A 57,671-nucleotide genomic window follows, 5' to 3' on the forward strand; every position below is an offset into this window, starting at 1 on the left:
TGCTTCGACCCATCGGCGATGTGCCTCCGGCTGAATATGAAATGCTGTATTATCAAACCGAGTCAAGCGAAGCCGCATGACTCAAATTAAACTGCCTCCGATCAACCCGGGGCGATTCAAGATGCCGACGCCGAACCTGATGCAGCATTACTTGCCGCCCTGGAGTCGCTGCAGCCCGCTGTTGCTTCGAGCGCTCCAGAGCGTAGCCTGGAATTTATACATAAACATCTGTTTTCTGCACCAGACGAAAAGACGTCACTGGATAACAGTGTGCAATGGCTAGGCGTTAGAGATTACCTCCAGGAGGCGGAAGTTGCCGCTGGTATGGCTCAACAGATACTGGCGGAAAATCCGGGGCTATCCGCTTCTGAAATTGGTCTACTTCTTCCAGATACATTTGAGTATTCGCTGGCGGTTAACGATGCGTTCACCACAGCCGGTGTCCCTCTTTCCGGATTGCCTGTAGATCATTGGCAAAGAGATCTGGGCAAAGAAGCGTTATTCCATTTCTTGTACTGTCGCCAGAAACCTTCACCAGCGATGGCCTTGGCGGTTTGTTTGTCGTCTCCCTTGATGCCTTGGACGAAAGAGCAGGGTGCAGTGTTAGCTCAGACAGTTATGGACGGCGACTACCGATTGCTAGCATCACGGTCTGCCACTCAGTCTGATAGGAAAATGCTGGATCTGCTGCGAGAGGGCGATGAAACCCCACAGACATTGGTAGTGGCTATCCAGGCGTTCGTGGAGCTACTGGATGGTGGTGAGCAATTTGATGCCCATGTGTATCAGGCAAGGTTAATGGCAGAAGAGCTGTGCGCAGCCCTTGAAGGTAGATCGGATATTGATTGGATCTCGCTGCGGCGTTTGTCGAGCCCCAAGAATATCAGTACCGGTGAATCGCCGGATTTCAATTTGGATGGTGTCACGGTCTGGCGGGAAAGGCACGAACCCTGGCGTCCAGTTCATTACTTGATCGTGCTGGGCTTTGCCTCTGGCCATTATCCTTTGGCCAGTAAAGACTCCGCAGTCTTTGTCTCTGAAGATTTGGCGGCTATCCAGCAGGCATTGGGACTCGCGATAGCGATCCCCGCCGAGCAGATGCGAGACCGCAGAGCACGGTTTAAGCGCCAGTTGGGCGCGGTCAGGGATTCTTTGACGTTTATGATCCCTCGCAGGGATCCCACGGGCGCATCGCAATCGCCGTCTGAGTCGCTGGTGTTTATGTCTCAATTGTATCGTGATGTCGATGAGGCGGAATCATTGATTCTTGAGATGGATGTTGGCGCTGACCGAGAGCGTATGCAGTGCCTCCCGTCAGTTGAAGTATGTCACGCAAGCTCTCCAAGAGACATTGTCGTCAAAGACATCGAGTTTGACTTTGACCTCCTTGCACTTAGGACAGATGAAGAGGGCAATTTAAGGCCAGAGTCTCCCAGTAGCCTGGAAACCTTAATGGTTTCTCGCTTCGCGTGGTTACTGCGTCGGATCAATGCAGAACCGTTGGGTTGGGAACCTGAGCGACTTAATGTGATGCTTCAGGGCACATTGACCCACCAGGTTTTTGAGGAGCTTTTTCAGGCATCTAATCCAATCCCTGAGCCAGAGGCGATTAGCTCACAGATTGAGCCGCTTCTGGATTCAGCCATCAGAACTCATGCGCCATTTCTTCGTGCCGCGCAATGGCAGGTCGAGCGAAAACATTTGGCGTCCAGCATTCACAAAGCGGCCTTAGCCTGGCGTGAGGTGTTGACCACATTGAACGCAGACGTGCTCGGGACAGAAGAATGGCTAGCCGGAACGCTTGATGGGCTCCCGATTCATGGCCAGGCGGATATCTTGTTGGGTCTGCCTGATGGTCGACTGCTGGTGGTGGATTATAAGAAATCCAGTGCAACAAGCCGTAGGCCCCGGATGCAGAAAGGCTATGACAGCCAGGCAAACCTGTATCGCACCATGCTGCAAACAGGTGGGCCAAAGAGCGAAGACAATACCGCGTTGCTGGAGAAGCTGCGAGCAGGGGACACCACCGGTATTGTTTATTTCATGACGAATGACCAGACTTCTCTGACCGATGCGCTGGTTGTGGAATCTGGGGCGATTCCCGGTTGGGAAGTTTTGGAAAATGATGTGTCACAGCTGGCCATGGAGTTGATCAGAGAGTGCCTGCAGGAGGTTGGTGCAGGCCAGTTGTATTTGAATCGGGAAGGGGACGGCCAGTTTTTCGACAAGCAAGCTGGCGTCAAGCCGTACGCGCTGGATAACAGTGCGCTGATACCGTTGTTCACCATCCCCGGTGAAGCCAGGGAAGTCGAATCCAGGGAGGGCAAATGAAGCTACCACCATTAACGATTATCCCTGCCGGAGCGGGATCCGGAAAAACATACACCATCCAACAGCAACTGGGTGAATGGGTTGTTGAGGGGCTGATTGCACCCGAGCGCATCGTGGCGGTGACCTTCACTGAAGCTGCTGCAGCCGAACTGCGTGAACGTATACGTGCCAAGTTGCTCAGTCTAGGTCGATTGGAAGATGCGTTAAAACTGGATCAAGCCTATATCTCCACGATACACGGGTTTGGTTTGCGCCTGCTTACGGAGTTTGCCTTCGATGCAGGCTTATCGCCCAAGCCCAGGCTGTTAAACGAGGATGAAGAAAACACGCTGATTCGACTCGCACTCTCGCGCACCGATAAGGCCGATGTCATCACCTCTAATCTCACTAAATTTGGTTACGCCTTTGATTTCATTTCCAAAAAAAGTGCGGAGGATATTTTCCGTGATGATTTGTTACGGATTGTTATGCTGCTGCGGTCTGCGGGTTGGAGTGAGGAGAGCGACACCTATGCGGAATTTGCGGCCAACTGGATTAGAGATCGATATGGCGTTACAGGCGACGGAGACCAACTAACAGCGAACCTATGCCGCGCCGTCACCCGGCTTCTTGAGGCCTACCCAGAGAGCCTGGCCAGGGAGTTTGGGAACAATGCAACGGCGGAAAAGGCATTCCGTCAGGATTTCAGAAACCTTAAAGCGGCGGCTGACGACAGTGCTCTGAACTCCGACTGGAAATTGTGGAAGGGCTTGCGTGAATTACGGCAATCAAAGCGGGGATGCGCTCTACCTGCGGACTATGAGGAACTGTCTAGCGCAGTTATTGAAGCTGCTAATGCATTGCCTACACACCCAGGCCCACTTGAACAGGCGGTGTTGCATATCAGTGCGTTAATTGCCGCCGGGCAAGATGTACTGGTTCACTACGCGGAGGCTAAACGTGAAGCAGGGCTGGTCGATTATGGCGATATGATTGCTATGGCGGCAGACATGCTGCGTTCCCGTCCTGATGTGGTAAATACGCTGGTCTCGCGAATAGATTGCCTGGTTGTCGACGAATTTCAGGATACTAACCCGCTTCAGTTTGCGCTTCTCTGGCAGCTCAAAGATGCAGGGGTACCGACGGTGACAGTGGGTGACTTGAAACAAGCCATCATGGGGTTTCAGGGTGCGGACCCGCGATTGTTTGATGCACTCATACAGCAGAACCAGGATGTCGCTAACCCATTGACCAGCAACTGGCGATCACAGCCAGACTTGATGCATTTTATCAATGCGGTTGGCCCTGGTTTGTTTGGGGAAGGCTATGTGCCGCTGACACCCCAGGGAGCTGGCAGCACACAAGAGCCGGTCGAGTTGATTGATTTCGCTGTAAAGGCAAGAAAAGGTCAGCATACTGTTAGAGCGGTATCCGTTGGTGAACGGCTGCAAGCCCTGTTGGAGGATTCTACACAGCAAGTCGTTGATAGGCGTACAAAGCAAAGTCGTGGCCTGCGCGGCGGTGACATAGCCGTACTGTGTCCTACCCATAAAATGCTTTCTGACTATGCCGCTGTATTACGCAGTATGGGGTTGAGAGTACGCCTGCAGGAAGACGGCTGGCACGAATCGCGGATTGTTCAACTGGCCTGTCAGGCTCTGGCGTATGTCGCCAATCCGCAGGATCGTCATGCTGCGTTGTATCTATCCGTTACCGAGTTAGGCAACTTGGATCTAAAAACTGCCTTGGAGCAGTTAATTGCCGACGAAAAGATAGATGATCCGGTGCTGGATCAACTGGATGAATTGGCAAGTCACGTTGAAGATCGAACTATATTCGCACTGGTGGCTGATACCTTCTCTGCACTGCGCCTTTTTGATGTTGTCTCGGCGTGGCCGGATGCTGACCAAGCGCGGGCTAACTTGCTGCGCTTGCAAGCCGAAGCAGGTGAGTTCATGGATGCAAATCGAGAGGCTTTGGCGAGTGGTGGCTACCATGGTTCCGGAATACAGAGCTTTTTAGCCTGGCTAAACGCAAAAATCGAGCAGAAGGATAAGAACAATCAACCTGATCCCCGAGTTATTGACGAGGATGCCATTCAATTGGCCACCTGGCACAGTTCAAAAGGCCGGGAATGGCCTGTGGTCTTTGTTTGTGGCATGGACCGGGAGCTAAAACCAAGACTACCCAATATGGCGCTCGGGTATCACTCGTTTGATGAATTGTCTGAGCTTATTGAGAAAGCCCAGATAGAGTACTCGCCCAAGTTCACTGCATCGGAATCAGATGACCAATTCTTAGGTGATCTGGAGAACGAAACCGAACTCGAATCCAGAAGATTGATTTACGTCGCCTTGACCCGAGCCAGAGAAAAGCTGGTTATTGAATGGCCCAGCTTTTTGGCAGGTAAGGATACCCTGACATACTGGTCAATACTGGCTGCAGAGGCCGCTGTATCGAAGCCTGAGAACACAATTACTGTCGGTGAATCGACGTTTCCTTGTTTGATATGGGATGGCGAATCAGAGCTTCCTGAAGAGATTGATGAATCCCAGGGAAATGCCGAAGCAGAATTATTGACCGTAGGTCGCCGAGCGATCAAACCAGGACAAGCTCCGGAACAGAAAATACCTGATAGCGTAACCCCCTCCGGGATGGTTGCTTCTACCGATACGGTAGAGGGAATAGAGCAAGCCTTGGAAATTGCTCAATACTCCCAAGAATTGGATCTCGATATCGGGCTCTCCGGTACGGTTCTGGGTACATTCCTTCACCAATGCTTCGAGATCCTTGGGGCCAATCCCGCCCAAGCTGAGAATATTGCGACCATCACAGGCGTTGAATTGAGCGATGATGCTCGAATCAGTATTGCCGAGAGTGTGGCTAGCTTCGAGCAATGGATGGCTGATTACTTCTCGGCAACATCAGTCCATCGGGAGTTACCGTTACTGGGCGTTGATGATAACGGCTCTGTAGTATCAGGAACCGCCGACCTGGTTCTGGAAACAGATGGTGGCATGTGGATCATTGATCACAAATCTGATCAGGTCGATGATCCCGAAGAAGCGTTCAATAGCTACAGACCGCAACTTGAATGTTATTCGAACCTGCTACAAAGCATGGGACATAACGTGTTGGGTATTGGGATCAATTGGGTCAGGCGAGGGGTGGTGGTGCAGCACCTCTGACATCGATTTTCAATTATGGATTGTTTGGATTGATAAATGAGCTCACTACAAGGGACCGGGTAGCTAGTGAATGATACGCAGATAAAAGAGGGAAGTGGGTCCTACACCGCAAACCTTCTTGGAAATATAAGAAGTCATTTGGCTGGATTGCAGGGCTATGACGTAATGGCGTTGGAGCTCATCCAGAACGCAGATGATGCCAAGGCCGAGGAAATCATATTCGATATCACGGATGATGGACTGCTGGTTCGCAATAGCGGTCACTTCACCTATTGTGGTGATCTGTATAAGCCGTGCGCCTCTTTGGCGGATGGTAATTACAAATGTGATTATCACCGAATAACTGATGTTGGCAGCGGAGGAAAACTTTCTCGGGGTGAGAATATAGGTCGATTTGGTATCGGTTTCGTATCGACCTATCAAGTAACCGATCACCCCGAGATTCGCTCTTCGGGTATCAAGTTGACCCTACGCCCCGAGTTGGGACAGTGGTATATCGAACCATATGAGGAGGGCTCCGGAACCAGCTTCTTCCTACCGTGGGCACATGACTCAGAATCCGAGGCTCGTTTAGCGCTCGGGGTTTCTCATGTCAGTAGCAGCCATGTCGACCAGCTTGCCGAGGATTTTTGCGACGTATTGCGTAAAAGCCTGCTTTTTCTCCGGCACGTGCGAACCGCCGAAATTCGCCGAAATGGCCAATTGCTTCTCGCATGTGATCTAGACAGGGGGGAAGGCTCAGAGGTTATTGTCAGTTTCAGGCCGAGTGGCGAAGTTGAGCAATGGAATATCCTTCGAGCGGATGCAATCGAGGGCGCCAAGAGGCTTTACGAAATACACCCAAGACTGGAGTCACTGCACAGAAGCACCGAGATCAGTATAGGCCTTCGTATCGATCCCGAACCGCTAGAAGAGGGGCTGCTCTATGCGTTCCTGCCGACCGAACAGTCAACAGGACTTCCTCTGCATATCAATGCGGACTTTTTTCCTGAGTCAGATCGTAAGGCCGTGATATTTGCAGGGCATCAGCATGAGCAGGCCTGGAATGAGATGCTTATCGACACGGCCGCTACGGAAATAGCTCGTGATCCGGAATGCCTGATGCAAATGCTTGGGCCCGTGCAGTTGTGGCAGATCATAGGGCGGTCATATGAACTTTTATCTAAACAGGCGGGTCATCCCACGTGTTACAAGCAATTTTGGGAGCAACTGAAAGCTACTGCTACTCATGCGCAAATTGCCTTAGCACAGGATGGCACAAATCAGTGCCCAAGCGGTGTTTTTCTACCTCGAACCACGTTCAATGAGCACCAAGCCAAAGTGCTACTTGAGGTGGGTGGCAGGCTCGTTACAGAGGAATTGCGTCCGTTCCAAACGGCGATGAACCAATTGGGCGCACCGATTCTGACGCTTGAGCGTCTTGTTGCGCTAATGGAGTCAGCATTGGCTCAGCAGGTAGCGGGAACAAAAGAGGTCGACCAAGCAAGGCTGGAGCATTTCCATCAGCCACTCTGGAGCATTATCAACGACCTTCTTCCAGACGCTGGATCGGCCGCGCCGACTATGAACTCGGCAGTACAACGGCTGATGGCATTGCCTTTTTTGGTCACCGAGGATCTTTTTGTGGTGACTATCAATCAGTCCTATACGGCACCAGCTGGTTTGGATGCTGACCGTATTGCCAATTTGTTACCGAGACTCGCGATTTCCTCCCGTCTTCTAGCGGGATTTCCCAAAATTTCCCGACTTGTAAAGCAGCTTGATTTGGGCGCGGTAGTGTCTCACCTCGGGGATAAGTGCAAATCCGAACCGGTTGCAAATGTCATCGGCATTGACCCTAAAGAGCTTCGGGATCTCTACTCGTTGTTTGCTGATCTCGATAAACAATGCGCTGTCGATAGGGCTGTGTACCAGCAATTGCGCGGTTTTCCAATATGGCAATCAAGTCGCGGTCTCGTTAAAGCCACCCAAGCTCTTCTACCGGGTAATTTCACAGACCCCACCGGTCAAGCAGACTTGTTGGATGTATCTTTTCTGACGGAATCGGCCAGGGATTTCTTGACGAGTAAACTGGAAGTGCAAACGCAGACGATTGAGGCGTTTGTGCGGACTGTATTGCCGACGTTTTTTGATGACGACGGCCCGCTGGATTCGAGCAAGTACAACCAACTTATCAGCGAGCTAGCCAATCACCCGGCGTTGGTGAATGATGACGATATTCGTAGGCTGCTGGGATCGCTGCCTATCGTTCCCACACAAGATGGAGGATGGTCTCTTCCACTCAATACATATCGTCGCAGTGATGAACTGGTGAAGGTGCTCGGTGATGCGCTTCACCTTTGGGCAGATGACACACGTATCCCTACCTCTCGATCCGTTCATACCTTTATTGACAGCCTGGGAATCCGGCGATCGCCAATCGCCAGACACCTGGTCGATCGAATGCTGTTCATCGCCGAGAAATACCTGCCAAGTGAGGATACGAAGCGCGCCAGCAGTGAGGCTTTTTATGTCATTTGTGACAACTACGAAGATTGGCAAGACAAAAGAGCCTTTCAGGACGCACTGGGTGATCTTAGAGGAATTGCTTGTTTTCCTGCCGATGGGGACACGGAAGAGTGGCACACGGCAGACTCATTGTACGCGCCTTACCGCGCCGAGGCATTCCGCTCACAGGTAAACATCCTTGATTTCAGAAACACGGGGCGTCTAAAAACAGACCTTCTGGAAGACCTAAGTATTTCCGTCAACCCGGAAACCGGACTGGTCATCAATCATTTGCAGCACTGTATCACCATGGGAATACAGCCCCATGTCTCCACATACCAGATACTGAACGAGCGCGCACAACGATCAGATACACTCATTGCAACTCTCGCAGGCTCGCGATGCATTTATGTCGAGAGCCAAAAAACGTTTGTTCGGCCTAACCAGCTGTACTGGGTGCCGCAGCAACTCGGGCGCTACGCGTACACCATTCCCGGAAATTACGAGTCGTTCAAGCCGCTTTTTGATGCGATTGGGGTTAAAAATTCCCCAGATGGCGAGGATTTTGTCGATATTTTGCTCGATATTGTAGGGGAGTACTTCGAACAGTCTAAACCGGTAAACGGTTCTGACAGGGCAGTTTATGATGTCTGTCTAAATAGTGTGGCGACCGCGTATGAGCTGAACGAACTGACGCTACCTGACCTTCAGCGATTGCAGGAAGCGCCAACCATATTAAATTTGCAATCGCGGCTTACTCATCCGGATGAGGTGCTTCTTCAAGATAGTGAGTGGCACGTTGGCTTCTTTGATGGAGAGCTCGACCAGGCATTGTGTAAACCGGCACCAGAGCTCTGGACGTTCATCGAAGAAGTTGGCGTCAAACGCCTGAGCGAAAGCGCTCACGTCAATTTGGAGTTCGTCGACGGACCGGAAGCAGACGAATCAGACATAGCTGAGAAGCTGGTGGAGAGGATGGATGTCCTCGCTAGATTGCTACACGACAAACCGACAACCGTCCGCAGAAAGATACGAGAGTCACTCTCGAACTTGAATGCCATCAGCCACGATTTGGTGCGAATTCAAGCATCTGTCGATGTTGGAGGCGATCAGGCAACCGCTCCGCCAGCCTCGGCGCAAGCGTTTTACGACCTAGAAAGGGGGTGTTTAATTCTCGCGCGTCCGGTTGGCGATCGGAGTTGGGCTCATATTCTCAACGCGTTGTTCCATCAATTGATGCCGGAGGAATCTGGAAGCGAAGTTTCTAAACTGACGCTTAGTGTTCGTCCGTTAATGGGAATTACTATCGAGGATGCTCATCGTGAATTGAGCGATGCAGGCATACCGTATTTGGACGCGGAAGCTAGCAACACTGAAGATCTAACGTCTCCAGACTTGGACGAGATGGGTGGCGACACGGAGCCTGCAGGACCCGATGAAGATGATATGACATCTGAATCAGGTGACAACTCGGACGAGTGTGAAGCTCACCCAAGCAGCAAGAATCAGAAACGACGCCCTGAAAAACCGGGGCAACAGGGTGGAAAAACGTCTTCAGATCAATCGAGCAGTGAAGATGGCGCTGGAATCCCACAACAAAATGTCGGAGACCAAAATGGGTCAACAACCCGTGAAGGCGGCAATACTAGGTCTGGGCATGGTGAACGGCGCACGAAAAAATCCCGACCCAAGCACAAGGAACAGTGGGACCGACGCTTGCTTTCCTATGTTCGGCAGAGACAAGAAGAGTCCTCGGACATTAGTGATGGGGAAGGTCCGTCGGATCACAATTTAACAGTCGAGGCCGTCACTCGTGAGGCGGTATGCGCTTATGAGAAAGATCGCGGCCGTGTGACAGAGCAGATGGCCCAAACGCACCCCGGATACGACATCATCAGCCGCAACTCAGTTACAGGCGAAGAGAGGTTTATAGAAGTGAAGGGTGTTAACGGGGAGTGGAACCAGACCGGAGTCGGACTATCACGCCTCCAGTTCAGTAACGCTCAAGACTATGGAGATCGCTACTGGCTTTATGTTGTGGAATTTGCTGCTGACCCCGAGCACATTCGCGTCCATCCCATTCGAAGCCCGGCGACCCAAGTTACTGCCTTTATGTTTGACGGTAATTGGCGGGAAGCAGTAACTGATGAGCGAGCCGACCCGACTGCGTTATTTGTACCCGGTGCCAGGATACACCATCAGGATATGGGGAATGGAGAAATTCGTGATGTCGTCACTCGCGGCAATACCAAGTTATTGACAGTAATGTTTGACGGAAAGCCACACGCGACTCCCAATGTAAATTTGAACTTGCACCGCATGCGAATTCTGGATGATGCCGATGGCGATACTGATTCCTGATCTTTCAGACCTTCAGCTTAATGAGCTTCCGTCACAAGCGGAGGCACGGGTATACCGCTCATTGAGAGATCATTTGTCTTCAGAATACGTCGTGTTTTTTCAAGTTGGGTGGATACTGAGGCGCGAGGCAGAACAAGCAAAAGATGGAGAAACAGACTTCCTCGTTTGCCATCCAGATTACGGTTATCTTTGCATTGAAGTAAAAGGCGGCGGTGTTGGCTTTGATGCTGATACAGGAGAGTGGTACTCGATAGATCGCTACCGTCAGAAACATTCGATAAAAAACCCCATTTCCCAAGCTCTCAGAGCGAAGTATTCCATTCGCTCGAAGCTAGACGAGCAGCAAAGCTGGCGTGATCTTTCTCTGGGTAATACACTGCGTGGGCACGCCGTATTTTTTCCTGATGTGGGTGATGCACATCTATTAAGTAGGCCAGATATGCCATCTGTGCTTATTGGCTCCGCCGATAGTTTTAATGACCTAGCTGCATGGATGGAAAACGCATTTCAGTATTGGGGTGACCAATCAAGTGGATATTCGCCAGTAGGTCGTCGAGGTGTTGAAGTTATCCGGAAGATTTTCGGTCGCTCCTTTACGGTTACTCCCTTGCTTTCGTCCCGGTTAGCTGATCAGGAAGTACGTCGGCTTTCGTTGACGAAAGATCAAATGCGAGTGCTTGATTTCCTCCGTTCACACCGACGCGTGGCGGTGAGCGGTGGAGCAGGCACGGGGAAAACTGTGCTCGCGTTGGAGAAAGCTCGTCGCCTCGCAGCGGAGGGCTTTAGGACGTTGCTAACGTGTTACAACCGGCAGTTGGCCGATTATCTAGCCCGGCAATGTGCCGGATTGGAAAACATCGATGTAATGAGTTTCCATCAATTGTGTTCACGGCAGGTTGAAAAAGTTAAACGGCAATCAGATCGTGATCTTATCTATGAGGCGAAAGTTACCTATCCTGGGAAAAATTTATACGATGTTCATTTCCCCAATGCACTGGCATATTCGCTCGAAGTTTTGGACGACCGATACGAGGCTATCGTTTGTGACGAGGGGCAGGATTTCAGGGAGGAGTATTGGGTTCCGTTAGAGTTGCTGTTATCCGATTATGATCAAAGTCCTTTTTATGTCTTTTACGACGATAACCAAAACATCTATGCTAGAGCAGGAACATTCCCAATCCAGGAAGAACCGTTTACTCTTACAACAAATTGCCGGAACACAACGCAGATTCATAACCTGGCTTACGCGCATTATAAAGGAGTTCCCGTCGATCCTCCGGACAATGATGGAGAGGACGTTCAGTTCGAACGTGTTAATGGACTGGAAGCTCAGGCAAAGAAGATAAATTCTCGTATAGTTGACCTCATTGCGAGGGAAAATGTGCCACCCGGTGACATTGTTGTCTTGATCGGGGATGCCCTACATAAGGCAGATTACTACGAACATTTAAAGAAGTTTCCTTTACCCAAACCTGCAGTTTGGTCAGAAGAGGGCTACCCGCACCAAAATCATGTCCTACTCGATACGATTCAGCGATTTAAAGGACTGGAATCTGCAGTGGTAATCCTATGGGGGCTCGATGGATTAGACCTAAATTCTAGTGAAGAGATTATCTATGTAGGAATGAGTCGAGCAAAGTCGATTTTGATAGCAGTTGCTACCCCGACCGTGTGTGATGCTCTGGAGTTATCTGCTGATTCAGCAGCCAAACAAGACGGCAGGCAAAATCAGGTTAACATGCAAGAGCTGATGTCTTTGCTCGGACTTTGTCTTTCTTCGGTGCTCGCAATTGAAAAACAGTAGCCCATCGCGTGAAGAATTATTTGCCTTGGTCTGGGAGCGTCCAGCTACAGAAGTCGCACGAGAATTAGGAATTTCAGATGTGGCGTTGGGAAAATTGTGCAGGAAGCTGCAGGTGCCAAAACCACCAAGAGGTTATTGGGCCAAGATAGCGGCCGGTAGAAAGCCAAGGCAGCCACCACTTCGAGCTTATCGAGAAGAATTGGAAAAGCAGTATAAGAAGCAGATCACCTCCAATACTTTGATAAGGCTTTCCAAGTTGCAGCGAGAGTTCCTCAAATTTGCATTAGATGAACTGAATGCTGTTGGAGTTGATACCGGGGAGTGCGAATTAGCCTATGATGGAATTCGCGCTATCCCGCCTGAGCTCACTGCTCAGGTTTTGATCGTTCTGCAGACTCGCTACGAAAAGTGGATAGAGGACAGAAATACGGCTTCAAGCATGCACGGGGCGATCAGTAGCCTGAGTAATTTCGTTTCTAAATTACTGCCTCATGCAAAGGATCAGCTACTGGTTTTTCACCGGCAGTCGGATGATCGTTACTCATACTCAGATGGTCCCACAGTGTCAGTGCGGGCGACAGAAGATTTTCTGGGGAGAATTGCTCATCTTTCTCGTTTGGCCAGGGAGAATGGTTGCGCCTATATAGCCGCCGATATGTCAGCTTTGGAGCATGCGTGGTCTGTTAATCAGATTTACTCTCCTGGGACGTACTTGAGAGCAAAAACCGAGCTCTGTGTTTCATCTAACGAGGTCTGGATCAGGGCTGAATTGGATAATTCCTGGTCTAGGTCGCAATACGAGACTATTCGATTGGCCTTGAGAGATATTTGTCCGATTGAACTGGTGCCCGCGATTGAGCAGAGACTACCGGGAAAAATTTATCGGGCTGGAATAAAACCCTACGAGGAGCGGCTGCAAGCGCTGCAGGAAGCGAGGCTGGTTTACGATGGAGTGGTAGATGCTGCCTGTGACATGGATAGGGCCGTACCTAACGAACGGCTAGCGCTGATTGACAGGCTAATCCTATCTCCAGGGGATGCTGGCCCTTTTGTCACTGCACGAAGAGTGTGGCGACAATTAGAGTCGGATCTGGATCAATGGGGAGAGCAGCTTGAATCTGAGACAGTAGAACTGTGTCAGGATGTCTTGGGCATACAGATCGAGGATATCGTGCTGATCGAATCTGGCAGGGGTACCGTGAGACTCAAGGTTGAAGGTATGGGGATTCATGTTTACGAGAAGCAGCTTTTATTTAGTATTTGGGGGACCAGATTCCGCAAAGATGGCTTGCCAGGCAAGCGCTCGGAATATTTCAACATTGCTGTTGAAGAGTGATTGAAGCTTAGTTTTGGGCAATATCTGCCTCGATGCTGTAAAATGGCGTACTTGATCCAATCAAAATAAACTTTTTTACAATAATTTTCTGAGCATGGTATTTTTCATGGTATTAGGCTTATTATGATTTTTAACCTATTGATAATAAAAAGAAAAAATGGATTATTTACAATCGAGTGGGAGTGACCGGTGAAACCGCGCCATGGATAACCAAAACCACAAGCAATATATGTCCCAGGCGTTGCTGTTGGCTGCCCGGGCTGAGCAGCAGGGCGAAGTGCCGGTGGGGGCGATGTTGGTGCGCGATGGTGAGGTGATCGGCGAGGGCTGGAACCGGCCCATCTCCAGTTGTGACCCCAGCGCCCATGCGGAAATAGTTGCTCTGCGGGATGCGTCGCAAAAGCTGCAAAACTATCGCCTGTCCGGTGCCACCATGTACGTCACCATCGAACCCTGCACCATGTGCATCGGTGCCATGATCCACGCTCGCGTTGAGCATATTGTCTTCGGAGCCAAAGAACCCCGGGCAGGGGCAGTGTGCAGCCATTTGCAACTGCTCGACAACGATCACTACAACCACAAAATTAGCTGGCAGGGTGGGGTGTTGGAAAGTGAGTGTGCGGGGGTTATTTCGCGGTTTTTTAAATCAAAAAGGGCGAAATAATTTTCGGTTGTGGGTTATGTAGATTCTGTCATTCTGAGCGCAGCGAAGAATCTCTTACTCCGTATCAGCTGAAGATTCTTCGCTGCGCTCAGAATGACAATCCCGCTCGATCTTGAACTCAAATATTCTCCGCCAGTTTCTCTGCAAATTCCTGTTCTTCCTTCTCCATTTCCTTGCGCTCTTTTTCCAGTTGATGCCACTGCAATATATCCCGGTAGTGGCGGATGTTTTGTACGTAGGACACCGGTTCTCGGCCGCGGGCGTAGCCGCGTTTTACGGTGCTGTAGTATTTTTTTTGTTCCAGCAGGGGCAGGTACTGGCGCACGTCTTCCCACAGGTTGGGGTTTTTGCCGGCGCGCTCGGTCAGTACCCGACCGTCTTCCAGGTGGCCAAAGCCCACGTTGTAAGAGGCCAGTGCCATCCAGGTGCGGTCTGGCTCCTCAATGTTTTGGGGCAGGCGCTTTTTGGTTTTCAGGTAATACTGTGTTCCCGCCATCAGGCTCTGGCGGGCGTTAAGACGGTTTTTTACGCCCATTTCCCGCGCGGTGGGCCAGGTGAGCATCATTAATCCGCGTACTCCGGTGGGGGATTTGGCCTTGGCGTTCCAGTGGGATTCCTGATAGGCAATGGCGGCCAGCAGTTGCCAGTCAATGTCGAATTCAGTGGCGGCTTCTTTAAACAGGTCTTCAAATTTGGGCAGGCGGCTGTCTACCCGGCGCATAAACAGTTGTGAACCGGCAATGTTAAATTTTTCTGTGTGGCCAAAAAACTGTTCGCGGAGTTTTTCCAGCGTGCCGTCTGCTTCAATGCTGCGCAGGTAATCGTTGGCGGCGTCCAGCAGACTGGTGTCGTTGCGGAACGGAAATGCCCAGGCGGTGGTTTGCTGTTCAGACACCTGAAAGGCAATGCGGGCGTTGGGATACAGGGATTGGTTGACTTCGTGAGCCATGGAATCCACCACCGCGTATTCGGCGTTGCCGCTGTGTATTTGCTCCATCAGCCCCAGGGTGTCGGCCAGCTGCACTTGCTGCCAGTTAACCCCCGACAGCTCGTCAGCCACTGCCTGCAATTGTTCAGTGCCAGCACTGTTGGCAATGGAGAGCAGAGTGCTGTCGGTTTTTAAGTCGGCAAAACTTTTTGGCCGTTTGGTGCCGAGCTTGTAAAGCAGTTCCTGTGAGGTGTTGCCGTAGGCGTCGCTGAACAACATGTGCTCGCGGCGCTCCAGGGTGGTAGACAGCCCGGCAGCGGCAAAGTCGCCATTGGGCCCGCCCAGAGAAACCGCCAGCCCATTGAGGTTGTTTACCGGGCTGACTCTCAGTTTCACATCCAGGTAGTCCGCAAAGCCTTTGGCCAGCAGGTACTCAAAGCCGGTGTCGCCCTTGGCGTTCTGGTAGTAGGTGGTGGGGCCGGGAATGGTGATGACTTTCAGATAGCCCCGCTTTTGTACCCGCTGCAGGTCGCTGATGGTGGTGCTGCCGTACAACACCACAGTGGTGCAGGCCAGGGGAATCATCAGGCATGCCAGTCGCGCTGTCCGCAGCAGCGCTTTAGCGATAATTTGCCGTGCCTGAGTGCTTTTCATCCAGTTGTCCATGGTCACAACCTGTACCACAGGTTAGGCCAAAAATGGCCCCGTGGCCAGCTGCCCAAAATCATTGGATTCCGGTACAATTGCGCCCCGTTCATTCCCATCTGATACGTGAGCCCCAACGCATGCTGATTCTCCGTGGCGCCGCCGCATTGTCTGACTTCCGCAGGCAGAAACTGCTTTCCGCCCTTACCGAAAAACTGCCGGAAGTGACCTCCGTATACGCCGATTTTATTCACTTCAGCGAAGTGGATGGCCAGTTGGCCGATAATGAATTGGATACTCTGGATGCGCTGCTTACCTACGGCCCCAAGGCCAGCTCCGAAGAGCCGGAGGGCGAATTGTTTTTGGTGGTACCGCGCCCTGGCACCATCTCGCCCTGGTCGTCCAAAGCCACGGATATTGCCCGCAACGCCGGGCTGGATAAAATTCTGCGCCTGGAACGGGGCATTGCTTATTACGTTGAGGTGAATAGCGACGGCGTCAACCGTGAACAAATTGCCGCGCTGCTGCACGACCGCATGGTGGAAGCGGTGTTCAACACCCTGGAAGTGGGCGAGCAACTGTTCCGCCACGAACAGCCCAAGCCCATGGAAACCGTGGATATTCTCGGTGGCGGCCACCCGGCGCTGGAACAGGCCAATGTGGAACTGGGCCTGGCCCTGGCGGAAGACGAAATCGACTACCTGGTGAGCAGCTTTCAGGGCTTGCAGCGCAACCCCACAGACGTGGAATTGATGATGTTCGCCCAGGCCAACTCCGAACACTGCCGCCATAAAATCTTTAACGCCAGCTGGACCCTGGACGGCGAAGACATGCCCCGCAGCCTGTTCAAAATGATCAAAAACACCTACCAGCAGGGCGGCGAAGACGTGTTGTCAGCCTACGCCGACAATGCCTCGGTGATTGTCGGCAGCAAAGCCGGACGTTTCTACCCGGACCCGCAGACCTGCCAATACGGTTTCAGCCACGAAGACATCCACATTCTGATGAAAGTGGAAACCCACAATCACCCCACCGCCATTGCCCCCTACCCCGGTGCGGGCACTGGCTCCGGCGGTGAAATTCGCGACGAAGGCGCCGTGGGGCGCGGCTCCAAACCGAAAGTGGGGCTGACCGGTTTTACCGTGTCCAATTTGCAGATTCCCGGCCATCTACAGCCTTGGGAGCAAGACCTTTCAGGTAAGGGATATGGCAAGCCGGAACGCATAGTCACGGCATTGGATATTATGATCGAAGGGCCCATCGGTGGTGCTGCCTTTAACAACGAATTTGGCCGCCCCAATATCTGCGGTTACTTCCGCACCTTTGAAGAAAATTTCAGCGGCGAACGCCGGGGTTATCACAAGCCCATTATGTTGGCGGGAGGCTATGGCAATATTCGCGCCGAACACGTGGACCAACACGAATTTGATGCCGGCCACAAACTCATCGTACTGGGTGGCCCAGCCATGCTGATTGGCCTGGGTGGTGGCGCTGCCTCCTCCATGACCAGTGGCTCCTCCAGCGAAGATTTGGACTTCGCCTCGGTGCAGCGCCAAAACCCGGAAATGGAGCGCCGCTGTCAGGAAGTGATCGACCGCTGCTGGCAACTGGGTAACGCCAACCCCATCGCCTTTATTCACGACGTGGGCGCGGGTGGTTTGAGTAACGCCTTTCCGGAGCTGGCCAAAGACGGCGGCTGCGGTGCCAACTTTGAACTGCGCAATGTGCCCAACGACGAGCCGGGTATGTCGCCGCGAGAAATCTGGTGCAACGAATCTCAAGAGCGTTACGTGATGGCCGTAGCGCCGGAAAATCTGCCGGCGTTTGAAGCCATCTGCCAACGGGAACGCTGCCCCTATGCGGTTGTGGGAGAGGCCACCAGCGAACAACACCTGCGCCTGGGTGACACCCACTTCAACAACAACCCCGTCGACCTGCCCATGGATGTGCTGTTTGGCAAGCCGCCCAAAATGCACCGCACGGCGGACAAGCGCGATTACGACGTAAAACCCTTCGATACCGCCAATATCGACATCCACGATGCGGTAGAGCGGGTGCTGCGCCTGCCCACGGTAGCCAGCAAAAACTTTTTGATTACCATTGGCGACCGCTCGGTAACCGGCATGGTGCACCGGGACCAAATGGTAGGCCCCTGGCAAGTGCCGGTGGCAGACTGTGCGGTAACCACCGCCGCTTACGACAGTTTTGCGGGCGAAGCCATGTCCATGGGCGAGCGCACCCCGGCGGCGCTGCTGGATGGCCCGGCCTCTGGGCGTATGGCCATTGGCGAGGCAATTACCAATATTGCCGCCACCCGCATCGAAAAAATATCCGACATCAAGCTGTCTGCCAACTGGATGTGTGCCGCCGGCCACCCCGGTGAAGACGAAAAACTTTACCGCACCGTGGAAGCGGTGGGCATGGAGTTGTGCCCGGCACTGGGTATTACCATTCCGGTGGGTAAAGACTCCATGTCCATGCGTACTGCCTGGCATGACAATGGCGAAAACAAGTCCGTAACGGCACCACTCTCGCTAGTGATTACCGCCTTTGCACCGGTGCCGGACGTGCGCAAAACCGTTACCCCACAATTGCAAATACCGTCTGCTTCTAATGGAACAGACGACAGCGAACTGCTGTTAATCGACCTGGGCAATGGCAAAAATCGCCTGGGGGCATCCTGCCTGGCGCAAGTGTATAACCAGGTCGGCAGCGATACGCCAAATGTGGACAGCGCCGAACAACTGAAAGCCTTTTTCGAGCAAATACAGCGCCTGCTGCAAGCGGAAAAAATTCTCGCCTATCACGACCGCGCCGACGGCGGCCTGTTTACCACCATTGCAGAAATGGCCTTTGCCGGTCACTGTGGTGTGGATTTGAATATCGCTGATCTGGGTAGCGACAAACTGGCCGCGCTGTTTAGTGAAGAACTGGGTGCAGTGATACAGATTTCCGCCAGCCAGAGTGCCGCTGTTCAGCAAACACTGGCCGATGCCGGTTTGACGGTGCACGCCATTGGCACCACCAACGACCTGGATCAGCTGCGGGTATTTGACGGCGATCACCTGTACTACAGTCATCAGCGGGTACACCTGCAACAAGCCTGGAGCGAAACCAGCTACCGTGTGCAGGCACTGCGCGACAACGCCGATTGTGCCCAGTGCGAATTTGATGCCATTGCCGCCGCCGACCCCGGCCTGTCGTTCAACCTCAGCTACGATGCTCAAAACGATATTGTTGCCGACCTGATTGCCAGCACAGAAAAAGAGCAGCGCCCCAAAGTGGCCATCCTGCGCGAGCAGGGCGTCAATGGCCACGTGGAAATGGCCGCCGCTTTTAACAAAGCGGGCTTTACGGCGGTGGATGTGCATATGAGCGACGTGCTGGCCGGGCGAGTTGAACTGAACGACTACAAAGGTCTGGTGGCCTGCGGTGGTTTCTCCTACGGCGATGTACTGGGTGCCGGTGAAGGCTGGGCCAAATCCATCCTGTTTAACGCCGATGCGCGGGAAGCCTTCCGCCGGTTCTTCCACCGGCAAGACACCTTTAGCCTGGGCGTCTGCAATGGCTGCCAGATGATGAGCAACCTCAAAGAACTGATCCCCGGCAGCGACCACTGGCCGCACTTTGTGCGCAACCAATCGGAACAGTTTGAAGCCCGCTTCTCACTGGTGAAAGTGCCAGAATCCCCATCGGTATTGTTCAAGGGTATGGCCGGTTCCCATATGCCGGTAGCGATAGCCCACGGTGAAGGCCGCGCCGAATTTGCCGATAACCACGCCGTCAGCAATTGCGACAACAGTGGCCTGGTTGCCCTGCGTTATATCGACAATCACCTCAACACCACCGAACGCTACCCGGCCAACCCCAATGGCTCGCCAAAGGGTATAACCGGTGTGTGCAGTGAAGATGGCCGAGTTACCCTGATGATGCCCCACCCGGAACGAATATTCCGCACCGTGACCAACTCCTGGGCACCGGCTGATATGGGCGAGGATAGCCCCTGGATGCGGATATTCCGCAATGCGCGGTTGTTTGTGGGATAGAAAAGCCGTAGGGCGGATTAGCGCAGCGTAATCCGCCGCCTCTACTGCAGGCCGTTGCGATCGACTTTGACGGTGCTCCAGGAATGAGTGCGCACCAGTTCGGTGAAGTAGTCTTTGAGCTGTTGCTCAGACAGGTGTTCAGGGCATTGATCAAAGAACTCGGTGATGCGGCGTACGGATCGGGAATAGACATCGATGGTGGTTTTGGCTTTTCCCTGATGGTGCAGAGCGTTACATGGTGTTGGTACAGGGATTGGTAACGTTTTTTCTGTGCTGTGTTCATGGTAGTTCCTCCAGTCGTCGCACTCGGGAGTGAGTGCGTGGAGGAAGTATCGGAGAGAATTCAGGCGTGGGGCAGCTGCCGCGTAGCGGCTTCGTTCAACAAGTCGCTGCAGTGGATCGCCGCACTGTGGGCGCCTCACCACTGTTGGCGGCGTTATGCGTTTTGAGTCAATATGGCCAGGAAACTACTAACTGCAACTGGATTAATTTTTGTCTTAGTGCTGTCGCTACCAATGTTTGCATACTGGTGGGGATTGTCACAGATTGATGGTCTCTCTCAACCTATTGATTTGAATTTAACCGAAGTTGAGGAAAAAGAGGTCTGGCTGAATGCGAAAGAAGTAGGTAAACCAAGACTCCGAAAAATGAGCGCTTACAGCTATTTGCTAATGATCAAATGCGGTATCAATTGTAAAGATAAGTACCCTGGAGTCGGTATCACCGCTCAAGCAATTCGCAGTGAGGTGTCCTCTAAACTGGAACATGGTAACAGCACTCACTGGCAATTTACATGGATGGCTTATACGATTTGGGCAACTCGTAATTGGACTTTAGATGAAGTTATTTCTACTTACAAAGCTACGCGCGCATAACGAATAAGGATAAGTAGCGCTTGCCGCGGCTTATCCTGTTGTTGAATGAGCCCGGTTCAGGGCGCCCAAGTTGATTCTTGAATCCGCCCTTATATAGCAAATAAATACTCTGGATGTCATCGTGAGCGGCGCTTTCAAAACGAGCGTCTTTTTTGCGGACGAGTGTTCACACCCGCGCTGGCTATATCGGCGGCAGCACATCCATGTGCGACATTACTCAACGCAATTTATATGATTGCCGGTCACTGCTGTCCCATAAACTTTAAGTTTTTATCCCTGAATCACAGGAAAAATAAGGCCGTCAAAGAGTTTGAGTTCGCAGCAGACATGAATTGGGTATTGCTTGCTGTGACGCGCCGTAAACCCATCCATGGGGGCTCGAGGTCAGCATCCTTGCTGACCACGGTCACATCAAGCAATACCCAATTCATGTTGTTCGAGTTTGTGGGACAGCAATAATTGCCGGTTTCATATTGAGTGAAGCCCACCCGCGTCAATCTTCGACGTCAAGTTTTCAATTATGCGCGTGCAGGGCCTCGTTCAGCTCAATAGCCGACTGATTGGTCAGGCATTCAATGGCGCCGCTGATGGAGTTGCGGCGGAACAGCAGGTCGGTTTTGCCCGCCAGTTCACGGGCTTTGGCTTCGCCAGCGGGTTGGCGGTTGTCGTCCAGCATCACCACTTTGGTGCCTGCGGTAATGTAGAGTCCGGCTTCTACGGTGCAGCGATCCCCCAGCGGGATGCCTATGCCGGCATTGGCACCAATCAGACATTCTTTGCCCACAGAAATCACAATATTGCCGCCGCCGGAAAGGGTACCCATGGTGGAGCAGCCGCCACCCAGGTCGGAGCCTGCACCGATAAATACACCGGCGGAAACCCGGCCCTCGATCATATTGGGGCCTTCGGTGCCGGCGTTAAAGTTCACAAAGCCTTCGTGCATTACTGTGGTGCCTTCACCGATATAGGCGCCAAGACGAACCCGTGAGGCATCGGCGATGCGCACTCCTGCGGGTACCACGTAGTCGGTCATTTTCGGGAATTTGTCGATGCAGTTAACGCTGATAGGGCTGCCAGCCAGTCGCGCCTGCAGTTGTCGGGCGGGTAATTCGTCAATATCGATAGCGCCCTGGTCGGTCCAGGCGACATTGGCCAGCAGGCCGAAAATACCGCTGAGGTCTGTGCCGTGGGGTTTTACCAGGCGGTGCGACAGCAGGTGCAGTTTCAGGTAACCCTCTGCAGCGCTCTGTGGCGCCGCGTCCGTTTCCAGGGCAACCACAACCGCTGGGCGGCCGCTTTGCTGGATGGCATCGGCAATATCGGCCTGGGTGTTTTCACCGCTGGCGCGTAACTCGGCGGCCAGGGCGGACAGTTGTTCGCTGCTGACGTCGATGGTCTGGTTGCCGCCATCGTAGCCCAGGGTTTTGCTGGCGGCTGTCGCCAACGCTTCATTGGTGTTCAGCAGTGGTTGCTGAAAGTAAACTTCCAGCCAGTTACCGGTGCTGTTTTTAGTGCCTGCGCCCAGGCCAAAGCTGTAGAGTGTGGTCACGAAGGTGCCTCTTTAAGAAATAAATTGGTCTGTGTAGGTTTCCGGTTTAAAGCCCACCAGCAGTTCGCCGTTGTTGTCTAATACCGGTCGTTTGATCAGGGTGGGGTGTTCAACCATGGCGGAGATGGATGAGCTGGCATCCATGTTGTTGCGCTGGCTTTCATCCAGTTGCTTCCAGGTGGTGCTCCTGCGGTTAACCAATGTTTCCCAGCCCAATTGTCGGGCCCAACCGGTGACCTGATCAGCCTCCAGTCCGTCGCTGCGAAAGTCGTGGAATTGGTGATGGATGTTGTTTTCCTGCAACCAGCGACGCGCCTTTTTGACGGTGTCGCAGTTTTTAATGCCATAGAGTGTGATCACGGGCTTTCCCGGCGGTGATTGTAGGGGAGGCGAAGCATAGCAAAACTGGAAAATCTGGCAATTGCCAGGCGCATTTTTATGGGCCTGATTATCTATCCAGCGGAGCGAGACGAGTGTCTTGTCCACAATTGCCGCCATCATTTAAAGTTATTTATATGATGTTGCTGTAAGTCATTGATTATTGCTGTTTGTGTCGTTAAATGACTGATTTTAAAAGATAAATTATTTGTCTAAAAAATGACCATTTTGTGACAAGGTCAATCATTGCATGGGATGAGTGGAATTTTAAAGGCGCAATCCACAGAGTTGTCCACAGATATGGTGGATAACTTTGCCGTATTTTGGTGGGGCTTTTTGAGCTTGCGTATGAACGTCATTCAGGTGTCACAGAGTTGTGGTCACAATGTCAGAGAAACGATTGGCAGAAATCTGGTGAATATATGAAACAGTTGGTTCTGGTGCGTCATGCAAAGTCCAGTTGGGCGGATGAGAGTTTACGTGATATTGAGCGCCCGTTGAACAAAAGGGGCCTGCGCAATGGGCCGGAAATGGGCCTCCGCCTAGCCGCCGCCGGTGTTTCTGTGGAGCGCATATACAGCAGCCCTGCGGTTCGCGCCCAACACACTGCGGAGCTGCTAGCGGAGCAACTGGGTTTTGCCAGCGGACAGATTGAAACTCTATCGTCGCTGTATACCTTTAACTACGAAGAACTGCTGAGCCTGGTGCGCAGCCTGGATGACAACTGCGACCGGGTCATGCTGGTGTGTCACAATCCGGCCATTACCGATCTGGTGAATTTTTTGGCCCTGAGTCATCTGGGCAATATCCCTACCGCCGGTGTAGCGACCTTGCACATCCAGCACACCAACTGGGCGGAAGCCAGTGCGGGCAGTGCTGAGTTGGCGCATTTTGATTACCCGAAAAAAGACAGCTTACAGGACGGGCTTTGACCTCATCTAAATGAGTTGCGGTAATCACCGGTCATGCCAAAAGCGTAATCCACCCTACGGCTAACGAAGCCGCCCTGTCACCTGTAGGGCGCAGCCCGTCCTGTGTCCTATGCTTTTCGCGTTTTCTTCGGTTTTTTGCGGTTGGGGTAGCAGGTGGTGCAGACAGGGCATACGGTGCCATCGCAGCCGCGGGCAGTGCAGTATTCGCGGCCGTAGAAAATAATCTGCAGGTGCAGGGCGTTCCAGCGCTCTTTGGGGAACAATCGCTTCAGGTCTTTCTCGGTTTGCGCCACGCTTTTGCCATTGGTAAGCCCCCAGCGCTGTGCCAGTCGATGGATATGGGTGTCTACGGGAAAGGCGGGCACGCCAAAAGCCTGCGACATAACCACACTGGCGGTTTTGTGGCCAACCCCGGGCAACTTTTCCAGTGCTGCCATATCTTGCGGTACCTCACCGTCGTGTTCGTCCAGCAGTATTTGCGACAGCCTGACAATGGCTTTCGACTTTTGCGGCGCCAGCCCGCAGGGGCGAATAATCTGGTAAATATCATCAACCGGCACTTGCGCCATATCTTCTGGGTTGTCGGCGCGAGCGAACAATGCCGGGGTAACCTGGTTGACTCGTTCATCGGTGCACTGGGCAGACAGCAACACCGCCACCAGTAAGGTATATGGGTCGTGATGATCCAGAGGGACTGGCTGCTCCGGGTAGAGGCGATTCAGTTCTTCGAGAATGTAGTCAACTCGCTCTTTCTTTAACACAGCGATACCTGAAGGCCGTCGATAAAATCGGCGATGTCCTGGGCGGCCTGCCGGCATTCCGCCAGTGGTGCCACCAACGCGATACGCAGGCGATTGTCTCCGGGATTGCCAGCTTGAACATCCCGTGCCAGAAACGACCCTGGCAATAGTGTGATACCGGTTGCCGCAAACAGCTGGCGGGTGAACTGCCGGTCGTCCAGGTTGCTGCCGCCGGGCACCTTGGCCCACAGAAAAAAGCCCGCTGCGGGTTTTTGTACATCGAGTTTGCCCGCCAGTATGGGCAGCACGGCATCGAACTTTTCCCGATACAAACGACGGTTTTCAATGACGTGTGCTTCATCGCTCCAGGCGGCGATGCTGGCCTGTTGAACCGGCAGCGACATGGCGCAGCCGTGGTAGGTGCGGTAGAGCAGAAATTTGTCGATCAGGGCTTTGTCGCCAGCCACAAAACCGGAGCGTAAACCGGGCAGGTTGGAGCGCTTAGACAGGCTTTGGAAAATAACACAGCGGCGGTAATCCTGGCGCCCCAGAGCGGCGCAGGCCTGTAACAGACCAACCGGCGGTTGCTGTTCATCCAGATAGATTTCCGAATAGCACTCATCGCTGGCAATCACAAAATCGTATTTGTCCGCCAGGGCGATCAAAGTTTGCAGTTGCTGTAGAGACAGCACGGCGCCGGTGGGATTGCCGGGGGTGCAGATGTAGAGCAGCTGGCAGCGTTGCCAGACGGATTCCTCTACCTGTTCAAAGGCGGGGATAAAGTGATTTTCTGCCTCGCAATTGATGTAGTGGGGCCTGGCCCCTGCCAACAATGCTGCGCCTTCATAGATTTGGTAGAAGGGGTTGGGCATAACCACCAGTGGTTCGGTTTGGGTTTTATCGACAACCGCCTGGGCAAAGGCAAACAGTGCTTCCCGGGTGCCGTTGACTGGCAGGATTTGCTCGCGGTCGATGCCCTGCAGGTGAAAGCGCTGGCACAGCCATTGGCCTATGGTTGCACGTAGTTCGTCGCTGCCGCGAGTGGCCGGGTAGTTGCCCAAACCGGCCAGGGAATCGCTGAGTGCCTGCACAACAAATGCCGGGGCCGGATGTTTGGGCTCACCAATAGAGAGTGCAACCGGCTGGCAGCCCGTTGCTGGCTCAATGCCTTGTTTGAGTGCCGCCAGGCGTTCAAAGGGGTAGGGCTGGAGTTTGTCGAGATCCGGGTTCATGGGCGAGTGGTCGGCTGGGGGGAAGCGGGATTATACCTAAGAAGGTTGCAGGATACAGGCAACAGGGCGCGCTGCGCGCTACAGGGTGGTGTCCTGAAACCTGTAGGGCGAAGCCCGTCCTGTATGCCCTTTCTATATCTGGGAGTCAATGCGCTGGCGAATGCTCTGTTGCAGTTGCTCCCCCAGTTGCGGGTCGGTAATCGGCTGGTTGTTCAGGTCGCTGATGTAAAACACATCTTCCACCCGCTCTCCCAGGGTGCTGATTTTGGCATTCTGAACGCGAATGCCCAGCTCCACAAAAATGCGCCCGATCAATGCCAGCAGCCCGGAGCGGTCAGAGGTGGTGACTTCCAGAATGCTGTAGTCGCCACTGGGGTGCTGGCACAAGCGGGTAGTGGTGTTCACCGGGAATTGCTTGAGGCGGCGCGGGGTGCGGCGGCGCACAATGTCGGAGTAGTTATCCAGCAATTGCAGCTCGTGGACAATGGTTTTGCGAATGCGACGATAGTGCTTTGGGTCTTTGTCGATGGGCTGATTGTTGTTGTCCAGCACATAAAAGGTATCCAGCGTGTAACCGTCACTGGAGTTGTAGAGCCGCGCCCCCTGAATGTTGAGTTCCAGCTGTTCCAGGGCCGCAGCCATTGCCGCGAACGAGTTGTCGCGATCTTCAAAGCGAATAAAAATCTGGGTGGCGCCTTCGGTGGCACTGCTGTCTACAGACTTGATCAGCACCATGGGTTGATCGCTGTCGTATTGCAGGGTGGCTTCCGCGTGCCAGGCAATATCCGTGGCGTCTTCACGCAGAAAGTAATCGTCGCCCAGTGGTGCCCAGATTTTTTCCACCTGTTCCGGGCTGATTTTGCCGTTGAGTTTTTCCAGGGCCAGGCGCCGGTTTTCCGCGATGCGCTGTTGCTGATCCAGGGCGTCGTCTTTGCCCCGCGCCAACGCGTTGCTGGTTTCGCTGTAGAGCTGGTTCATCAGGCTGGCTTTCCAGCTGTTCCACAGGTCCGGATTGGTGGCGTTGACGTCGGCCACGGTGAGTACGTAAAGCATGTCCAGATAGCGCTGGTTTTTCACTTTGGTGGCAAATTTGTTGATCACTTCCGGGTCGGAAATGTCTTCTTTTTGCGAGGTGCGCGACATCATCAGGTGGTTTTCCACCAGCCACACCATCATGTCGGTATCGCTCTCCGGCAGTTGGTGGCGTACCGCAAAGTCGCGCATATCCACGGCTCCCAGCAACGAGTGATTGCCGCCGCGACCCTTGCCGATGTCGTGGTACAGGGCGGTGATCAGCAACAGTTCTTTTTGCGCCAGGTGCTGATAAATTTCCGCCGCCAGTGGGAACAGCTCGCCGGCACTGCTGCGGTCCAGGCGGCGGATATTTTTCACCACTTGCAGGGTGTGCACATCCACCGGGTAAATGTGGAACAGGTCGTGCTGCATTTGGCCAACAATCTGGCCAAATTCCGGCAGGTAGCGGCCCAGTACGCCGTAGCGCGTCATGCACTGCAATGTGGTGGACAAGCGGTGGGGCTGGCGGAACAGCTCCAGGAACAGCTGTTGGTTTTCTTCCTGGTTGCGGAAACCTTCGTCAATCAGATGGCAGTGTGACTGGATTTGCCGGATGGTGCTGGGGCGGATACCGTCGGCGCTGCCTTTCACCAGGTGCAGGAAGATTTCCAGCAGCCCGGAAGGGTATTCGCTGAACACTTTTTTGTGGGTAACTTCCAGCAATGTGCCGCGCATTTGAAAGTGTTGGTTGATCGCGACAATGGATTTTTCTTTTTTGTTGACAATGGTTTCCTGCAGATGCCGCATGACCACTTCGTTGATCAGCCGCAGCTGCATCACCGTGCGGTAGTAGTGCTGCATAAACTGCTCCACCGCCAGGCGTTCGTTGTCCTGGTAGCCAAACAGCTCGGCAATTTGCCGCTGCAAATCAAAATGCAGTGCTTCCTGGGGGCGGCCAGTGAGCGTGTGCAGGGCAAAACGCACCCGCCAGAGGAGCTCTTCCCCCTCCGTCAAGGCGCGGTATTCGCTGTCGCTGAACAGGGCTTTGCCGCGCAGTTGTTCCCGTGATTCCACTTTGTAGTAGCGTTTGGCCACCCACATGATGGTTTGGATGTCCCGCAGCCCGCCGGGAGATTTTTTGACGTTGGGCTCAAGGTCGTACTCGTTGATGCCGTGGCGCTGGTGACGGGCGATCTGCTCGTCGCGCTTGGCGATAAAGAAATCCGCCGCGGGCCACAGTTTGCCCGGTGCCATCTGATCCTGAAGTTGCTGACGCCAGCTTTCATCACCGGCAATGGTGCGGGTTTCCATCAGACTGGTGGCAACGGTAATGTCTGCCCTGGCGTGCTGAACACACTCTTTGAGGGTGCGCACGCTGTGGCCGATATTGAGCTTTAAGTCCCACAGCAGTTGCAGAAACTGTTCAATCAATGCCCGGTGGCGGGTGCCTTTTTTGTCGCCGTGGAGCAATAACAAATCGATATCCGACTGCGGGTGTAGCTCGCCGCGGCCGTAACCACCAACGGCGATCAGGCTGATGTCGTCGGGAAAGCCGATTTGTTGCCAGGCCAGTGCCAGCAGTTGATCAAAAATACGGGCGCGTTCGCTGACCAGGGTGCGAATGTCCTGGCCATCGCGAAACTGTTGTTCTTGCTGTTGCTGGCAATGCTGTAACTCAGCATTCAGTGCTGCCAGCAGGTTTCCATCGGCCAGATTTTGTTGAAAGCGTTCAGGTTGTAGCACTAAAAAGACTCTTCAGAACGGGCGGTGAGTACCTCGACGCCGCTGGCAGTAACCACCATGGTGTGTTCCCACTGGGCGGAGAGACGGCCGTCACGGGTTACCGCCGTCCAGCCGTCCGGCTTGATTTTGGTGTGGTGACTGCCCGCATTGATCATGGGCTCGATGGTGAAGGTCATGCCCTCTGCCAACACCATGCCACTGCCGGGAGTGCCGTAATGCACCACTTGAGGGTCTTCGTGGAACTGATCACCAATGCCATGGCCGCAAAAGTCCCGTACCACGGAGTAATAATTTTTTTCCGCGTGCTGCTGAATGATATGGCCAATGTCCCCCAGAGTGGTGCCGGGTTTGACAATGTCGATGGCTTTATAAAGACATTCCTGGGTGACTTGAACCAGCCGTTGAGCGTGTTCGGGCACCTTGCCCACCAGAAACATTTTACTGGTGTCGCCGTACCAGCCGTCTTTTATGACGGTGATGTCGATATTGATGATATCGCCGCTTTTGAGTTTTTTGCCGGGGCTGGGAATGCCGTGGCATACCACCTGATTGATGGAGGTGCAGATGGACTTGGGAAAACCCTTGTAGTTGAGCGGCGCGGGAATGGCGCCCTGCTTATTGACGATGTAATCGTGGCAAATGCGGTCCAGTTCTTCGGTGCTGATGCCGGGCACCACATGGGGCCCGATCATTTCCAGTACCTCTGCCGCCAGGCGACCGGCAACGCGCATTTTTTCGATTTGCTCAGGAGTTTTCAGGGTGACAGTCATGGCTGTTTAACGCAGTTTGGCAAAGCGTAGTAGTGTAGCGGAAATTGGCAATAAGAGGTGGAGAAAGTCACCGGTGCGCCGGCACAAAGTTGCCAAACTGCGGTCTATTAGGAGCCTGTCGGACTTAGGATAAATCTACTGCGGAAAAGCCGGATTTGGCCATATTTTCCGATTATTTTCGTTAAATAGCGGGCTATTCGCCTCAAATAATCGAAAAATCTGACTCAAACCGGTCTTTCCCTCGTGACGACTACCTAAATCCGTCAGGCTCCTGGCAATAACAATCATGGGGTACAAAAATGAAGAATTTAATATCCATCATCGGCATCACTGTACTGGCTACCGGTACCTTGACCGTTATAGCGGCTTCTGAGGGGAAGGTATCAAATGCTGTTGTTGCAAAACAGCGTCAGGCTTTGGCGGAAAATACCGCGGGAGCCGGTTTTGGCCCCCAATCGCCTCGGGATATCGATTCCGCACTCGGCAGTAACAAGCGCTTGTTCCGTGCCGCTCCCGCATACACAGAGATGAACCTGTGCAATATCCACTTCCACAAGAATGCCGAGCATAAGGGAGGCGAATTTACCCGTTATGCCGGTAATGGCGACGGTAAAGGCCATAACAGCGGCTACCAATACAGCGGCAAGTTAACCGCTGCTGAGTCCAGGCCGCTTAAAAATGCGGTTTGTGCTGGCAAGCATGGCGGTTTACAGGCGGGAGACACCATTGAAGTGCACTACGTGCACTCCACTGCACAGGTAAAACCGGGGCCAACGTTGGGGGCCTGCTTAAGCGAGGCGATTGGCAATCCGCAGCTGCGGGTGGAGGCCCAGGTGTATGTTCTGGTAAATGACGACAGTGCACTGAATTTTGGCAAACTGACGGAACAGGGTGTACGCAACGGTTATTACCAGGCGCTGAATATTCCCGCTAATACCGGGGTGCCGGTGCAGTACGAAGGCTCTACCACCGGGCCGGGGTACAACGAGAAAGGTTCACCGTTTCAGGTTTCCTGGAGTGTTCGACCAGAGGTGGCCAAGGTATCCATTGAGTCAGTGGCTGAGTGGTGTGAAGGCAATGTATTTAACGAAGATCATGCCCATGGCGTGAGAAACCTGGTGATTAATCCGGATTTGCTGTCGCGGATTGTGCCCTAGGGGGCGTTCTCAATTAGTGAGCTGTTGCTGCTGGAGCCCATTTTGGCTCTCAGCTAGGCGCCGTGAGTGCTGTGTAGTCGCTCTACATGAGCGAACGGCAACACCGCTGAGGGACAAAATGGGCCCAGCCCTTCGGGTTGCGCCTGAAATGGCGCCATACTGTGTTATTCGTCGCTCATTTGCTTTTCGTTTAAAAGAAAATACCAAACCACTCTCCTCATGCCTTGTCTGGCGCCATTTCAGGCACAACAGCAATAACTCACTAATTGAGAACGCCCCCTAGAACAGATTAGGGCTTGAACGCCACCAGCGCTGCAGTAACCGCCACATTCAATGATTCCACGCCATTGTGCATGGGGATGCAGAGTTGGGTATCGCTGTGCTCCATGACCGCTTGGGATACGCCTTCGGTTTCGTTGCCCAACACATACACAGCGGCTCCTGCGGGTTGGAATTCCTGCAGGGTTTGGCGACTGTGGGAGGATAGAGTGCATACCTGTGCGCCTGCGGAACGGAAATCATCCAATGCATCGGCAAGCTGTTCGCAACGCAGAATGGGGCATTGAAACAGGGTGCCAACGCTGGCTTTGATAACCAGAGGTGACAGGCTGGCGCAGCCTTTTTCTGGCAGCAGCAGGCCGTCGCAACCGCTGGCGCACACGGAGCGGATGATCATGCCCAGATTTTGCGGGTTGGTGATACCGTCCAGGGCGATGACGCGAAAATGGTCTTTGTCTGGTTGTTTGAGAAACTCTTTGTAGTGCCGGTAATTGCGACATTGCAAATCGGCCGCCACACCTTGATCCTGCTTGCCGTTGCGGGAGATGCGCGCCAGCTCCTTGCGGCTGTGGTAGAGAATTTCCACACCGTGTTTTTGTGCCTGTTGAACAATATCCTTGAGAGTGCCTTCCACACGGTTGCTGTCTGCCAGGTGCAGGCGGTACACCGTCAAATCTGGTGAGCGCAGGGCTTCCAGTACTGGCTTGCGGCCGTAGATGGTGAGCAGGCTGTCGAAAAAGCGTTTGCGATGCTGGTAGCTGGCGTTGTCGGTCATGGGGCTGCTTGCAGTATGTTACGAATGGCGTGGAGTTGTTGTTCGCTGGCGCTGCCCTGTTGCGCTGAGATGGGCAGTGTGTGCAGTGCCAGCTGGGTGTAGAGGGGCAGCAGCTCCGGTGATTGTTGCTGCAAAGCGGCCATATGCTGTTCGATGGTCTGCTGGTCGCCACGGGCGATGGGGCCGGTAAGGGCGGCGGCGGTATCCAGGCGGGCTATGTTGTCTGTGGTTTGGCGGACAATGGGAGTGAGCAACTCCAGTCCTTTGGCACGCTCAATGCCGGCCTGTTGCAACAGTTGCAAAGCGCAGTGTTGCAAGGTCACCAGATAGTTGCAGGCCATCACTGTGGCGCTGTGATACAGCGCTTTGTGCTCGCTGCTACGCAGCGGAAAGCTGATGGCTCCTATGGCCTGAAACAGCGGCTGTAACTGCTCCAGCGCATGATTGTCACCTTCCATGGCGCAGTGTGTACCGGCAAAACTGGTTTGGGTTTTGTCCGGGTCAGCAAAGCTGTGAACGGGGTGGACGCTGGCGGTGTGTGTCTCCGCAGCCTTCACAGCTGACAGGCAAGCGGATGACAGTGAGCCGCTGCAGTGAAACACCACATCACCTCTGCGCAGAGTGCCTGTTTGGGCCAATTGTTGGGCCGTGGACTCAATGTCTGTGTCGGCGGTGGCGATCAGCCACAGGGGGGCGGGTGGTAGTTGTGCAAGTGTGGAGAGGGGCTGGCCAGCGCCCATAAAGGTGACCGCTTCAGTTGCACTTTGCAGTGAGCGATTGCAAACCCCGGCGATAGTCGCGGCGTTGTTGCTGTGCCACAGCTTGCCGAGGCTGCGCCCCAGGCGGCCACCACCGATGATATTGAGTTCAGCTGGCATCGGCGGCTTTGGGGTAGCCAATCAGATAGGTGATGGGTATGGGGCCGCCGCCTTTGTGCTCGCCCATTTCCCAGTGGTAGTGGTCTGCCTCCAGGCTGTCCACCATCTGTTGCAGTTCTTTGGGGGTGTAGGTACGCAGGCAGGAGACGATGCCATCAAAGGTGCCGATCAGGGGCAGCAGTGGAATCAGGTAAGTGAACAGTAGCCGCGACCAGCGAAACGGGCGTGCAAAGGGCGCTACAAAAAATACCGCAATAAAAGCAAACAACATCATAAATATTGCCAGCGGGCTGCGGTGGGTAAATTCAAAGATGGCAATGGCTTGGTTTTTGTCGGTGGCGTCTTTGAGCAGGCTTGTTGCGCCTTCTGCAGTGAAGTGGTGGAAGGAGGTGAACGAGGTGCGCAACCCTTTCATATCTTCGGGCAAGTTGGTGGCGTCCAGGCTGTCGCTGTGCACGGTTACGCGGCCAGAAAAGCGCTGCTCGATATCCGATAGCGTTTCTGTATTGGGGTATTTGTCGGTGAAGTGAACGTGCAGATCGCGGTTGTCGCTCATGGCGTTCAACAGGCTGGGCCAGGGGCCGCCACCGCCGGAACAAATGTCGATGACCTGCTTGCTGCCGGTAGTTTGCAGGACTTTCTGAAACAGCGGAATGATGGGGTGGTAGATTTTGCCCACGTTGAGGTTGAAGCGCAGAATATCGGTTATGCCATTGCGAATCGCTTTGGGACACCAGGTTTGATCTTCAATTTCGATCAGGTGCAGTCGTTTCATAAAAGGGGGCTTTGGGTCGTTATTTCAGTTTTGTGCATCCAGCGACAGACTGCTCTCGTCAGTGCGCAATGCCTGCAATACATGGTGACGCTGAATAACGCCGATCAGTTTGCCATTGTCGCACACGGGGTAGATTTTCGGAGCGTGTTGCAGCATGAGTTCGGCGATTTCCAGGATACTGGTATCCGGGTTCACGGAAATAACGTCTTTGACCATGATCTCGGCTACCGAGGGGGAGCCGTCGCGGTAGTAGGAGCTGTTGATCAGGTGTTTGATGCAGTCTTTCTCGGACAAAAAGCCCACAAGCTGGCGGTTGTTATCCACCACCGGGGCACCGCTGAGGTGGTCGTTGAGCAGTACATCTACCGCTTCGGCCACGTTGAGGGTGGAGGGAATGGAGTGACTGTCCAGCTCCATATAGTCTTTTACACGCAGTGATTGCATGGCGGTGGCCTTTGTTTGTGAATCTTGATTGTCTGTTTATTGCTGTTCGCGATTATTGCTGTAACAGGTCGCGATAGGCTGTAACCGCATTATTCATGCCCATGGTCAAAGAGTCCACAGTCAATGCATGGCCGATGGAAACCTCTAACAAGCCCGGTATGGTGGCGTATTTGCCCAGGTTGTGCAGGTTGAGGTCGTGTCCGGCGTTTACGCCCAAGCCAATGTCGGTGGCGTATTGAGCCGCTGTGCTGTGCTGTTGGTAAATCCCTTCCAATTGATCGCTGCCCCAGGCCGCCGCGTAGGGCCCGGTGTAGAGTTCGATGCGGTCGGCACCTACTTCCCTGGCCAGGGCGATTTGTTCCACATCCGGGTCCATAAACAGGCTGACCCGGATGCCCCGTTCCTTCAGCGCACGAATAATGGGTCTGAGGGGTTCCCCGGATGCGCGCAGGTCAAAACCGTGGTCGGAAGTGAGTTGGTCGTCACTGTCTGGCACCAGTGTGGCCTGGTGGGGGCAGAGTTCGGTGACCAGTTCCACAAACCCCGGGTAGCCATTATCGGTGGGCCCGGCAAAGGGGTTGCCTTCTATATTGAATTCCAGATTCGGGTGCTGTTTGAGCAGCGTTGCCAAATCCCGGCAATCCTGCGGGCGAATATGGCGCTGATCCGGGCGCGGGTGCACGGTAATACCGTCGGCGCCGGCATCGATGCACACCTGGGCGTGGTGCACCACGCAGGGGTAGTTGCCTTCACGGGAATTGCGCAATAAAGCGATTTTGTTGAGGTTGACGCTGAGGGCCGTTTTTGTATCGGGGGTGGTCATGGGGCGGGCTCCTCGATGGCGATGTGCTCTACCTGGATGGTTTCTATCGGCACGTGGGTCAGGGCTTGGTTGACGGCTTTGACCGGCGCTTTGCCGATGCGGTCCGCCACGTCCATACCGGCGATAATTTTGCCAAATACAGTGTAACCGGCTTCGTCTTTACTGGCATCCAGGTGAGGGTTGTCCCGCAGGTTGATAAAGAATTGGGCTCGGGCACTGTCCGGGTTGTTGTAGCGCGCCATGGCGATGGTGCCGCGGCGGTTTTTCAGGCCATTGCCGGATTCATTGACAATGTTCTCGCCGCCGGGCTTTTTCTGCCGGTAATCGAACCAGTAGCAACCGGTTTGAATAATGAAGTCATCCATCACCCGGTGGAAAATCAGGCCATCGTAAAAGTAGCTTTTGGCGTAGCCAATAAAATTGTTACAGGTGATCGGTGCCGCTTTGCAATTGAGTTCAACCCGCATTTCCCCCAGGTTGGTTTTAATCACGGCGATGGTTGGGGCGCTGCTGGCGGCTGTTTCGCCATAGGCGCTACTGGCCACCAGCAGGGCCGCCAGTAGCAGAGATTTCAACATCCTTATCCCCATTCAGAGAAACGCCTCTTGCGCTTCAGTTGTGGAATGATGATGGCCAGTGCTGCGCCCAGAAGCACCGCCAGGGCACCGTAGAGAAACCAGCGGTAGCGCTGGTCGTTTTCCAGTTGATCATTCATGGCCTTTAGAGAGTCCAGCTCACTTTCCAATTCGCTTTTCATGGTCAGCAGTTGTTGATTCTGGTCATTCAGGGCGATGTGGTTGGCGGAGATGGTCTTGATTTCTGTGAGCTCTCTCTGGGCACTGGTGTTGCGGTTGTCCAGTTGTGCCAGCTGATCCTGCAGCTGTTTGATCTGTGCGTCTTTTTCTTGCAGGTTTTGCTTGAACTGGTTGCTTTGTTGCAGCAGTTGTTGATTGCGTTGCTCGATTCCGACAATACGGGTTTTGGCCACTGGCTGTTCCACCAGGTAGCGGCTGAGCAGCCAGCCTTCGGTGCCGCGACTGGTGCGAATGTGGCTCCAGCCATCGTCGTTTGCTTCCAGCACACTGAGCTGGGTGCCGGCTCGCAGGTAATTGATGATTTTGCCGCGGTTGCTGGGAATGCTGCGCAGGTCGGCGCGGAAATCATCGGTGATGTAGCGGGTGGGCTGCGCTTCCTGGGCCAGGTTAAGTGTGCTGCAGGCGATTAACAGCAGGCCGGTAAGAAATGATTTCATGGGTTTTCCATTGATGGTTTTCGCGTTAGGGCAACACTTTTTTAAAGGGCTTTACGGTGACTTTTTGGTAAACACCGGCGGCGACATAAGGGTCGGCATCGGCCCAGGTTTGGGCGTCTGCAAGAGAGTCAAACTCTGCCACCACCAGGCTGCCGCTAAAGCCGGCAGCTCCTGGATCGTCGCTGTCGACGGCCGGGTGGGGCCCGGCAATTAACAGGCGGCCCTGCTGTTTTAATTCTTGCAGACGCGCCAAGTGATCCGGGCGGGCGGCCAGGCGTTTTTCCAGGCTGTCAGCTACGTCTTCGCTAATAATGGCGTACCACATCAGTTGGCTTCCTCTTTGTTATCACTGCCGGCTGTTGTCAGAATAATATCTTCCAGCGGCAGCCCGGTCAGCTGGGTGATGCCCCGGAACAGGTAAAACAGGGTGGCGGTGGTGGCGATGGCAATGGGTATGCCAATAACCGGCAGCTGCATGCCCATAAATTTGCCCACCTGAGCGTTGAATTCCTCAGTGCCGGACTGGGCGACAATCATATAATCCGCCAGCAGGTAATTGAGCAACGCCGACAGCATCATAGTGGCAAACAGCATATAAGTGCCATTGACCAGACGTTGATTAAAGGCTTCGCGGCTGTTGTGCTGTAACAGGGCAGTATCCACCCTTTGAATGTCGATAACCTGGTCGTTGAACAGCAGAGTTCTAATCAGCGGAAAGCGGGTTTTCAGGGAAATCAGTGCGGCCAGGCCGATCAATGCGGGAATGGCGGCTTCTTTGATAATAATAATGTGGCGGTCCCCTTCCAGCAGGCCAACGCCGCCATTGACCAGAACACTGAAAATACCCAGCACGGAAAAGATATTGATTTTGCCGCTTTGCAGCAGATCGCGACCGCCGTATATCAGCGGAAACGCCAGCGCCACAATCAACGCCCACTGAATGCCCAGCGCCAGGTTGACGCCCAGCAACTCGTACTTGTCGCCACTCAGTTTGGTGAGAATCAGCGTGGGAATCAGAATATTAAACGCCAGGTTAGCCAGAAGGCTGTGTCGCACCGGCGGTTTGCTTGCAGGGCTATTCATGGAGCTGTCACAGTTTTATAAAGGCGGCTATTGTAGCTTTAGATTTTATGGAGTCTATAGGGTGTTGGCTTTGGTGTATGGCGGTTAGCTAGTAAATTAGTATGAAAAACAGGTTGAATCTCAGCCATAAATGCGATGATAATGGCGAAACTGTAGATAGTTTGTGAAGAATGACTTGTAACTATTTGATTCATAATTATTTTTAGGGGTGGATTGTGGATGTTGTTCAGATAGATAGTGGAAGCCAAACAGATACTGGTATTGAGTTGGGCGATCTGCTGGTCAGCTACCTGAAGCAGCTTGAGGTTGATTATGTTTTTGGGGTTCCTGGAGGAGCAATAGAGCCGTTATACAACGCTCTGGCTCGCAGTGAAAGGGATGGCGGCCCTCGGGCAGTGATAGCGCGCCACGAAACAGGCGCTGCTTTTATGGCTGACGGTTATGCACATCATACCGGCAAACTCGGCGTATGCTGTGCAACGACTGGTCCGGGAGCAACAAACTTGATAACAGGTGTTGCCTCGGCTTATGAAAATCACACCCCAATGCTGGTCATAACTGCGCAAACTGCATTGTCGACGTTTGGCCGTGGAGCATTACAAGAGTCCTCTTGCACTGGCATAAACACCGTAGGCTTGTTTGAACACTGTACTCGCTATAACACGCTGGTATCCCATGCTGAACAGTTTGAGCACAAACTGGCGGCGGCTGTTATGACCGCTTTCCAAGCACCTGCCGGGCCGGTTCACTTAAGTGTGCCATTGGATGTGATGAGCAGTGCCAGTGCAAACGCCGAACCCAGTTTTGACCTTTCCCGACTACTGAATAAACCACACTACGTAGATCATGAAGCGTTGGATACGCTTTATGAGGAACTGGTTTCTGCTCGTAACCCAGTATTGTTGATCGGTGACGAGGCCAGCGAAAGTGTGGGTAGCTTACTGTCATTAGCAGTAAAGCTTGATGCCCATATATTGACTACTCCGCACGGTAAAGGGCTGGTAAGTCCGTACCACCCATTATTTCGTGGTGTTATTGGTTTTGCAGGTCATGAAAGTGCTCGACAGACTTTACTTGATCCTGAAGTGGATTTGGTTGTTGCTGTTGGTTCCAGTCTCAGTGAGTTTGCTTCCAGTGGTTGGGATCAAAACATGCTGCTGAATAACCGACTTGTGCATGTGGAATCCGCCGAAAGTAACTTGACGCGTTCACCCATGGCAAAGTTGCATGTAAGGGGGCATCTTGCATCGACTTTTGCCAATATTGTTGAGCGTTTGGAAAAAGACCCTCGCTTATCTATCTGTTCGGTTGAAAAATTGGCAGATAAAACAACAGGTACAGCATTGTCTGGGCAGCAAATCCAGCATTTTAAAGTTATGGAACCTGAAAAATGCGAATCAAATGCCATTCCCATCAAGCCGCAGCGTTTGATGTCAGAATTGCCAAAATTATTTCCTCCCTGTACTCGATACATGGCAGATTCTGGTGCCAGCTTTGCTTGGTCAATCCATTATCTACACCCCTTCGATCGTCGTATGGAAGGGAAGCGAGATGCTCATGACGGCCTATACCGAACTGGTTTAGAGTTTTCTTCCATGGGTTGGGCTATAGGTAGCTCGGTGGGGGCGGCTCTGGCCAGGCCGGGCAGCCCGGTGGTTTGCCTTACAGGTGACGGTAGCATGTTGATGAGTGGCCAAGAATTAACAGTGGCTGTTCAGGAAGAACTGCCGGTAATTTTTGTGGTGCTCAATGATTCTGCTTACGGGATGGTTTATCACGGACAAAAGCTGACCGGTGGCGAACCTATTGGTAGTGAGCTTCCATTTGTAAACTTTGCCACAGCCGCCAAAGCGATGGGGGCAGATGGTTATGTAATACATTCACCAGAAGATTTATTATCACTGGATATCGATAAAATCTGCAAGCAAGGCAAGCCCACTTTGCTGGATGTGAGGATTGACCCGGAAGAAGTGCCGCCTATTGGGATGCGTACGGATGCGTTAAGAAGCTACGGACAATCAGAGGATCCTGATGACTGAAACAATTACCTCCAAAATTTGGGAGGAGGTGGCAGAGGAGGATAATCCCTTTGCCGCCAAAGCCTGTTATTGCTCTGGATATGATGTTTACGGCGATCTGCTCGGCAAGGCCAGTTGGTCAGAGTATATATATCTTTTATTCAAGCTGGAAAAACCGACTCGGCAGCAAGCGGCACTTTTGGAAGGGCTGGCAGTTGTACTGGCCAATCCGGGTTTGAGAGACCATTCCGTAAGAGCTGCCATGAATGCGGGAGTGGGTGGCTCCACCCATGCGTCCGCACTAATGGCAGCAATAGCCGTGGGTGCCGGTAATCTGGGCGGTGGTCGAGAGGTGTATTGGGCCGCTCAGTATTTCCAGAAGTGTGACCGTCAAACAGATCAGTGGTCAGCCACACTGGAGCACTTTTCTGCGCAGGAAGTTGAAGTATGGCCCGAGCGAGAACATATCCCGGGGTTTGATCCCAATGGCTCCGTATGCCCGTTGCCGATAAAGCAATCCTTATCCTATTTGTTGTCTATTTACCCTGAACCCGAAAGCCACTTGCAGTGGCTTTTTAACAGTCGGGAAAGCCTGGAAACTGCAACCGGGTACCCATTGTCGATGCCCGGTGTGGCGGCAGCGGTGTTTCTGGATTTGGGCTTGAGTGCTGAACAGGCAGAGATGCTGTATATGATCCTGAGATTGCCAGGGGCTGCGGTTCACGCACTGGAGCAGGAAAAGAATGGGTGGCGAAAATATCCGTTTTTTGGTGAAGGACTTGTGCTTAAAGACGACCCAGATTCTGTTCCTGAAAAGAGATAACTAAAAATGTCTGTAGATAGGCTTAAAAGGTTCGAAGATTATTGGGAAACAACCATGGGGGCTTGCTTTCCGGGAGAAAGGGTAGTTCTTAGAGGAAAAGACTTATTTGATGAGGCATACGAGTCTGGCTGGTTAAGCCTGTTATTGTATGGAATTACAGGGAAGGAATTTAACGAAACTGATCTTGAAATGATGGAAGCCATGATAGCACTCTGTGGCAGCTATCCCGACCCTAGAATCTGGAATAACCGTGTCTCTGCATTGACAGGAACGTCGAGATCAACAGCCAGTTTGGGGTTCGCAGCCGCCGCAGCTGTGACCGAAGCTCAAATTTACGGCCATGGAGCAGTTCTTAAAGCTACAGAATTTCTGGAAGAAGGTGTTAAAAGAGTTGAAGATGATAACAAAATTGCTGAATTTTCCCTTTCCTGGATGAAAAAAGAGAGACGAATTCCTGGTTTTGGGCGCCCAATCACAGATATTGATGAGAGGATCGAGCCACTATTGCGTATTGCCAAGCGCTTGGGGGTAGATAAAAAGCCACATGTGGTGTTTGCGTTAAAAGTTGAAAGTTATTTAAAAAATAGCCGATATAAGCAAGGAATGAATGCAGCAGGGCTTGTTTGTGCTCTTGCAGCGGATATGGGAGTAACAATGAGAGACTTCTATATGATTTCCTGGCTTTCATTTCTAGGGGGCTTTTTCCCATGCTATATCGACGCAGTGAATAAGCCTGAAGGTGCTTTTTTTCCGCTTTCGTGCAAAAGAATCAATTATGTAGGCAAGGGACGCAGAACTTGGTAGGGGAATAATAATGAAACTGACACCTGGTTTGAGTTTTCTGGCTTTTTCTTTGTCAGGCTCTTTGGCGTTCGCAGGAAGTGAGTATGACTCTGAATTTTTTGAAGACTTTGGGGATGACGAAGATTTAATCAGTATTGCCACTGGCTACGAAAAACCCATATCAAAGGCACCGGCTGTTGCCACTGTTATAACCGCTAATGATATTCGCAGAATGGGTGCAACAGATATTGATGATGTCCTTGAAACGGTTCCTGGCTTGCATGTGGCGAGGGATAGTGTGGGCTACAACCCCATTTACACTTTTCGCGGTATCTATTCATCTCTCAATCCTCAAGTGTTAATGCTCATAAATGGAGTGCCTTTTAAGAGCCTTTTTCAGGGTGATCGTCACCTGGTTTGGCTGGGATATCCCGTAGAAAATATTTCCCGTATCGAAATTATTCGTGGTCCCGGCTCTGCGGTTTATGGTGCCGATGCTTTTTCTGGTGTGATCAATATTATTACCAAACAAGGTGATGAGGCAGAAGGATTGCAGTCGGGTATCCGAGCAGGCAGCTTTGACACAACCGAAGCATGGCTTTCCTATGGCGGCAGCATAGACAATTTCAAGTATCTGTTTAGTCTGGAGTATGAGGATTCAGATGGCCAGCGCGAGCTGATTGATGCGGACGCCCAGTCAATACTCGACTTTATAGGTGGCACATCCCTCAGCCTGGCTCCCGGCCCTGTCAGCCTGGGGCGAGAGGTTTATGATTTTCGTGCTGATATCAGCTGGGGTTCCTGGCGTTTTCAGGTGGATTATCAAAACCGTGAAGGCCAGGTTGGTGCAGGTATCGCACAGGCTCTTGATTCAAACGGCCTCGTGTCCAGTGATCGCTATGGTGTGTCTATTGGATACAAGGAAACAGATCTTGCACAAGATTGGCAGTTGGATGCTCAAGCCAGTTACCGTTCAACCACTCAAGAGGTGGAGCAGGATATCCTGCTGTTCCCCGCGGGTTCCACCGGCGGTTTATCCCCTTTCCCGTTTCCCAACGGTATTATTGGCAATCCCGAGGTCTTTGAGCATCACTTTTATTTTGATGCTTCGGCGTTGTACACCGCGTTCAGTGACCATGAAATTCGTGTGGGCACAGGTTATTACCTGGGGGACTTATTTCGTGTACGAGATGAGCGTAATTTTGGTGTTGATGCTTCTGGCTTGCCGATTATTCCCGGTTCACCGGTGGTGGATGTCAGCGATACCCCCTTTGCCTTTATCACCGAAGGCGCCCGCACCAACAAATATCTGTTTATTCAGGATATCTGGCACCTGGACAACGACTGGGAGCTGACCGCGGGTATCCGTTATGACGACTATTCGGATTTTGGCAGTACGGTCAATCCCCGTTTGGCACTGGTGTGGTCCACCAGCCATAACCTGACCACCAAATTCCTCTACGGTCAGGCATTTCGTGCGCCTTCTTTTGGGCAGACCCGTGCTATTAATAATCCAGCTGTTTTGGGCAATCCCAATTTGACGCCGGAGGAGCTGGAAAGCTACGAGCTGGCGTTTGACTACAAGCCTTCGCTGGATATGCATCTGGACGCCAACCTGTTTTTCTACCGCTGGGACGACATCATTCTGTTTGAGCCAGACCCGGCCGGCCGCCGGGCCCAGAATGCCGGTGAGCAGTCCGGCTATGGCCTTGAGTTGAATGCCGAATGGGAAGTGTCCGATCAATTTACCCTGTCGGGCAACCTGTCCTGGATCGACACCACTGATGAACGCACTGGCACCTCAGCGGGCAACTCACCGGAACAGCAAATTTACCTGCGCTCTGACTGGCAACTGGCCCCGGGCTGGCACCTTAATGTGCAAGCCAACTGGGTAGCGGGCCGCGAGCGGGTGGCAGTAGATATTCGCCCGGAAATTGATGATTATCTGATCGTGGATTCCACCTTGCGCTTTGCCCCTGATAATCGCGATTGGGAATTTGCCCTGATTGTCAAAAACCTGTTTGACGAAGATGCCCGCGAGCCCTCTCCCGGTGGCGATATCACTGCCATACCTGTACCTTTGCCCGCTTTTATACCCAATGATCTGCCCTTGGCCGGGCGCGCCGTATTTGGAGAGTTTCGCTATCGTTTTGGGCAGTAATTGTTTTGGGTGGTGATTGTTCTGGGTGGTAGCTGTTGCTCGGTATTTTGAACACTTAGGTGGTTTTTAATAATAAATCCATCATGGATGAAAAGCTGTATCGTGTGTAATTGGTTATTAAATTTTTTTGGAAAACAATCTTTCCAGTTGTTGCTGCTGGCGCTGGCGGTATTTCTGTGCCCGGCGATTTTGGCGGCTGAGGAGCCTGTGCTGGCCATTGTTTCTGTGGCGGGCAAGCGCGGTGTGCCGCCGGTTTTTGAAGATGTTATCAAAGGTGTGGAAACTGGCTTTTCCGGAGAGGTAAAAAACTACACATTAAAACCCGATTTTTCCCAGTCACGCCTGTTGGACGATCTGCGTTCAGACGGGGTAACCGGAGTTGTGGTTTTGGGGGGCACTGGCAGAAAAGTAGCCGCCATGCTCAGCTCGGAGTATCCAGTGGTGATGGGAGCCGTGTCGTCGGTTCCGGTGAAGGGTGTTGGTGGCGTGGTGCTACAGCCATCCAGCAAAGTCGTCTTCGAATACCTGAACAAACTGGCGCCAGATGTCAGCGCCTTACACTTGATTTATGACCCCAAAAAACACGCTGAGGCGCTTTCCAGCGTGGAAAAGTCCAGCGCACCGATCAAAATTGACCTTTTGCCTCACGCCAGCTCCCAAAGCCAGCAGACCCAAAAAGCCATTGAAGATTCACTGTCCAGCGGCGGCAAGGCGCGCAGTGCTATCTGGGTTATGCTGGGCACCAAATTTGATACGGCGATCAAGGAAAATCTGATTAAAAACAGCTGGGGTCAGCCAGTGGTGCCGTTCCACTATACGGTGAACTCCAAGGATATCGAACTGTTCCCGTTTATCCTGCTTCCAGACTGGCAAGGCCTGGGGCAGCAGTTGGCGCACATGTCCAGTCAGCGTCTCAACGGTCAGTCTGCGCAAGTGGCCGAGCTGCAGAGCGTAAAGCTCTGGGTTAACCAGAAGAAAAGCCGCCACTTCGGTTTGAAGCTGGATAGTGACATTCGCGCAAAAATTGATTTTACCTTCCGGGATTGAGCGTATGGGCACATATAAAAATAGTGCATTTTTGCAAGTGCCCGTATGAAACCCGTAACCATCAAAAGCGGATAAACAATTGTCTGATCCTGAATCCATATTTCAGAAAATGGGTTTTCGCCGACAGCTTGCCCTGGCTGTTATAGCCGGTGTGCTGATATTGGCACTGGTGACTTCACTGGTCGTTTCCAAAACGGCTACCGATACCATTCGCGAAAAATTGCTGGAGCAGAGCGGCCAGCTAACAGATAACTTTTCCAGTCAGGCTGACTTTGCCCTGCTGTCCTCTACCCGCCAGGTGGCCAGCAACGCCATTGACCTGGTAATGGGGTATGAAAACGTCGATGGTGCGGCCATTTACAAAGCCAATGGCAGCCGCTATGAATACCGCCAAAATGGGCAGCTTTTGCGCAGCTATTTGTTTGACGACATCACCGACAATGCACTTTTGCTCCATGAAGAAGGTGACCACTGGCACTTTGCCGCGCCGGTTCACAGTGTGGACGACTCCATGGTGGAGTTTGGCGAAGAGCCTATTCGCGAACTGGTGGGCTACGTTGTTCTGGTGGTGGACAAAAGTCTGCTGGATGCCATGTTCCGGGATATTTTGCGCAACAACACCCTGGCATCACTGGGGGTGGCCACACTGCTGCTGCTGGCGTTGCTGGGGCTTGCCAGCAAACTGACCAAACCGCTGGAATATCTGTCGTCGATTATGCGCCGCGCCGAAGATGGTGAGAAAAAACTGCGTGCGGAAATGTCTGGCCCCAAGGACATTGTCGATATGCAGCACGCCTTCAATACCATGATGACGGTGTTGGAAAATCGCGAAATACAATTGTTGCAAGCCAAAGACGCGGCGCTGGAATCCGCCCGTGTAAAAGGCGAATTCGCCGCCAATGTCAGCCATGAACTTCGCACCCCCATGAATGCCATTCTCGGCATGCTCGATCTGCTGATGACCATGGGGCTGTCGCCCAAGCAGGTGGAGTATGTGGAGACCGCCAAATCGTCCGGTGAAATTCTGTTGAGCCTGATCGACGATGTTCTGGATTTCTCCAAGGTGGAATCCACTGCTATGACCCTTAACAAAGAGGAGGTGTTTGTTGAGGACTTGCTGGACGAGGTGGTTAGCCTGCTGTCCAGCAATGCGGTCAAGCAGAAAGTGGAGCTGGGGTATGTTTGCGCCGTTAATATTCCCCAGCACATACGCATCGACAGCACACGCCTGCGCCAGGTGTTGATCAACCTGATTGGCAATGCCATCAAGTTTACCCAGCAGGGGGAGGTGTCTGTCTGGCTGAGGCTGGGTGAAGATCGGGTCAGTGGCGAACAGCAACTGCAATTTGACGTGCGCGATACCGGTATTGGTATCGCCCCGGAAGCTCAGGAGCGCATTTTCGACGCCTTTACCCAGGCGGATTCCTCCACCACTCGCGAATATGGCGGCACAGGCCTGGGGCTTGCTATCAGCCGCCGCATTGTCAACTTGATGGGGGGCGAAATGTCCCTTGCCAGCGAGCTTGGCAAAGGCAGCACCTTCAGTTTTACCCTGCCTTTATTGAGTGATGACATTCTCAGCCAACCCAGTGCGGACAAACCGTTGCCGGAAGAACTTTCCAACCTGCAGATATTGTCTATCAATAGCAGCGGTGTGGCTCGGGAGTTTCTGGCAGCGAGGCTGGGAGGCTGGGGAGTTGAGCACGCCGCATTGGACAATGGCATGGAAGGGCTCGACTTGGTGCGCAGCCGCCTGGCGCTTAATGAAGCCCCTCAGATGCTGATTCTGGATGAAGAACTTGCCGGCATCAAGGCGCTGGATTTTATCAAGCTGCTCAGCGACAGTCCGGCCGCCGATCAGGTGCAGCTGATTGTGCTGGTCAACCCTTGGAGTGAATACCAGGCTCTGTATCCGGATGCGGTGGTGCAACTGCCCAAGCCACTGCGTACCGGTGTGTTGTATGAAGCGCTGAGGGCCCTTGCCGGCGTTGCCCAGGCTGTTGAGCCAGCGCCAGTTGCGGCGGTTGTCAGTCACTTTGGCAAGCGAGTGTTGGTGGCCGATGACAACCGCGCCAATCAGCAAGTGGCTGTGGGCATGCTGGAACGCCTGGGCTGCGAAGTGCTGGTGGCAGAGAGCGGCGAGCAGGCGCTCAACAAAGTGGTGCGCGAACAGGTGGACCTGGTGTTTATGGATTGCCAGATGCCGGTGATGGACGGCTATGAAGCCACCGCCCGTATTCGTCGCCTGGAAGACAGTGCAAGCGGCAATGCCCTGCCGATCATTGCCATGACCGCCAACAACAGCGAAGGCGAGGAGGAGCGCTGTCGCAATGCGGGCATGGATGACTTCCTGCCCAAACCGCTGCGCTTGCAGGAGCTTGAAATCACCCTGCAGCGCTGGCTAGAACCGGAGGCGTACAATCCGCCCGCCAGCGATCCGGCCCCGGCAGAAGTGAAAAAATCCATGGAGGTCACACTGGATCTGGCCATTATGGACGAGCTGCGCCACAGTGTTGGCGAGGTGGTGGACTCCATGATCCAGGCCTTCCTGGAAGATACCCCGGTTTACCTGCAATCCCTCAAACACGCCTCCGCCGACCGCGATGCCAAACAGGTGCGCGAGTTGGCTCATATGCTCAAGGGTAGTGCCTCCAACTTTGGTGCCGACCGGGTGGTTGCCCTCAGTCGTTCTGTCGAGGACTTGGCCAAGGCCGATGATCTGGAGCCGGTGGTGGATGTGGTGGCCGAACTGGTGGAAGCCTACAGGGAGTTGAGCCGGGCCCTGGAGCAGCAATTGAGCGATACCGCCACCAGCAACCAGAAAGCCCGGAGCAACGGCACCGGCTATAGCGTACTTATTGCTGACGACGACCGCTCCATGCGCATGGCATTGCGCAACGCGCTGGAAGCGGACGACTACAGCATTGAAGAAGCCACCAACGGCGAACACGCACTGGCCACCTGCCGCCGCAAAATGCCGGACCTGATCCTGATCGATGCGCTGATGCCGGAAGTCGACGGCTTCCAGGCCTGCGAGCAGATTCGCGAATTGCCCAACGGTTCAGAAATTCCCATCCTGATGATTACCGGTCTGGAAGACGAAAAATCCATCGTCAAAGCCTTTACTGCCGGAGCCAGTGACTACATTCCCAAACCGGTTCATTTCTCGGTGATGCGCCAGCGGGTAGCGCGTTTGTTGCAGGCCAGCAAAGCCGAGCAGCACGTCAAGAAAATGGCCTACCACGACCCCCTGACCGGACTGCCCAACCGCGCCAGCCTGATGCAACAACTGCGCCCCATGATCAACCGGGCGTTGCTCAATAGCGAGATGGTGGCGGTGCTGTTCCTGGACCTGGACCGCTTTAAAATGATCAACGACTCCCTGGGGCACGATGCCGGTGACCTGCTGTTGAAAGCGGTGGCAGACCGGATACGGCGCTGCCTGCGGGAACAGGATTTTGTCGCCCGCCTGGGCGGTGATGAATTTACCGTGGTGCTGGAAGGGCTGCACAACGCCAACGTAGCGGCCACTGTCGCGCAGAAAATCTGCGACAGCCTGAGCGAACCCTTTGTGTTCCTGCAACAAAAAATGTTTATCACCACCAGTGTCGGTATATCCCTGGCTCCGAAGGATGGTGAAGACGTGGGCGCGCTGATCAAACACGCGGACTCCGCCATGTTCCGCGCCAAAGAAAAGGGCAACAGCTACTGCTTCTACGAGCAGGGTATGGAAGATGAGGTCTATCGCCGTCTGGAGCTGGAGCGCGAGCTGCGCAACGCCCTGGAAGAAGATCACCTGCAACTGTACTACCAGCCCAAATTGGATGCCCAGAGTGGCGAAGTGGTCTCGGCGGAGGCGTTAGTGCGCTGGCAACACCCGGAGCGCGGCCTGCTGATGCCGGATAAATTTATCCCTCTGGCGGAGGAATCCGGGTTGATTACCGAACTCGGTGACTGGGTGCTGCGGGCGGCCTGTAAACAGATTCATCAGTGGCAAACAATGGGCCACGACCTGAAAGTAGCGGTGAATATTTCCGGTCGTGAAATACAATCAGAAGGTTTGCAGCAGCGCCTGGAAGATACTCTGGCGCAGTGCCAGGTGCCACCACATCTGCTGGAACTGGAAATCACCGAAAGCATGCTGCTGGAAGAAAACAACTATATTATCGACACCCTGAACGACATCAAGGCCACCGGCATTACTCTCGCCATCGATGACTTTGGCAGTGGCTATTCCTCCTTCAATTACCTGAAACACATGCCGGTAGACACCCTGAAAATCGACCGCGCCTTTATCAACGACCTGGAAGAAAGCGACAAATCCGGCCGTGCCATTGTCGCTGGCATCATCGCCCTGGCGGATAACCTGGGGCTGGAAACCGTGGCTGAAGGGGTGGAAACCGAGGAACAGCGGCACATGCTCAAAGAGCTGGGTTGTAACCTGTTGCAGGGCTTTCTGTTCAGCAAGGCAATACCGGCGGGAGAGTTTACCGAGCGCTTTCTCCGTTTAGAGGACAGAAGGCAGAAGGCAGAGGACAGAAAAAACAAGACAGAGGGTGGGGAAATTTTGTAAGCTGCGCGGCTTTGTGTATCTGTAGTTGCCCATGAGCCAGTTTTTCTCCATACACCCGGACAATCCTCAGCCGCGCCTGATTCGACAGGCGGTGGAAATCATTCACGCCGGTGGTGTAATCGCCTATCCCACAGACTCCGCCTACGCCCTGGGCTGCCATATTGGAGACAAGAGGGCGCTGGACAAAATCCGCGCTATCCGTCAGCTGGAAAAACGCCACAATTTCACCCTGGTGTGTCGTGACCTGTCGGAACTGGCCAGCTACGCCAAAGTGGACAACGTGCGCTACCGCTTGTTGAAAGGGTTGACCCCGGGGCCTTACACCTTCGTGTTGCAGGCCACGTCGGAAGTCCCCCGGAGATTGATGCACCCCAAGCGTAAAACCGTGGGCCTGCGAGTGCCGCAAAACAACGTGGCACTGGCGCTGTTGGAAGAGCTGGGGGAGCCGTTGATGAGCGTTACCCTGCAACTGCCTGGCGACGAATACCCGCTCACCGACCCCTACGACATCCGCGACCTGCTGGAACACCGCATCGACCTGGTAATCGACGGCGGTTACTGCGGCCTGGAACCCACCTCGGTGGTGGATATGGTGGACGACAGCCCGCAAATTCTTCGCCGGGGAATGGGGGATGTCAGCCTTTTTGAAGGCTGACAGGACGCCTCTCCGAGGCTACAGGTCGCCCCTGTGGGGCTTACAGGACGGGCTGCGCCCTACAGGAAACAGGGGGGCAGTTTCTGTATCCTGTAGGGCGCAGCCCGTCCTGTATCCTGTTACCTGCTGCTGTATAATCCCCATTTTTCGTCAACCGGTAAAACCTTTGAACGATTCTCCTATCATCGACAGCGAACCAAAACCGCAGCTTTCTCCCAGCCAGGAAGAAATGCCTTTCGCCATGGTGTATGGCGAAGCGGTGACGGATTTGCCCAAAGACCTTTACATTCCGCCGGAAGCACTGGAAGTGATACTGGAGGCGTTTGAAGGCCCGCTGGATTTACTGCTGTACCTGATCAAGCGCCAGAATATCGATATTCTGGAAATCAATGTGGCGGAAATCACCCGTCAGTACATGGCTTACATCGAACTGATGGAGGCCATGCATTTTGAACTGGCGGCGGAATACCTGCTGATGGCGGCTATGCTGGCGGAAATCAAATCCCGCATGCTGTTGCCGCGCCAGGAAGAAATTGAAGACGAAGACGACCCCCGCGCCGAACTGATTCGCCGTTTGCAGGAATACGAGCGCTTTAAACAGGCCGCAGAAGATATAGATGAATTACCCAGAGTAGGGCGGGATACCTTTATCGCCTCCGCCAAGGAGCCGGATCGCAGTTGCGAGCGCCCGCACCCGGAAGTCTCCATGCAGGAACTGCTGCTGGCCCTGTCGGAAGTGATGCGTCGGGCTGAAATGTTTGAAAGCCACCAGGTGCAGCGGGAATTGTTGTCGACACGCGAGCGCATGACCGAAGTGCTGGCACGGCTCAAAGGCCAGCAATTCGTGCCTTTCGTCAGCCTGTTTACCGCCCACGAAGGCCGTGTTGGTGTGGTGACCACCTTCCTGGCGGTGATGGAACTGATCAAGGAATCGCTGGTGGAAATCGTGCAGAGCGAGCTGTTTGGCCCAATACATGTCAAGGCAAGAGCCGCTTGATGAGGCTTGTTACTGATTTGTCATTCTGAGTGTAGCGAAGACAAATTGGCAGGAATGCCAATTTGGGCGTCGAAGACGGCTCGTAGAGCCGAGCACCAAGGAAGGTGCGAGTCAATCTCTTCTTCGCACTTCGCTATACTCAGGATGACGCGCAGAAAAGATTGTTTTTATGGATACCAATATCAACATTACCCGACTGAAAAACATTATCGAAGGCGCACTGCTGGCAGCGGCGCGGCCGCTGGATATTCCCCACATCGAACAACTGTTTGAAGAAGATGCCTGCCCCGACCGCGACGACATTCGCGCTGCACTGGAAGAAGTGGCAGTGGATTGCGCTGGCCGCGGTTTTGAACTGAAAAAAGTCTCCAGCGGTTATCGTTTCCAGGTGCGTCAGGAGCTGTCCCAGTGGGTCAACCGCCTGTGGGAAGAAAAGCCACAGAAGTATTCTCGCGCCATGCTGGAAACCCTGGCGTTAATCGCCTATCGCCAGCCCATTACCCGTGGTGATATTGAAGAAATTCGAGGGGTGTCGGTAAGCTCGCAGATCATCAAAACCCTGCAAGAACGCGAGTGGATACGGGTGGTTGGCCATCGGGATGTGCCCGGGCGACCCTCACTGTATGCCACCACCAAACAGTTTCTCGATTACTTTAATCTGTCCAGCCTGGAAGAATTGCCGACACTGGGGGACCTTCGCGACCTGGAAGATATCGACCCGGAACTGACGCTGGATATCGATCAACCCCAAGTGGACACGGAACAGCAGCCCACTGAGGCAGATGTGGATGAAAGCCCGGTCGATCACAGCGAGGCACCAACTCCGGAACAGCACGATAACAACCCGGACAGGCGCGACGATGTCTGAAGCAACGGTTACCGAAAAGCTGCAAAAAGTATTGGCCGCTGGCGGGCTTGGTTCCCGCCGGGCGCTGGAACAGTGGATTGCCGATGGCCGCGTGCAGGTCAATGGCAAGGTGGCCACCCTGGGAGACCGGGTGGCCACCGACGACAGTATTCAGGTGGATGGCAAACCCTTTGCCCGCAAATCCGCCGACACCCGCCTGCGGGTGCTGCTGTATAACAAGCCCCTGGGGGAAATCTGTACCCGCAACGACCCGGAAGGCCGCCCCACGGTATTTGATAGACTGCCAAAACTGATGGGGGAACGCTGGGTGTCTGTGGGCCGCCTGGACATCAATACCAGTGGCTTGCTGCTGTTTACCAACGATGGCGAACTGGCCAATAAACTGATGCACCCCAGCAGCCAAATTGACCGGGAATATCTGGTGCGAGTGCACGGAGATGTGTCGGAAGACAGCCTTAAAAAACTCCGCGAAGGGGTGCTGTTGGAAGATGGCATGGCCAAATTTTCCGATATCGTCCCCGGTGAAGCCAACGGCGCCAACCGCTGGTTTACCGTGGCCTTGATGGAGGGGCGCAACCGGGAAGTACGCCGCCTGTGGGAATCGCAGGATGTGGAAGTTAACCGCCTCAAGCGAGTGCGCTTCGGGCCCATATTTTTCCCGTCCTACCTGCGCGAAGGCCAGTGGATCGACCTGGAGCCGCAAGACATCAAGGCCCTGTGTCGACAGGCGGGCATCGACAAAGTACGCATTGCCAGTCTTACCCCCCAAGAGCGCAAAAACCGCGAACGCCAGGAACAGCGCCTGCGGGCCAAAGGCCGCAAAAACTGAATAACCCCGCTAACGCGCAGTCTCGTAGGGCGGATTAGCGCAGCGTAATCCGCCGTTTGCTTGGTATGTTGGTCTAGCCATATTTACTGTGCATCTATGCTTTCCCCCGAAACCCCTTTACTCTCCGGCCCCATCAAGTACAAATAAGCCGGCATTATGTCTTCCGGAGTTGGCAATGTGCCCGGGTCTTCCGCCGGGTAAGCACCGGCGCGCATGGCGGTGCGGGTGGCGCCGGGGTTGATGCAGTTCACCCGGATATGACCAATGCCCTCGACTTCTTCGGCCAGCACTTGCGCCAGGCCTTCGGTGGCAAATTTTGATACTGCGTAAGCCCCCCAGTAGGCGCGGCCCGTGCGCCCGACGCTGGAGCTGGTAAAAATCACCGATGCGTCTTTCGATTTTTCCAACAGCGGCAGTAAGGCTTTGGTCATGGCAAATCCGGCGGTCACATTTACCTGCATTACCTGCTGCCAGGTGCTGAGTTTGTAATTGGTGATGGGAGTGCGCTGCCCCAGCAGGCCGGCGTTGTGCAGCAGGCCATCAATGCGTCCGCATTCTTCGAACAACTTGTCGGCCATTTCGGAGTAGTGGTCCTCTGTGGCGCTTTCCAGGTCCAGAGGGAAAATGGCCGGTTGTGGGCCGCCAGCGGCGACGATGTCATCGTACACCTGTTCCAGTTTGGCTGTGGTTCTGCCCACCAGAATCACTTCGGCACCGCAGCTGGCAAAGGTGAGCGCGGCAGTGCGGCCAATGCCGTCACCGGCGCCAGTTACCACAATAATGCGGTTGGCCAGGCAATCGTGGGCGGCCTGATAATTTTGTGCAGTGGCACTTTCGGTCATAACAGTTTTTCCACAATGGGCAGTAAGTCTTCGGATTGATGGGCAATGTAATTCGCCTGCCAGTGGCTGACATCTTCATCCGGGTTCAGGTAGCCGTAGGCGGCGGCGATGGTGGTGGCCCCGGCATTGCGGCCTGCCTCTATATCCCGTAAATGATCGCCCACCATCAGGGTATTCTGTGCCTGACAGCCAATCTGCTGGCAGGCCAGATGTACCGATTCCGGGTGGGGTTTGGTGTTGGTAACGTGATCTGGACAGACCACCGCGGCCGGTTTCAGGTTCAGGCCGGCAACGATAGGGGTGGTGTAAAGCACCGGTTTGTTGGTGACTATGCCCCAGGGGATAGTGTGTGCCTCAAGGCGGGCGAGCAATCTGTCCAGGCCGGGAAACAGCCGGGTTTTGTTGGTTAATCTGTCGATGTACAAATCCAGCAATCGCTGTCGCAACGGGTCGAAGGCCGGATCGTCAACGGCAAGTTGAAAAGCGGTTTCCACCAGCCCAACAGAGCCGTGTGAAACTGCGCTGCGCACCTGGGAATAATCCATGGTGGCGCGATTTTCTTCCCGCAGCAGTTGATTCACCACATCGGTAAAGTCCAGAGCGGTGTCCAGCAGGGTACCGTCCAGGTCAAAAAGTACAGCGTCGATTTTTGGCATGTTGTTCTCTTTTTACTCTGTCATTCTGAACGCGGCGAAGAATCTCAGTGTTGCAGCCACTATTGAGACCCTTCGCTGCGCTCAGGATGACGGGTTGGAGACTATTCGGGTTTACGAGAGTGAATCAGATAATTTACCCCCACATCCCGGTTATCCAGCCGATAGGTTTTGGTAAGCGGGTTGTAGGTCATGCCGGTCATATGCTCGATACTCAGTCCCGCTTTTCTGGCCCAGTTTCCCAGTTCTGAGGGGCGAATAAATTTGCTGTATTCGTGGGTGCCTTTGGGCAGCAGCTTGAGTACATATTCAGCTCCCAGTATGGCCAACAGGTAGGCTTTGGGGTTGCGGTTGATGGTGGAGAAATACACATGGCCACCAGGTTTGACAAGTTGTGTGCAGGCGGTAATAACCGATGCCGGGTCGGGCACGTGTTCCAGCATTTCCAGGCAGGTAACAACGTCGTATTCACCGCCTTGTTCAGTGGCCAGTTGCTCGGCGGTAATTTGCTGATAATCCACGACAATACCGCTTTCCAGTGCGTGCAGTTTGGCGACATTGAGTGGCGCTTCGCCCATATCGATGCCGGTAACCCGTGCGCCCCGTTGCGCCAGTGATTCACTTAAAATACCGCCGCCACAGCCCACATCCAGCACTTTTTTACCCGCCACCGGCGAGTGTTGGTCAATCCAGTTGGCGCGCAGCGGGTTGATGTCGTGCAGGGGCTTGAATTCGCTGTTCGGGTCCCACCAGCGAGAGGCGAGGGCTTCAAACTTTGCGACTTCGGAATTATCTACATTGAGTTCTGACATATCTTCGCTTCGTTTTTAATAGAGTTTACAGGGCGCGCTGCGCGCTTACAGGTGACAGGATACAGGGAGGGCGGAGCGGGCCTGTAACCTGTAAGGGCGAAGCCCGCCCTGTTACCTGTTGACTATCTTTTGCTGCCATTCTTTTGTTCTGGCAATGATTTCTTGTTGATCCAGCGTGGTTAGCTCTCGTTCCCGCAACAATGCCTTGCCATTCACCCAGACATGGCTCACCCGGTGGCTGCATTCGCTGTACACCAGTTGCGATAGCGGGTTGTACAGGGGGTGGGCTTCCAGTTCGTCCAGGCGCACAGCGGTCAGGTCCGCCGCTTTGCCCACTTCTATACTGCCAATGCGGTCGGCCATGCCCAGCGCTTTGGCGCCATTAAGAGTGGCCATGCGCAGGGCGCTGTGGGCATTCAGTGCGCTGGCGTCGCCGCTGATGCCTTTGGCTAACAGTGCGGCGGTTTTCAATTCACTCAACAGGCTCAGGTCGTTATTGCTGGCGGCGCCATCGGTGCCCAGTGCCACGTTGATGCTGTTATCCAGTAATCGCTGAACCGGGCACAGGCCGCTGGCCAGTTTGAGGTTGGATTCCGGACAGTGGATCACATGGGCGCCACTGTTTTGCAACAGCGTCAGATCGTTGTCGTTCAGCTGGGTCATATGCACGCACTGGGTTAGTGGCGACAAGGCTCCCAGCTGATTGATGCGCTCGATTGGGCGCAGGCCACTGTTGCTTTTTTCGTCGCTGATTTCCTGGGCGGTTTCGTGCAGATGAATATGAATGGGTGTCGCCAGTTCCTCGGAATAGGTGGCGACTTTTTGCAGGGGCTCGTCGGAAATGGTGTAGGGCGCGTGAGGGCCAAAGGCAATCTGAATCAGGTTGTCGTTTTTGTGGTCATCCCGCAGCGCCAGGCCTTTGTGTATGTAATCGTCGGGCCCGCTGCCCCAATTGCTGGGGAAGTCGAATACCGGAAAGGCTACCTGGGCGCGCATACCGGTGCGGCTGGCGGCTTCGGCAATGGCCTCCGGAAAAAAATACATGTCGGCAAAACAGGTGGAGCCACTGCGGATCATCTCCGCCATGGCCAGGTTGGTGCCGTCACGGACAAAGCGCTGGTCTACCCACTGCTGTTCCGCTGGCCAGATATGATCGCTGAGCCAAGTGTGCAGTGGCTGATCATCTGCATAGCCGCGCAACAGGCTCATGGCAGCGTGGCCGTGGGCGTTTACCAGGCCGGGAATCAGCAAATGCTCGTCAAGGTCAACGGTTTCGCTGGCAGTATATTGATTGGCGGCTTCTTTCTGGGTGGTGATGGCGATAATTTCACCGCGCGCAATCACCACAGCACAGTCTTGCAATAACTGGTTGCGGGGAACCACCGGCGCCAGCCAGCGAGCGTTGATAATCAGGTCCACGGGGGTGGGGATCATAGTGCTTTTCTGCGTGTTGACGAAGCGCGCAGTATACAGGTGGAAGGACACAGGATACAGGTGACAGGACGCGCTTCGCGCTACAGGAACACCCCTGTAACCGGTAAGGGCGAAGCCCGTTCTGTCAGCAGGCAAAGCCTGCGTCCTGTTACCTTTTTTATGCTATTATCCCGCGCTTGTGTCTGGCCTCTATCGGGTCATAAAAAATCATAAGGAATACACAAAAGCATGGGTGATATCGCCAAAGAAATCCTGCCGGTAAATATCGAGGACGAGCTGCGTCAATCCTATCTGGATTACGCCATGAGCGTGATCGTCGGTCGGGCCTTGCCGGATGTGCGCGACGGTCTCAAACCGGTGCACCGCCGGGTTCTGTTCGCCATGAACGAACTCAAGAACGACTGGAACAAGGCCTACAAAAAGTCCGCCCGTGTGGTGGGTGATGTGATTGGTAAATACCACCCTCACGGCGATACCGCGGTGTACGACACCATTGTGCGCATGGCCCAGGATTTCTCCCTGCGCTACCCGCTGGTGGACGGCCAGGGCAATTTTGGTTCCATCGACGGCGATTCCCCGGCGGCCATGCGCTATACCGAAATCCGCATGGACAAAATCGCCCACTCCCTGTTGGCGGACCTCGACAAAGAAACCGTGGATTTTGTGCCCAACTACGACGGCAACGAGATGATGCCGGACGTGTTGCCCACCCGGGTGCCCAACCTGCTGGTGAATGGCTCCTCCGGTATTGCCGTGGGCATGGCCACCAATATCCCGCCTCACAACCTGGGGGAAGTGATTCGCGCTTGCCTGGCGCTGATTGAAAACGAAGACATCACCATCGACGAATTGATGGAGCACCTGCCGGGGCCGGATTTCCCCACCGGCGCCATTATCAACGGCAAGGCGGGCATTTTGCAGGCCTACCGCACCGGTCGCGGGCGCATTTACATGCGCGCCAAGGCAGAGGTGGAAACCGACGCCAAGGGCAAAGAGCGCATCATTATTCACGAAATTCCCTATCAGCTGAACAAGGCGCGTTTGATTGAGAAAATCGCCGAGCTGGTAAAAGAGAAAAAGATCGAAGGCATTTCCGAACTGCGCGATGAGTCTGACAAAGACGGTCTGCGGGTGGTTATTGAAATCAAGCGCGGCGAAATGGGCGATGTGGTGCTCAACAACCTGTACGCGCAAACCCAGCTGGAAACTGTTTTTGGCATCAATACAGTGGCGCTGGTGGACGGCCAGCCCAAGCTGCTCAACCTGAAAGAGCTGCTGGAAAACTTTGTTCGCCACCGCCGCGAAGTGGTAACCCGCCGCACCGTTTACCTGCTGAGAAAAGCCCGGGAGCGCGGCCATATTCTCGAAGGCCTGGCGGTGGCCATTGCCAATATCGACGAAGTGATCGAACTGATCAAATCCTCGCAATCCCCGGCGGAAGCCAAAGAAGCCTTGATTGCCCGTGGCTGGGCGTCCGGCAAGATCAGCGAATTCCTGCAGCGTGCCGGCGCCGATGCCTGCCGCCCGGAAGAACTGTCAGACAAATTTGGCCAGCGGGATGGCATGTACTATCTGTCGCCGGAACAGGCTCAGGCCATTCTGGAGCTGCGCCTGCACCGCCTCACCGGTATGGAGCACGACAAACTGCTGGCGGAGTATCAGGACAAACTGGCGGAGATTGCCGAGTACCTGGGTATTCTGGCGAGCCCCGAGCGGCTGATGGAAGTGATTCGCGAAGAACTGGACGCCATTGTCAGCGAGTTTAACGACGAGCGCCGCACGGAAATCATCGAATCCAAGCACGACTTGACCGTGGAAGACCTGATCAGTGAAGAAGACCGGGTAGTGACCATCTCCCACGGTGGCTACGCCAAGACCCAGCCGTTGGATGACTACCAGGCTCAACGCCGTGGCGGTATGGGCAAGTCTGCCACTCAGGTAAAAGACGAAGATTTTATTGAACACCTGCTGATCGCCAACACCCACACCACCATTTTGTGTTTTACCAATGCGGGCAAGGTGTACTGGCTGAAGGTGTACCAGATTCCGGTGGCCGGGCGTCAATCCCGTGGCCGCCCCATGGTGAATCTGTTGCCGCTGGAAGAAGGGGAACGGGTGACCTCCATTTTGCCGGTAGACGAGTACAGCGACGACAAATTTATCTTTATGGCCACCAAATTTGGCACCGTGAAGAAAACCCCGCTGTCCGCCTTCTCCCGCCCCCGCAGCGTGGGCCTGATCGCCCTCGACCTGGTGGACGGCGACCGTCTGGTGGGCACCGCCATCACCAATGGCGACAGCGAAGTGATGCTGTTCAGCTCTGGCGGCAAGGCCATGCGTTTTGCCGAGGGCGATGTGCGTTCCATGGGGCGTATATCCCGCGGTGTGCGCGGTATCCGCCTGCCGGAAGGGGAGCAAGTGCTGTCGCTGATTATTCCTCAGGAGGGCGGCAAGGTGCTGGCGGTATCTGAGCATGGCTACGGCAAGCAAACACCAGTGGAAGACTACCCCACCAAGGGGCGTGGCGGCCTGGGTGTAATCGCCATTCAAAGCTCCGAACGCAACGGCCAGTTGGTGGGTGCCGAGCAAGTGTTTGACGGGGATGAGGTGATGCTGATCTCCGACCAGGGCACCCTGGTGCGCACCCGCTGCGAAGAAATCTCCACTTCGGGTCGCAACACCCAGGGTGTGCGCGTGATTCGCCTTAA

Annotated in this window: 42 protein-coding genes (1 of these 42 running past the window's edge); 21 read left to right on the forward strand and 21 right to left on the reverse strand. The window is 53.8% G+C overall.

What is annotated here, in order from left to right:
* Nucleotides 1–324 precede the first annotated feature (324 nt).
* The 6 genes from ACVBEJ_RS12340 (at nucleotide 325) to tadA (ending at nucleotide 14,150) form a co-directional block, all read left to right on the forward strand.
* Nucleotides 325–2,331 carry a PD-(D/E)XK nuclease family protein gene (locus ACVBEJ_RS12340; RefSeq protein ID WP_447129940.1) on the forward strand — a complete coding sequence of 669 codons (2,007 nt, stop codon included), beginning with the start codon at nucleotides 325–327 and terminating at the stop codon, nucleotides 2,329–2,331.
* Entirely contained in the window at nucleotides 2,328–5,498 is a 3,171-nt protein-coding gene (locus tag ACVBEJ_RS12345; RefSeq protein ID WP_447129941.1) for a UvrD-helicase domain-containing protein, read from the forward strand. The genes ACVBEJ_RS12340 and ACVBEJ_RS12345 overlap by 4 nt, the downstream gene beginning before the upstream one ends.
* Nucleotides 5,499–5,564: 66 nt before the next feature.
* Complete coding sequence (locus tag ACVBEJ_RS12350; protein WP_447129942.1) at nucleotides 5,565–10,346, forward strand: DUF3883 domain-containing protein; 4,782 nt, start codon at nucleotides 5,565–5,567, stop codon at nucleotides 10,344–10,346.
* Nucleotides 10,327–12,150, forward strand: a complete 1,824-nt coding sequence (locus ACVBEJ_RS12355; RefSeq protein WP_447129943.1) for a DEAD/DEAH box helicase — start codon at nucleotides 10,327–10,329, stop codon at nucleotides 12,148–12,150. The genes ACVBEJ_RS12350 and ACVBEJ_RS12355 overlap by 20 nt, the downstream gene beginning before the upstream one ends.
* A complete protein-coding gene (locus tag ACVBEJ_RS12360; protein WP_447129944.1) occupies nucleotides 12,137–13,486 on the forward strand; it encodes a hypothetical protein in 1,350 nt (449 codons plus the stop codon). The genes ACVBEJ_RS12355 and ACVBEJ_RS12360 overlap by 14 nt, the downstream gene beginning before the upstream one ends.
* Before the next feature lie 202 nt (nucleotides 13,487–13,688).
* The gene (gene tadA, locus ACVBEJ_RS12365) at nucleotides 13,689–14,150 is read left to right on the forward strand and encodes a tRNA adenosine(34) deaminase TadA (RefSeq protein WP_447129945.1); all 462 of its coding nucleotides are present in this window, start codon (nucleotides 13,689–13,691) and stop codon (nucleotides 14,148–14,150) included.
* Between the two features lie 118 nt (nucleotides 14,151–14,268).
* Here tadA and mltF read toward each other — a convergent pair whose 3' ends face one another.
* The gene (mltF, locus tag ACVBEJ_RS12370) at nucleotides 14,269–15,744 is read right to left on the reverse strand and encodes a membrane-bound lytic murein transglycosylase MltF (RefSeq protein WP_447129998.1); all 1,476 of its coding nucleotides are present in this window, start codon (nucleotides 15,742–15,744) and stop codon (nucleotides 14,269–14,271) included.
* 119 nt (nucleotides 15,745–15,863) lie between these two features.
* On the opposite strand from mltF, the gene purL reads away from it, so the two are divergent.
* Nucleotides 15,864–19,769 carry a phosphoribosylformylglycinamidine synthase gene (purL, locus tag ACVBEJ_RS12375; RefSeq protein ID WP_447129946.1) on the forward strand — a complete coding sequence of 1,302 codons (3,906 nt, stop codon included), beginning with the start codon at nucleotides 15,864–15,866 and terminating at the stop codon, nucleotides 19,767–19,769.
* A gap of 41 nt (nucleotides 19,770–19,810) precedes the next feature.
* Here the strand turns inward: purL and ACVBEJ_RS12380 are convergent, their stop codons facing one another.
* Nucleotides 19,811–20,194 carry a phage integrase N-terminal SAM-like domain-containing protein gene (locus tag ACVBEJ_RS12380; protein WP_447129947.1) on the reverse strand — a complete coding sequence of 128 codons (384 nt, stop codon included), beginning with the start codon at nucleotides 20,192–20,194 and terminating at the stop codon, nucleotides 19,811–19,813.
* A 30-nt stretch (nucleotides 20,195–20,224) separates the two neighbouring features.
* On the opposite strand from ACVBEJ_RS12380, the gene ACVBEJ_RS12385 reads away from it, so the two are divergent.
* Nucleotides 20,225–20,644, forward strand: coding sequence for a hypothetical protein (locus tag ACVBEJ_RS12385; protein ID WP_447129948.1), 420 nt, complete (start codon nucleotides 20,225–20,227; stop codon nucleotides 20,642–20,644).
* Nucleotides 20,645–21,158: 514 nt separating this feature from the next.
* On the opposite strand, the gene dapD is transcribed toward ACVBEJ_RS12385, so the two are convergent.
* Together dapD and ACVBEJ_RS12395 are read right to left on the reverse strand one after the other, a co-directional pair.
* Complete coding sequence (gene dapD, locus ACVBEJ_RS12390; protein WP_447129949.1) at nucleotides 21,159–22,193, reverse strand: 2,3,4,5-tetrahydropyridine-2,6-dicarboxylate N-succinyltransferase; 1,035 nt, start codon at nucleotides 22,191–22,193, stop codon at nucleotides 21,159–21,161.
* 12 nt (nucleotides 22,194–22,205) lie between these two features.
* Complete coding sequence (locus tag ACVBEJ_RS12395) at nucleotides 22,206–22,553, reverse strand: ArsC family reductase (protein WP_447129950.1); 348 nt, start codon at nucleotides 22,551–22,553, stop codon at nucleotides 22,206–22,208.
* A gap of 440 nt (nucleotides 22,554–22,993) precedes the next feature.
* On the opposite strand from ACVBEJ_RS12395, the gene ACVBEJ_RS12400 reads away from it, so the two are divergent.
* Nucleotides 22,994–23,503, forward strand: a complete 510-nt coding sequence (locus ACVBEJ_RS12400) for a SixA phosphatase family protein (protein ID WP_447129951.1) — start codon at nucleotides 22,994–22,996, stop codon at nucleotides 23,501–23,503.
* A gap of 107 nt (nucleotides 23,504–23,610) precedes the next feature.
* On the opposite strand, the gene nth is transcribed toward ACVBEJ_RS12400, so the two are convergent.
* The 4 genes from nth to map form a co-directional block, all read right to left on the reverse strand.
* Nucleotides 23,611–24,264, reverse strand: a complete 654-nt coding sequence (gene nth, locus ACVBEJ_RS12405; protein WP_447129952.1) for an endonuclease III — start codon at nucleotides 24,262–24,264, stop codon at nucleotides 23,611–23,613.
* A complete protein-coding gene (dapC, locus tag ACVBEJ_RS12410) occupies nucleotides 24,258–25,475 on the reverse strand; it encodes a succinyldiaminopimelate transaminase (RefSeq protein ID WP_447129953.1) in 1,218 nt (405 codons plus the stop codon). The genes nth and dapC overlap by 7 nt, the downstream gene beginning before the upstream one ends.
* Before the next feature lie 132 nt (nucleotides 25,476–25,607).
* Nucleotides 25,608–28,232, reverse strand: a complete 2,625-nt coding sequence (gene glnD / locus ACVBEJ_RS12415; RefSeq protein ID WP_447129954.1) for a [protein-PII] uridylyltransferase — start codon at nucleotides 28,230–28,232, stop codon at nucleotides 25,608–25,610.
* Nucleotides 28,232–29,002 carry a type I methionyl aminopeptidase gene (gene map, locus ACVBEJ_RS12420; protein ID WP_447129955.1) on the reverse strand — a complete coding sequence of 257 codons (771 nt, stop codon included), beginning with the start codon at nucleotides 29,000–29,002 and terminating at the stop codon, nucleotides 28,232–28,234. Before map ends, glnD begins: the two co-directional genes overlap by 1 nt.
* 299 nt (nucleotides 29,003–29,301) lie before the next feature.
* Here map and ACVBEJ_RS12425 point away from each other — a divergent pair, with 299 nt between their 5' ends.
* Nucleotides 29,302–30,159 (forward strand): delta-class carbonic anhydrase, encoded by an 858-nt coding sequence (locus ACVBEJ_RS12425; RefSeq protein ID WP_447129956.1) that lies wholly within the window; start codon nucleotides 29,302–29,304, stop codon nucleotides 30,157–30,159.
* 289 nt (nucleotides 30,160–30,448) lie between these two features.
* Here the strand turns inward: ACVBEJ_RS12425 and ACVBEJ_RS12430 are convergent, their stop codons facing one another.
* The 9 genes from ACVBEJ_RS12430 to ACVBEJ_RS12470 are packed head-to-tail and all read right to left on the reverse strand — an operon-like array spanning nucleotide 30,449 to nucleotide 36,468.
* Nucleotides 30,449–31,213 carry a TrmH family RNA methyltransferase gene (locus ACVBEJ_RS12430; RefSeq protein ID WP_447129957.1) on the reverse strand — a complete coding sequence of 255 codons (765 nt, stop codon included), beginning with the start codon at nucleotides 31,211–31,213 and terminating at the stop codon, nucleotides 30,449–30,451.
* Nucleotides 31,210–32,091: a Rossmann-like and DUF2520 domain-containing protein gene (locus ACVBEJ_RS12435; protein WP_447129958.1), complete on the reverse strand. Its 882-nt coding sequence runs from the start codon at nucleotides 32,089–32,091 to the stop codon at nucleotides 31,210–31,212. Before ACVBEJ_RS12435 ends, ACVBEJ_RS12430 begins: the two co-directional genes overlap by 4 nt.
* Nucleotides 32,081–32,866 (reverse strand): hypothetical protein, encoded by a 786-nt coding sequence (locus ACVBEJ_RS12440; RefSeq protein ID WP_447129959.1) that lies wholly within the window; start codon nucleotides 32,864–32,866, stop codon nucleotides 32,081–32,083. The genes ACVBEJ_RS12435 and ACVBEJ_RS12440 overlap by 11 nt, the downstream gene beginning before the upstream one ends.
* Before the next feature lie 24 nt (nucleotides 32,867–32,890).
* Complete coding sequence (locus ACVBEJ_RS12445) at nucleotides 32,891–33,310, reverse strand: CBS domain-containing protein (RefSeq protein WP_447129960.1); 420 nt, start codon at nucleotides 33,308–33,310, stop codon at nucleotides 32,891–32,893.
* 52 nt (nucleotides 33,311–33,362) lie between these two features.
* Nucleotides 33,363–34,133, reverse strand: a complete 771-nt coding sequence (locus tag ACVBEJ_RS12450; protein ID WP_447129961.1) for a pyridoxine 5'-phosphate synthase — start codon at nucleotides 34,131–34,133, stop codon at nucleotides 33,363–33,365.
* A complete protein-coding gene (locus ACVBEJ_RS12455) occupies nucleotides 34,130–34,711 on the reverse strand; it encodes a peptidylprolyl isomerase (protein ID WP_447129962.1) in 582 nt (193 codons plus the stop codon). The genes ACVBEJ_RS12450 and ACVBEJ_RS12455 overlap by 4 nt, the downstream gene beginning before the upstream one ends.
* A gap of 2 nt (nucleotides 34,712–34,713) precedes the next feature.
* Nucleotides 34,714–35,385 carry a TIGR04211 family SH3 domain-containing protein gene (locus tag ACVBEJ_RS12460; RefSeq protein ID WP_447129963.1) on the reverse strand — a complete coding sequence of 224 codons (672 nt, stop codon included), beginning with the start codon at nucleotides 35,383–35,385 and terminating at the stop codon, nucleotides 34,714–34,716.
* Between the two features lie 25 nt (nucleotides 35,386–35,410).
* Nucleotides 35,411–35,710 carry a YciI family protein gene (locus ACVBEJ_RS12465; protein WP_447129964.1) on the reverse strand — a complete coding sequence of 100 codons (300 nt, stop codon included), beginning with the start codon at nucleotides 35,708–35,710 and terminating at the stop codon, nucleotides 35,411–35,413.
* Nucleotides 35,710–36,468, reverse strand: a complete 759-nt coding sequence (locus tag ACVBEJ_RS12470) for a VC0807 family protein (RefSeq protein ID WP_447129965.1) — start codon at nucleotides 36,466–36,468, stop codon at nucleotides 35,710–35,712. The genes ACVBEJ_RS12465 and ACVBEJ_RS12470 overlap by 1 nt, the downstream gene beginning before the upstream one ends.
* A 215-nt stretch (nucleotides 36,469–36,683) precedes the next feature.
* On the opposite strand from ACVBEJ_RS12470, the gene ACVBEJ_RS12475 reads away from it, so the two are divergent.
* From ACVBEJ_RS12475 to rluB, 10 genes are all read left to right on the forward strand, one after another.
* On the forward strand, nucleotides 36,684–38,507 hold the full coding sequence (locus ACVBEJ_RS12475; protein WP_447129966.1) for a thiamine pyrophosphate-binding protein: 1,824 nt from the start codon (nucleotides 36,684–36,686) through the stop codon (nucleotides 38,505–38,507).
* On the forward strand, nucleotides 38,500–39,309 hold the full coding sequence (locus tag ACVBEJ_RS12480; RefSeq protein ID WP_447129967.1) for a citryl-CoA lyase: 810 nt from the start codon (nucleotides 38,500–38,502) through the stop codon (nucleotides 39,307–39,309). The genes ACVBEJ_RS12475 and ACVBEJ_RS12480 overlap by 8 nt, the downstream gene beginning before the upstream one ends.
* Nucleotides 39,310–39,315: 6 nt before the next feature.
* Nucleotides 39,316–40,113, forward strand: a complete 798-nt coding sequence (locus ACVBEJ_RS12485) for a hypothetical protein (RefSeq protein WP_447129968.1) — start codon at nucleotides 39,316–39,318, stop codon at nucleotides 40,111–40,113.
* A gap of 10 nt (nucleotides 40,114–40,123) precedes the next feature.
* Nucleotides 40,124–42,253 carry a TonB-dependent receptor plug domain-containing protein gene (locus ACVBEJ_RS12490; RefSeq protein WP_447129969.1) on the forward strand — a complete coding sequence of 710 codons (2,130 nt, stop codon included), beginning with the start codon at nucleotides 40,124–40,126 and terminating at the stop codon, nucleotides 42,251–42,253.
* Nucleotides 42,254–42,355: 102 nt separating this feature from the next.
* A complete protein-coding gene (locus ACVBEJ_RS12495) occupies nucleotides 42,356–43,300 on the forward strand; it encodes a hypothetical protein (protein WP_447129970.1) in 945 nt (314 codons plus the stop codon).
* Nucleotides 43,301–43,379: 79 nt separating this feature from the next.
* A complete protein-coding gene (locus ACVBEJ_RS12500) occupies nucleotides 43,380–47,873 on the forward strand; it encodes an EAL domain-containing protein (RefSeq protein WP_447129971.1) in 4,494 nt (1,497 codons plus the stop codon).
* 31 nt (nucleotides 47,874–47,904) lie between these two features.
* On the forward strand, nucleotides 47,905–48,528 hold the full coding sequence (locus ACVBEJ_RS12505; protein ID WP_447129972.1) for an L-threonylcarbamoyladenylate synthase: 624 nt from the start codon (nucleotides 47,905–47,907) through the stop codon (nucleotides 48,526–48,528).
* A gap of 166 nt (nucleotides 48,529–48,694) precedes the next feature.
* Nucleotides 48,695–49,525 (forward strand): segregation and condensation protein A, encoded by an 831-nt coding sequence (locus ACVBEJ_RS12510; protein ID WP_447129973.1) that lies wholly within the window; start codon nucleotides 48,695–48,697, stop codon nucleotides 49,523–49,525.
* 169 nt (nucleotides 49,526–49,694) lie between these two features.
* On the forward strand, nucleotides 49,695–50,393 hold the full coding sequence (gene scpB / locus ACVBEJ_RS12515; protein ID WP_447129974.1) for an SMC-Scp complex subunit ScpB: 699 nt from the start codon (nucleotides 49,695–49,697) through the stop codon (nucleotides 50,391–50,393).
* Nucleotides 50,386–51,222 carry a 23S rRNA pseudouridine(2605) synthase RluB gene (rluB, locus tag ACVBEJ_RS12520; protein ID WP_447129975.1) on the forward strand — a complete coding sequence of 279 codons (837 nt, stop codon included), beginning with the start codon at nucleotides 50,386–50,388 and terminating at the stop codon, nucleotides 51,220–51,222. The genes scpB and rluB overlap by 8 nt, the downstream gene beginning before the upstream one ends.
* A gap of 83 nt (nucleotides 51,223–51,305) precedes the next feature.
* Here the strand turns inward: rluB and ACVBEJ_RS12525 are convergent, their stop codons facing one another.
* The 4 genes from ACVBEJ_RS12525 to ACVBEJ_RS12540 form a co-directional block, all read right to left on the reverse strand.
* Nucleotides 51,306–52,064 (reverse strand): YciK family oxidoreductase, encoded by a 759-nt coding sequence (locus tag ACVBEJ_RS12525; RefSeq protein WP_447129976.1) that lies wholly within the window; start codon nucleotides 52,062–52,064, stop codon nucleotides 51,306–51,308.
* Nucleotides 52,061–52,720, reverse strand: a complete 660-nt coding sequence (locus tag ACVBEJ_RS12530) for an HAD-IA family hydrolase (protein WP_447129977.1) — start codon at nucleotides 52,718–52,720, stop codon at nucleotides 52,061–52,063. Before ACVBEJ_RS12530 ends, ACVBEJ_RS12525 begins: the two co-directional genes overlap by 4 nt.
* Before the next feature lie 101 nt (nucleotides 52,721–52,821).
* Nucleotides 52,822–53,529, reverse strand: coding sequence for a bifunctional 2-polyprenyl-6-hydroxyphenol methylase/3-demethylubiquinol 3-O-methyltransferase UbiG (ubiG, locus tag ACVBEJ_RS12535; RefSeq protein WP_447129978.1), 708 nt, complete (start codon nucleotides 53,527–53,529; stop codon nucleotides 52,822–52,824).
* A gap of 111 nt (nucleotides 53,530–53,640) precedes the next feature.
* Nucleotides 53,641–54,963, reverse strand: coding sequence for a TRZ/ATZ family hydrolase (locus tag ACVBEJ_RS12540; protein WP_447129979.1), 1,323 nt, complete (start codon nucleotides 54,961–54,963; stop codon nucleotides 53,641–53,643).
* A gap of 228 nt (nucleotides 54,964–55,191) precedes the next feature.
* Here ACVBEJ_RS12540 and gyrA point away from each other — a divergent pair, with 228 nt between their 5' ends.
* A protein-coding gene (gene gyrA, locus ACVBEJ_RS12545; protein ID WP_447129980.1) for a DNA gyrase subunit A crosses the window boundary here: on the forward strand, nucleotides 55,192–57,671 show its 5' portion. The gene runs 76 nt beyond the window's last position; only the first 2,480 of its 2,556 coding nucleotides appear in the window; its start codon is at nucleotides 55,192–55,194; its stop codon lies off the right edge, out of view.

The sequence above is a fragment of the Porticoccus sp. GXU_MW_L64 genome (assembly GCF_052983295.1).

What these genes read in the sequence shown, in the direction of transcription:
- ACVBEJ_RS12530 (WP_447129977.1), bottom strand. Translation starts at nt 52,720, where the DNA reads ATGCCAAAAATCGACGCTGTACTTTTTGACCTGGACGGTACCCTGCTG.
- rluB (WP_447129975.1), top strand. Translation starts at nt 50,386, where the DNA reads ATGTCTGAAGCAACGGTTACCGAAAAGCTGCAAAAAGTATTGGCCGCT.
- ACVBEJ_RS12400 (WP_447129951.1), top strand. Translation starts at nt 22,994, where the DNA reads ATGAAACAGTTGGTTCTGGTGCGTCATGCAAAGTCCAGTTGGGCGGAT.
- ACVBEJ_RS12445 (WP_447129960.1), bottom strand. Translation starts at nt 33,310, where the DNA reads ATGCAATCACTGCGTGTAAAAGACTATATGGAGCTGGACAGTCACTCC.
- ACVBEJ_RS12355 (WP_447129943.1), top strand. Translation starts at nt 10,327, where the DNA reads ATGGCGATACTGATTCCTGATCTTTCAGACCTTCAGCTTAATGAGCTT.
- ACVBEJ_RS12385 (WP_447129948.1), top strand. Translation starts at nt 20,225, where the DNA reads ATGGCCAGGAAACTACTAACTGCAACTGGATTAATTTTTGTCTTAGTG.
- ACVBEJ_RS12460 (WP_447129963.1), bottom strand. Translation starts at nt 35,385, where the DNA reads ATGAAATCATTTCTTACCGGCCTGCTGTTAATCGCCTGCAGCACACTT.
- ubiG (WP_447129978.1), bottom strand. Translation starts at nt 53,529, where the DNA reads ATGTCAGAACTCAATGTAGATAATTCCGAAGTCGCAAAGTTTGAAGCC.
- dapC (WP_447129953.1), bottom strand. Translation starts at nt 25,475, where the DNA reads ATGAACCCGGATCTCGACAAACTCCAGCCCTACCCCTTTGAACGCCTG.
- ACVBEJ_RS12455 (WP_447129962.1), bottom strand. Translation starts at nt 34,711, where the DNA reads ATGTTGAAATCTCTGCTACTGGCGGCCCTGCTGGTGGCCAGTAGCGCC.
- map (WP_447129955.1), bottom strand. Translation starts at nt 29,002, where the DNA reads ATGACTGTCACCCTGAAAACTCCTGAGCAAATCGAAAAAATGCGCGTT.
- purL (WP_447129946.1), top strand. Translation starts at nt 15,864, where the DNA reads ATGCTGATTCTCCGTGGCGCCGCCGCATTGTCTGACTTCCGCAGGCAG.
- ACVBEJ_RS12470 (WP_447129965.1), bottom strand. Translation starts at nt 36,468, where the DNA reads ATGAATAGCCCTGCAAGCAAACCGCCGGTGCGACACAGCCTTCTGGCT.
- ACVBEJ_RS12450 (WP_447129961.1), bottom strand. Translation starts at nt 34,133, where the DNA reads ATGACCACCCCCGATACAAAAACGGCCCTCAGCGTCAACCTCAACAAA.
- ACVBEJ_RS12490 (WP_447129969.1), top strand. Translation starts at nt 40,124, where the DNA reads ATGAAACTGACACCTGGTTTGAGTTTTCTGGCTTTTTCTTTGTCAGGC.
- mltF (WP_447129998.1), bottom strand. Translation starts at nt 15,744, where the DNA reads ATGGACAACTGGATGAAAAGCACTCAGGCACGGCAAATTATCGCTAAA.
- ACVBEJ_RS12465 (WP_447129964.1), bottom strand. Translation starts at nt 35,710, where the DNA reads ATGTGGTACGCCATTATTAGCGAAGACGTAGCTGACAGCCTGGAAAAA.
- ACVBEJ_RS12435 (WP_447129958.1), bottom strand. Translation starts at nt 32,091, where the DNA reads ATGCCAGCTGAACTCAATATCATCGGTGGTGGCCGCCTGGGGCGCAGC.
- ACVBEJ_RS12505 (WP_447129972.1), top strand. Translation starts at nt 47,905, where the DNA reads ATGAGCCAGTTTTTCTCCATACACCCGGACAATCCTCAGCCGCGCCTG.
- ACVBEJ_RS12440 (WP_447129959.1), bottom strand. Translation starts at nt 32,866, where the DNA reads ATGAAACGACTGCACCTGATCGAAATTGAAGATCAAACCTGGTGTCCC.
- ACVBEJ_RS12425 (WP_447129956.1), top strand. Translation starts at nt 29,302, where the DNA reads ATGAAGAATTTAATATCCATCATCGGCATCACTGTACTGGCTACCGGT.
- scpB (WP_447129974.1), top strand. Translation starts at nt 49,695, where the DNA reads ATGGATACCAATATCAACATTACCCGACTGAAAAACATTATCGAAGGC.
- ACVBEJ_RS12430 (WP_447129957.1), bottom strand. Translation starts at nt 31,213, where the DNA reads ATGACCGACAACGCCAGCTACCAGCATCGCAAACGCTTTTTCGACAGC.
- tadA (WP_447129945.1), top strand. Translation starts at nt 13,689, where the DNA reads ATGGATAACCAAAACCACAAGCAATATATGTCCCAGGCGTTGCTGTTG.
- ACVBEJ_RS12540 (WP_447129979.1), bottom strand. Translation starts at nt 54,963, where the DNA reads ATGATCCCCACCCCCGTGGACCTGATTATCAACGCTCGCTGGCTGGCG.
- ACVBEJ_RS12480 (WP_447129967.1), top strand. Translation starts at nt 38,500, where the DNA reads ATGACTGAAACAATTACCTCCAAAATTTGGGAGGAGGTGGCAGAGGAG.
- ACVBEJ_RS12345 (WP_447129941.1), top strand. Translation starts at nt 2,328, where the DNA reads ATGAAGCTACCACCATTAACGATTATCCCTGCCGGAGCGGGATCCGGA.
- ACVBEJ_RS12485 (WP_447129968.1), top strand. Translation starts at nt 39,316, where the DNA reads ATGTCTGTAGATAGGCTTAAAAGGTTCGAAGATTATTGGGAAACAACC.
- ACVBEJ_RS12525 (WP_447129976.1), bottom strand. Translation starts at nt 52,064, where the DNA reads ATGACCGAAAGTGCCACTGCACAAAATTATCAGGCCGCCCACGATTGC.
- ACVBEJ_RS12340 (WP_447129940.1), top strand. Translation starts at nt 325, where the DNA reads ATGGCTCAACAGATACTGGCGGAAAATCCGGGGCTATCCGCTTCTGAA.